The 57,671-nt window shown below is 34.1% G+C and carries 49 protein-coding genes and 1 other RNA gene (1 of these 50 running past the window's edge); 23 read left to right on the forward strand and 27 right to left on the reverse strand.

What is annotated here, in order from left to right; genetic code table 11:
- Positions 1-332: 332 nt before the first annotated feature.
- Together I6U50_RS13365 and I6U50_RS13370 are read right to left on the reverse strand one after the other, a co-directional pair.
- Positions 333-998, reverse strand: coding sequence for a response regulator (locus I6U50_RS13365; protein ID WP_198639203.1), 666 nt, complete (start codon positions 996-998; stop codon positions 333-335).
- 9 nt (positions 999-1,007) lie between these two features.
- The gene (locus tag I6U50_RS13370; protein WP_232805945.1) at positions 1,008-2,861 is read right to left on the reverse strand and encodes a sensor histidine kinase; all 1,854 of its coding nucleotides are present in this window, start codon (positions 2,859-2,861) and stop codon (positions 1,008-1,010) included.
- Between the two features lie 379 nt (positions 2,862-3,240).
- Here I6U50_RS13370 and I6U50_RS13375 point away from each other — a divergent pair, with 379 nt between their 5' ends.
- The 14 genes from I6U50_RS13375 (at position 3,241) to I6U50_RS13440 (ending at position 23,788) form a co-directional block, all read left to right on the forward strand.
- Entirely contained in the window at positions 3,241-4,305 is a 1,065-nt protein-coding gene (locus I6U50_RS13375; RefSeq protein WP_198639205.1) for an AAA family ATPase, read from the forward strand.
- 2 nt (positions 4,306-4,307) lie between these two features.
- Positions 4,308-4,592, forward strand: a complete 285-nt coding sequence (locus tag I6U50_RS13380; RefSeq protein WP_198639206.1) for a cyclic-phosphate processing receiver domain-containing protein — start codon at positions 4,308-4,310, stop codon at positions 4,590-4,592.
- A 234-nt stretch (positions 4,593-4,826) separates the two neighbouring features.
- Positions 4,827-5,405 (forward strand): hypothetical protein, encoded by a 579-nt coding sequence (locus I6U50_RS13385; protein WP_198639207.1) that lies wholly within the window; start codon positions 4,827-4,829, stop codon positions 5,403-5,405.
- Between the two features lie 153 nt (positions 5,406-5,558).
- Positions 5,559-6,278, forward strand: a complete 720-nt coding sequence (locus I6U50_RS13390) for a hypothetical protein (protein ID WP_198639208.1) — start codon at positions 5,559-5,561, stop codon at positions 6,276-6,278.
- Positions 6,265-6,474, forward strand: coding sequence for a DUF6140 family protein (locus tag I6U50_RS13395; RefSeq protein WP_198639209.1), 210 nt, complete (start codon positions 6,265-6,267; stop codon positions 6,472-6,474). The genes I6U50_RS13390 and I6U50_RS13395 overlap by 14 nt, the downstream gene beginning before the upstream one ends.
- A gap of 57 nt (positions 6,475-6,531) precedes the next feature.
- Positions 6,532-8,508: a dynamin family protein gene (locus I6U50_RS13400; protein WP_198639210.1), complete on the forward strand. Its 1,977-nt coding sequence runs from the start codon at positions 6,532-6,534 to the stop codon at positions 8,506-8,508.
- 4 nt (positions 8,509-8,512) lie between these two features.
- A complete protein-coding gene (locus tag I6U50_RS13405) occupies positions 8,513-8,890 on the forward strand; it encodes a hypothetical protein (RefSeq protein ID WP_198639211.1) in 378 nt (125 codons plus the stop codon).
- Positions 8,891-8,919: 29 nt separating this feature from the next.
- Positions 8,920-10,707: a dynamin family protein gene (locus tag I6U50_RS13410; protein WP_198639212.1), complete on the forward strand. Its 1,788-nt coding sequence runs from the start codon at positions 8,920-8,922 to the stop codon at positions 10,705-10,707.
- Positions 10,707-12,743 carry a dynamin family protein gene (locus I6U50_RS13415; RefSeq protein WP_198639213.1) on the forward strand — a complete coding sequence of 679 codons (2,037 nt, stop codon included), beginning with the start codon at positions 10,707-10,709 and terminating at the stop codon, positions 12,741-12,743. Before I6U50_RS13410 ends, I6U50_RS13415 begins: the two co-directional genes overlap by 1 nt.
- A 120-nt stretch (positions 12,744-12,863) precedes the next feature.
- The gene (locus tag I6U50_RS13420) at positions 12,864-13,304 is read left to right on the forward strand and encodes an RNA polymerase sigma factor (protein WP_198639214.1); all 441 of its coding nucleotides are present in this window, start codon (positions 12,864-12,866) and stop codon (positions 13,302-13,304) included.
- A gap of 150 nt (positions 13,305-13,454) precedes the next feature.
- Positions 13,455-16,178 (forward strand): PD-(D/E)XK nuclease family protein, encoded by a 2,724-nt coding sequence (locus I6U50_RS13425; protein WP_198639215.1) that lies wholly within the window; start codon positions 13,455-13,457, stop codon positions 16,176-16,178.
- A 6-nt stretch (positions 16,179-16,184) separates the two neighbouring features.
- The gene (locus I6U50_RS13430; protein WP_198639216.1) at positions 16,185-19,571 is read left to right on the forward strand and encodes a UvrD-helicase domain-containing protein; all 3,387 of its coding nucleotides are present in this window, start codon (positions 16,185-16,187) and stop codon (positions 19,569-19,571) included.
- Between the two features lie 141 nt (positions 19,572-19,712).
- Positions 19,713-21,362, forward strand: a complete 1,650-nt coding sequence (locus tag I6U50_RS13435; RefSeq protein WP_198639217.1) for an AAA family ATPase — start codon at positions 19,713-19,715, stop codon at positions 21,360-21,362.
- 221 nt (positions 21,363-21,583) lie between these two features.
- Positions 21,584-23,788 carry an HNH endonuclease gene (locus I6U50_RS13440; RefSeq protein ID WP_198639218.1) on the forward strand — a complete coding sequence of 735 codons (2,205 nt, stop codon included), beginning with the start codon at positions 21,584-21,586 and terminating at the stop codon, positions 23,786-23,788.
- A gap of 113 nt (positions 23,789-23,901) precedes the next feature.
- Here the strand turns inward: I6U50_RS13440 and I6U50_RS13445 are convergent, their stop codons facing one another.
- The 19 genes from I6U50_RS13445 to I6U50_RS13535 form a co-directional block, all read right to left on the reverse strand.
- The gene (locus I6U50_RS13445) at positions 23,902-24,999 is read right to left on the reverse strand and encodes a hypothetical protein (protein ID WP_198639219.1); all 1,098 of its coding nucleotides are present in this window, start codon (positions 24,997-24,999) and stop codon (positions 23,902-23,904) included.
- A gap of 27 nt (positions 25,000-25,026) precedes the next feature.
- Positions 25,027-27,078, reverse strand: coding sequence for a protease Lon-related BREX system protein BrxL (brxL, locus tag I6U50_RS13450; RefSeq protein WP_198639220.1), 2,052 nt, complete (start codon positions 27,076-27,078; stop codon positions 25,027-25,029).
- A gap of 9 nt (positions 27,079-27,087) precedes the next feature.
- On the reverse strand, positions 27,088-29,319 hold the full coding sequence (locus tag I6U50_RS13455) for a hypothetical protein (protein WP_198639221.1): 2,232 nt from the start codon (positions 29,317-29,319) through the stop codon (positions 27,088-27,090).
- The gene (locus I6U50_RS13460) at positions 29,316-31,409 is read right to left on the reverse strand and encodes a DUF262 domain-containing protein (protein WP_198639222.1); all 2,094 of its coding nucleotides are present in this window, start codon (positions 31,407-31,409) and stop codon (positions 29,316-29,318) included. The genes I6U50_RS13455 and I6U50_RS13460 overlap by 4 nt, the downstream gene beginning before the upstream one ends.
- Positions 31,409-35,089 (reverse strand): BREX-1 system adenine-specific DNA-methyltransferase PglX, encoded by a 3,681-nt coding sequence (pglX, locus tag I6U50_RS13465; protein WP_198639223.1) that lies wholly within the window; start codon positions 35,087-35,089, stop codon positions 31,409-31,411. Before pglX ends, I6U50_RS13460 begins: the two co-directional genes overlap by 1 nt.
- On the reverse strand, positions 35,086-38,691 hold the full coding sequence (gene brxC / locus I6U50_RS13470; protein WP_198639224.1) for a BREX system P-loop protein BrxC: 3,606 nt from the start codon (positions 38,689-38,691) through the stop codon (positions 35,086-35,088). The genes pglX and brxC overlap by 4 nt, the downstream gene beginning before the upstream one ends.
- 6 nt (positions 38,692-38,697) lie before the next feature.
- Positions 38,698-39,255: a hypothetical protein gene (locus I6U50_RS13475; protein WP_198639225.1), complete on the reverse strand. Its 558-nt coding sequence runs from the start codon at positions 39,253-39,255 to the stop codon at positions 38,698-38,700.
- A complete protein-coding gene (locus I6U50_RS13480; RefSeq protein WP_198639226.1) occupies positions 39,233-40,006 on the reverse strand; it encodes a BrxA family protein in 774 nt (257 codons plus the stop codon). The genes I6U50_RS13475 and I6U50_RS13480 overlap by 23 nt, the downstream gene beginning before the upstream one ends.
- Before the next feature lie 167 nt (positions 40,007-40,173).
- The gene (locus tag I6U50_RS13485) at positions 40,174-41,181 is read right to left on the reverse strand and encodes a hypothetical protein (protein WP_198639227.1); all 1,008 of its coding nucleotides are present in this window, start codon (positions 41,179-41,181) and stop codon (positions 40,174-40,176) included.
- Positions 41,182-41,296: 115 nt separating this feature from the next.
- Positions 41,297-41,626, reverse strand: a complete 330-nt coding sequence (locus I6U50_RS13490) for a hypothetical protein (protein WP_198639228.1) — start codon at positions 41,624-41,626, stop codon at positions 41,297-41,299.
- 443 nt (positions 41,627-42,069) lie between these two features.
- A complete protein-coding gene (locus I6U50_RS13495) occupies positions 42,070-42,447 on the reverse strand; it encodes a hypothetical protein (protein WP_198639229.1) in 378 nt (125 codons plus the stop codon).
- A gap of 14 nt (positions 42,448-42,461) precedes the next feature.
- Entirely contained in the window at positions 42,462-43,502 is a 1,041-nt protein-coding gene (locus I6U50_RS13500) for a hypothetical protein (RefSeq protein ID WP_198639230.1), read from the reverse strand.
- A gap of 200 nt (positions 43,503-43,702) precedes the next feature.
- On the reverse strand, positions 43,703-43,966 hold the full coding sequence (locus tag I6U50_RS13505) for a hypothetical protein (RefSeq protein ID WP_232805946.1): 264 nt from the start codon (positions 43,964-43,966) through the stop codon (positions 43,703-43,705).
- A 121-nt stretch (positions 43,967-44,087) separates the two neighbouring features.
- A complete protein-coding gene (locus I6U50_RS13510) occupies positions 44,088-44,525 on the reverse strand; it encodes a hypothetical protein (protein WP_198639232.1) in 438 nt (145 codons plus the stop codon).
- A 40-nt stretch (positions 44,526-44,565) separates the two neighbouring features.
- Positions 44,566-45,462, reverse strand: coding sequence for a helix-turn-helix transcriptional regulator (locus I6U50_RS13515; RefSeq protein ID WP_198639233.1), 897 nt, complete (start codon positions 45,460-45,462; stop codon positions 44,566-44,568).
- 86 nt (positions 45,463-45,548) lie between these two features.
- A complete protein-coding gene (locus I6U50_RS13520; protein ID WP_198639234.1) occupies positions 45,549-46,037 on the reverse strand; it encodes a YqiA/YcfP family alpha/beta fold hydrolase in 489 nt (162 codons plus the stop codon).
- Position 46,038: 1 nt separating this feature from the next.
- On the reverse strand, positions 46,039-46,266 hold the full coding sequence (locus I6U50_RS13525; protein WP_198639235.1) for an ATP synthase subunit B family protein: 228 nt from the start codon (positions 46,264-46,266) through the stop codon (positions 46,039-46,041).
- Between the two features lie 221 nt (positions 46,267-46,487).
- Complete coding sequence (locus tag I6U50_RS13530; protein WP_198639236.1) at positions 46,488-46,778, reverse strand: hypothetical protein; 291 nt, start codon at positions 46,776-46,778, stop codon at positions 46,488-46,490.
- Positions 46,779-46,805: 27 nt separating this feature from the next.
- Positions 46,806-47,021, reverse strand: coding sequence for a hypothetical protein (locus I6U50_RS13535; protein WP_198639237.1), 216 nt, complete (start codon positions 47,019-47,021; stop codon positions 46,806-46,808).
- Positions 47,022-47,540: 519 nt separating this feature from the next.
- Here I6U50_RS13535 and I6U50_RS13540 point away from each other — a divergent pair.
- The 3 genes from I6U50_RS13540 to I6U50_RS13550 are packed head-to-tail and all read left to right on the forward strand — an operon-like array spanning position 47,541 to position 49,168.
- Entirely contained in the window at positions 47,541-47,819 is a 279-nt protein-coding gene (locus I6U50_RS13540) for a helix-turn-helix domain-containing protein (protein ID WP_198639238.1), read from the forward strand.
- Between the two features lies 1 nt (position 47,820).
- Positions 47,821-48,528 (forward strand): hypothetical protein, encoded by a 708-nt coding sequence (locus I6U50_RS13545; protein WP_198639239.1) that lies wholly within the window; start codon positions 47,821-47,823, stop codon positions 48,526-48,528.
- A complete protein-coding gene (locus I6U50_RS13550; RefSeq protein WP_198639240.1) occupies positions 48,512-49,168 on the forward strand; it encodes an ATPase in 657 nt (218 codons plus the stop codon). Before I6U50_RS13545 ends, I6U50_RS13550 begins: the two co-directional genes overlap by 17 nt.
- A gap of 327 nt (positions 49,169-49,495) precedes the next feature.
- On the opposite strand, the gene I6U50_RS13555 is transcribed toward I6U50_RS13550, so the two are convergent.
- Entirely contained in the window at positions 49,496-49,852 is a 357-nt protein-coding gene (locus tag I6U50_RS13555) for a BfmA/BtgA family mobilization protein (protein WP_198639241.1), read from the reverse strand.
- Between the two features lie 1,319 nt (positions 49,853-51,171).
- Between I6U50_RS13555 and I6U50_RS13560 the strand changes: the two genes are divergently transcribed.
- Positions 51,172-51,468, forward strand: a complete 297-nt coding sequence (locus I6U50_RS13560; protein ID WP_198639242.1) for a type II toxin-antitoxin system HigB family toxin — start codon at positions 51,172-51,174, stop codon at positions 51,466-51,468.
- An 11-nt stretch (positions 51,469-51,479) separates the two neighbouring features.
- On the forward strand, positions 51,480-51,848 hold the full coding sequence (locus I6U50_RS13565) for a helix-turn-helix domain-containing protein (protein ID WP_198639243.1): 369 nt from the start codon (positions 51,480-51,482) through the stop codon (positions 51,846-51,848).
- Positions 51,849-51,952: 104 nt separating this feature from the next.
- Here I6U50_RS13565 and I6U50_RS13570 read toward each other — a convergent pair whose 3' ends face one another.
- Both I6U50_RS13570 and I6U50_RS13575 read right to left on the reverse strand, forming a co-directional pair.
- Complete coding sequence (locus tag I6U50_RS13570) at positions 51,953-52,516, reverse strand: PIN domain-containing protein (RefSeq protein ID WP_198639244.1); 564 nt, start codon at positions 52,514-52,516, stop codon at positions 51,953-51,955.
- Entirely contained in the window at positions 52,506-52,961 is a 456-nt protein-coding gene (locus I6U50_RS13575; protein WP_198639245.1) for a helix-turn-helix domain-containing protein, read from the reverse strand. The genes I6U50_RS13570 and I6U50_RS13575 overlap by 11 nt, the downstream gene beginning before the upstream one ends.
- Before the next feature lie 284 nt (positions 52,962-53,245).
- Between I6U50_RS13575 and I6U50_RS13580 the strand changes: the two genes are divergently transcribed.
- Genes I6U50_RS13580 through I6U50_RS13590 form a run of 3 tightly spaced genes read left to right on the forward strand, consistent with a single transcriptional unit; the run spans position 53,246 to position 54,254 of the window.
- A complete protein-coding gene (locus I6U50_RS13580; RefSeq protein WP_198639246.1) occupies positions 53,246-53,491 on the forward strand; it encodes an AbrB/MazE/SpoVT family DNA-binding domain-containing protein in 246 nt (81 codons plus the stop codon).
- Positions 53,482-53,787: a type II toxin-antitoxin system PemK/MazF family toxin gene (locus I6U50_RS13585; RefSeq protein WP_198639247.1), complete on the forward strand. Its 306-nt coding sequence runs from the start codon at positions 53,482-53,484 to the stop codon at positions 53,785-53,787. Before I6U50_RS13580 ends, I6U50_RS13585 begins: the two co-directional genes overlap by 10 nt.
- A 59-nt stretch (positions 53,788-53,846) precedes the next feature.
- On the forward strand, positions 53,847-54,254 hold the full coding sequence (locus I6U50_RS13590) for a hypothetical protein (RefSeq protein WP_198639248.1): 408 nt from the start codon (positions 53,847-53,849) through the stop codon (positions 54,252-54,254).
- A 48-nt stretch (positions 54,255-54,302) separates the two neighbouring features.
- Here the strand turns inward: I6U50_RS13590 and I6U50_RS13595 are convergent, their stop codons facing one another.
- Both I6U50_RS13595 and ssrA read right to left on the reverse strand, forming a co-directional pair.
- On the reverse strand, positions 54,303-55,565 hold the full coding sequence (locus tag I6U50_RS13595; RefSeq protein ID WP_198639249.1) for a site-specific integrase: 1,263 nt from the start codon (positions 55,563-55,565) through the stop codon (positions 54,303-54,305).
- A gap of 248 nt (positions 55,566-55,813) precedes the next feature.
- Positions 55,814-56,216, reverse strand: a transfer-messenger RNA (tmRNA) gene (gene ssrA / locus I6U50_RS13600).
- A gap of 121 nt (positions 56,217-56,337) precedes the next feature.
- Between ssrA and I6U50_RS13605 the strand changes: the two genes are divergently transcribed.
- Entirely contained in the window at positions 56,338-57,564 is a 1,227-nt protein-coding gene (locus tag I6U50_RS13605) for an NAD(P)-dependent oxidoreductase (RefSeq protein WP_198639250.1), read from the forward strand.
- Between the two features lie 54 nt (positions 57,565-57,618).
- On the opposite strand, the gene I6U50_RS13610 is transcribed toward I6U50_RS13605, so the two are convergent.
- Positions 57,619-57,671 carry the end of an oxygenase MpaB family protein gene (locus I6U50_RS13610; protein WP_198639251.1) on the reverse strand. 712 nt of this gene lie beyond the right edge of the window, so the window shows 53 of its 765 coding nt (coding positions 713-765); its start codon lies off the right edge, out of view; it ends in the stop codon at positions 57,619-57,621.

Consider the following 57,671-nt stretch of genomic DNA (forward strand, 5'->3'; position numbering starts at 1 on the left):
CAATTAAGAGGAGTAAGAAATACCGAGTTCTTCCTATTTAGACTCGAAAAATTATTTGCTTAAAAAAGCAAAAACCCAGAAAATGTTCTTGATCCCAAAAAACCCCGTAAATCCTAGGATCTCGGGGTTTTTGATTGAGTTTGATACTCAAAAAGTGGAGTCGGAGGGAACGACCTAAATTTGAGTTTTATAGTGTTTGCAGGGTCTCCAAAGGGGCAAATTTTATTGGTCACCGAATTGGTATCGCTTTAACAAACTTTAACGTTTTGACTCAAGATTTCCAGATATTCTCAGCTTAAAACACATCATTCTTCTCTAAAATAAATTAAATATTATATCAGCTGGAGATCTTTCATTATGGAAACCAAATGAGGATTTGTGTTGGCATTGAATTCATCTCTCAAATCTTTTAATCTTTTTTCAATCGCACTTTTACTGCTGGGTTTTATATGAAGAATTTTTAATTCCTCTTGCATTTGATCCTGGGTAAGTCCGTTAGATAGAAATTTCACGATATTGATCTCAAAATCGTTTAGAACTAATAAATTATTTTGGTTTAAAGCCTTTTCTATTGTTGGGGAATTATAAGTTTCCCCTTTCCATAGTTTTTCGATCGCTATTTTTAGTTCTTTTAATCCCCTGCGATCTTTACAAACATAGCCGTCTATATTACCAGATTCCCATAATTCTTTTACTGTTTGGGGATGATCTTCAATAGAATTTACAAGAACTTTAAGATCGGGATATTCAGATTTTAAGAGGGCGATCAATTCTTTTCCTGATTTGATCTTTTCATCCCGATGATCTTTTTTAAATGATAGATCGCAGATAAGTAAATCAAAAGGTTCGTTATTTAGAGAAGCTTTTTTGGCCAAAAGCCAGGCTTTGTCACAGTATTGCGCGTGAGTTATTTCCCGAATATTCAATTCATTTAAAATAGATGCTACAGCGTGATTAATGCTGTCCATATCTTCTGCAACTAATACCTTTTTAAACATAGCCTTAATCTATATTGGAATTTGGATGAGAATTTTTAATCCTCTTTCCTGTTCGGTCTCAAATTTAAGTTTTCCATTTATAGAAAAAATACGGTTTTCCATATTTTGAACCCCATTCCCTGATATTAAGCTTTCTTTTTTAACTCCAATCCCGTTATCGGAATATTGAATTTTTAATAGATTCTTTTCAGAAGAAAATATAATCGCCACCAAACTTGCTTTGCTGTGTTTATTCATATTGATCATGATCTCCTGCAACACCCTATAAATCACAAGCTTTTTCTCGATATTTAAATCATTCCAGGCAATGCTTTTTTCACCGCTTAAAATAAGCCTGGCATCTTTAGGACAAATTGAAGAGAGTAATGCTACGAGTTGATCGAGGTAGCCCTCACCGGTATTAATTTCATTGTTTTCCCTGGAAATATTTCGGGTAAGCTTGTAAATGTGTTCAATTCTGTCCATCGTTGCTGCAGGTGCAATTGCTTCCAAACTACTCATCACATTATAAACGTCATTGGCCAACTCATCGTGAATTTTTTTGGAAATTCTGGTTTCCGTTTTATGGGTTTCGCGAATCTTTTCTTTCAAGTGCTTTTGTCTCAGGTAGAAAAATCCGAATCCACCAGATACTATAAGTAATAATCCTCCAAGGGAGAGAATGATGATTTGACTCTTAAGTTCTTCTTTTTCCAGTAGTTGTTTTATTTTTTCAGCCTCAAGATTATTAATTTCTTTTTGCTTTTGTTCCTCATCGAACCTAATCTTAGCGAAGAGATTTTTTGACTGAATATTTTCAGCTTTTATACTGTCATTAAGCTGTATATAACGATTAGATAAATCCCTGGCTTTTTCTAAAGAAGAAAGTTGAATTAATTTTTCTATAGCGGTAAGCTCGGCATTCTTACTATTAATATTCTTAGCGGTTAATAGTAAGCTATCGGCATACAGTTTTGAAATTTGGGAATCTTTATTTCGGTAATAATCTCCAAGATGATCATAACTGGCTAGAAGACCATTCTTATCATTCTGTTTCCGCCTAATATTCGTAGCTTCCAGTAGCTCGTCCCTGACTTTGGCCGAAGAATCCTGTAACCATTTTGTATAGGCAAGATTATCCACAAACCTGGCTTTAGAAAGAATACTTATTGAATTGGATCTTTCGATAATACTTTCAAAAATTTTTATAGCCTCGTCGTATTTTTTTTGATCCTGAAGAGCAAGCGCAATATTATTCAGGTTGCTCAGGCTATCTCTAGTTGTAACAGCATAGTTAAGGGCATTTTGCCATTCGGTTATGGCATCCTGATAAAATCCCTGGTTACGGTAGGCAGTAGCAATGGTATTAAAAGCGCTGCTTACAAAGGTAGAATCTTCATCGGCAAGATACCCTAAAGCCTCGGTGGCAGTTTGCTGAGCCCCGGTATGATCGGTCAATTGGCTTTGTGCAATGGCCATTTCCGAAGTTCTTCGCCCGGCATTGGCAGTGTCGCCAATTTTTAAATAGAGTTGCCGCCCAGTATAAGCATATTCAAAAACTTCCTCATCGCTATTTAAGTAATCAAAAATTGCAGATTTCCTGTAGTATCCTTTTGCAATATAACTTGAATCATTTTGTGCCTTAGCGGTATTTATAAGAGAATCTGAAAAATAAAGCGAGCTATCATATTCCTTTAATTTTATATGATAATAAATTTTATAGTCCAGGAGATCGGGAATTAGGGTATCATTTTTATCCGTGTTGCTTTGAAGTGCATTATTGAAATTAGCGATCTTATCCCTGATTTCTTTAGAATTTTTTCCCTTTTCAAAATAGGTAAATGAAGAATCTGTCCTGGTTTGTTCCGAAGGCTCAGAAGACATCTTTTCGTTGCTGCAAGAGGATAAAAGCAGGAAACATAAAATACAATAAATATGAAGAAGGGGGCGTGGGTTCATAAAGCGAAAATAAATAAAAAAAGCCGCTAAAAAATAGCGGCCTGGCTGATTATATTAATTACCGTTGTCTGATGTATTGTAGATGGATAATTGTATTTTTTTCATTTTAATTCTCTCGCGTCATAGTTTGGCGTCCTTTCCTTTCATCTTTGAAAATATAAGTAGCGAAGTTAATTGCTTCGTGTTGTTTAATGTTAAGAATAGATCCGCTTCAGTCTGTGACTTTTCCAATATGTAGGGGTAAAGGAAAATTAAAGGACGAAGCGGAATCTTATTCTGATTTTAGAACTGAAAGTAAATTACTATGAACTATAAGAATAATAAGGAGCCTAAATTTCTACCGGGATTTAATTTAAGCTCACTTTTTGATAAGTGGGGTGATTTGGATATAGATACGCTGTTTATTGGGTATTTTGGAAAAGTACCCAGTCGGTATTCTTACCAGGAAGTAAATATGGAGGAATTTCATTTAGCTTTTCCTAAGCGTTTTCAGGATTATATTTTAGGATATCACTTTAAGAAAGAGTCAAAGAATAAAGACTTTAAAAATGACTTTGTATATGTAATGGACAAGGAGATCTTAGTAATTCAAGATAGTGATGAAATATATATATTATTCCAAAACGAAACCTGTGAGTTATTAAGTGATATTATAGATTTTACCAAAAAATTAATCATAGAAGAAAAGAATAAATCTTCTATTAATTTAATAATAAGTCAACCAAGAGGCCTGGATAACAAGAAAATTAACTTTGAAAAGCCTGAAATTGATCTCTCTAAAATGTACAATGATGATTTTGAAACTTTTCATGATCAAATTATTCAAATTCTTGGAGAAGAAAATAAAAGCGGGCTTCACTTACTTTACGGTAAACCCGGCACTGGAAAAAGCACCTACATTCGATATTTATGTGGTTTATTAAAAAAGGAAATAGTTTTTCTACCGGGGGAAATGGCCCAGAATTTAGACAATGTAGCAATGATTAGATACCTGATGGGAAATGCAAATTCGATACTTGTAATAGAAGATGCTGAAGAACTGATTGTTTCCCGGGAAGGTCAGCGCAATTCCAATCTTTCAATGATACTCAATATTACCGACGGAATTTTGGGGGAGTCCCTGGGCATCCAGATCATCGCAACTTTTAATACCGATGTGAGAAATATAGATCCAGCTCTTAAACGAAAGGGCAGGCTGAAATCGGCATACGAATTTAAAGCCTTACCTGGAATAAAAGCTACTACATTGATTAAGGAGCAGGGGATAGATTATAATGTGACAGAAGCAATGACTCTGGCCGAAATTTTTAATATAACTGAGGAGGAGCAATATAAAGTGCCAGATCGAAAAGCTGTAGGGTTTAAGTAAGTATGAAAAAGTTATTTCTAGATGATATTCGTATTCCAAAAATGGTATATGATACAATTGAAGCCAAGGATTTTATTGTGGTAAGGAATTATGCTGATTTCGTAAAGTACATAAAACAAAACGGTCTCCCGGATTTTATCAGCTTTGATAATGATCTGGGATTGGATGAAAATGGAGAAGTAGCCCCGGATGGATATGCAGTAGCCAAGTGGTTAGTATACGAATCGAATTTAGATCTTCGTGAATTACGTTTTAAAGTCCATTCTGCCAATCCTGTTGCGGCGTAGCAGATTAGGGGATTATTGAGTAACTACATTAGATTTTTAAAGCAAAAGTAATTGAGGGATATACTAATAAACTATAATAGGTAAATGAAATTTTCCGGATGATAGAATCGCAAGGTGCAGTTCTGTCATTTTTAATTTTTAACGACACATATTGACGCTTTTGTGTTGTAGTTTTCCAGTTTTAATAACTTAATTGAAAGTCTTTTAGGTTTTTAATCGTTAAAGATCTTTATTATGCCAATGTCAAATAATGGCTTTAAGTGGAGGCCAAATGATAATTCTGCAGTAACCAATCTTCAATATACTATGGAAGCGGAGAAATGGGTGAATGCGGTTTCTTCAGCACAAAGGAAAACCCAGCCCCGATCTGTTGAAAAAGATTTTTTATTCATCGGGATGTTATTTCAATTAGTCTTATGTGTTCTTTTACTTGTTCTTCTTGGAATTTTGCAGCTTTTAAAAGCTTTAGTGCAGTTTATAGAAACGAGTTTAATAAGTAAACCTGCTTCGAAAAAAGTAAACAAGAATATCTATAAGGAATACGAAGAAGGGCCGGTGATGAAAGTTTGGAATATTGACAATTCTGAAACAAAATACCCTTCAGGTTGGCAATTAATCTTCTGGACGAATTATGGAACTTTGAGAGACATTTGGAAGTTTCTGTTTCTCTTTACTGGAATTTTCGCCATCCTGGTGGTGGTTCTCTATATCTTGAGCCAGTGGATTCCCAATCATTTTAAAGTTAACCAGGGAACTCTCATTTTTGCAGCGGGTGTAAGTTTATGGAATACCTTTATAGGAATGGATGATTAAATAAAAGAATATTGTAATTAATTAATATTCAATGGTATTGGAATTAATTCGATAAAAAATGCGGATTTCCATAATAAATCCTTAAAATTAATTTTATATTTAACAAGATTTTAAGTCCCTACCCTCAAAATCGCCAAATAACTAAACCAGAACATGAAACCTGCTTCAACCTATTCAGAAATTTCTGAAGGAGCTCTTCTTTTGCATCAACAAATCGTAGGGTTAGCAAAAGAAAATCCTGAAATCCAATCCTTATATAAAGGCTGTCAATTGCTGTTCAGTCCGCTTTTAGAGCGACCAAAAATCCTATTAATCGGGTTTAACCCCGGATCGGGATATTACAACTGGCACGGAAAGATTGTGGAAGAGTTCCAGCCGATGAAGGCTTTGGAATATTACCTGAATACCCATCCTTTAGCAGATCAAACAAAATCATTATTCCGTCAAGCAGGGATGGAAGAGGATCTGCAATATCATACTGTAAAAACCAACTTCTACTATTGGGCCACAGATAATGTAGCCGATTTCAATCGGCTAATGCAGCTACTTCCTGAAGAATTGAGCACGAAGATCTTTCATCAGGCTCGGGTGTGGACAAAGCAATTAATTGATGGTCTTCAGCCCCATATGATTATTGCTGAAGGCTTTAAAGCTTATGATGAGATCGCTGTTCTTTTTCCTGAGAAACTGCAAGAGGAGAGTTCGGGATCTGTGAGATCATTTGTGACTCCGAAAGGGTTAAAGGTGCTTGGATATAAGAGGAATCAAGGGAGTATTATAGGCAAGGAGGAGGTTGTAAAATCCTTATTTGTTTTTGAGTCGACTAAAATTGGAAATCATAAAGTAATTAGCAAATATCATGGCAACATTTGAAATTAAAACCAAACACTCCATAAATGTGAAAGGAGACTATATAGATGGCGGACTTGCGATACAGATCAGCTCCATGTTTGCCAATCCCTTAGATGAAAAGGAGAAGGTTCATAATGCATTTATGAGAGTGCATGGGGTGGATCTAAAGACTGAAGGATATTTGAATACCGGTTATTTAGAATATAAAAAAATTTGATTTGAGATAACACGGGAAATATTCTGAAACTGAAATAAACTAAATAAAAAACTAAAAATGAAAAAAATAGATTATTTAATAAATGCTGCTAATTTTCTGAAATTGAATGATGTCTTGGCGGAACTGGATTATATAAAAAACCGATTAAATTCCGAAACTTCAGAATTGATATTACCTATAGTGGGTGAATTTAGTTCAGGGAAAACAACCTTTATAAATAAACTAACAGAAGGGAAAAAGTTAGAGACCGCCTCTAAACCAACAACTTCAGTTATTTACGAAATCTATTTTGGCAATAACGAGGAAAAAGCAGAAATCATTTTTGAAAATGAGGAAATAATAACTGTAGAAGATGTTGCTTCTATAAAAAATGACCAATTAGAAAATGTAAAACGGATTAAGATTTATGATACAAGTAAAAATATTGAGAGCAATACGATATTAGTTGATACTCCTGGACTATCATCTAATGATCCTAAGCATTTAGAAGCTTTAAGCAGTTATTTACCTAATGCAGATGCGATATTTCTATTTTCAGATGTTAATCAGCAAATAACCAATTCACTTTTAGATTTTGTTCATACCAATAATCTACTTCATCTACCACTATATTTAGTACTTACCAAAGTAGACACTAAAACGGAAGAAGAGGTTGCAGGTGTTAAAGAATATATTTCAAAACACATCAACCTAAGTATAGATAATATTATTTGCATTTCATCTGAAAAACACGAATTAGGAGAATTTCATCATTTAATGCGTAAAATTCAAGATGATAAAAAAAATATCATTAATAAAGCTCTTGACTATCGGCTTGAAAATGTAGCAGAGTATCTAAAAACATACATCCAAAATTTAATTCAGAATGCAAATTCAGATTCCAGCATTGAAGACGAAATTAAATCACAAAGGAGAAAGCTAGAAAGAACACTTGAAGCTATTGATAGTCTAATACAAGATATTCACAATGGCATTAATGATATAGAATATGATGCCGTGCGGCAATTTGAAAAGTATGTTTTCTCAAAATTGGATTCTTTGATTATAAAGAATAGCGAGAATATAGATGTTCAAGCAAGAATTGTAATTAATAGCACTGCCAATTTAGTTTTTGCTAACTATCAAAACGAAATTAAAAGAAAACTTTTCTATACAGCTTCACAAATGAAGCATTCACAACTGGAAATACCGTTAAGATCACTTGAAAGTATAGATTTCTCAGGCACCAATCTTGGGGAACTGTCTTACGATATGAAATTATCAGAAGCAGGTTTAGGTACGGTCAAGGGTATAACAACAAGTATAAAAATAGCCGCTGTTATTGGTGCTGTAGTAGTTACAGCAGGAATTGCCGCTGGCGCAGCAGGGGCCGGAGCAGCGGGAACAGCTGGCGCTGCAGGGGCGGGAACAGCAGGAACAGCTGGCGCTGCAGGGGCAGGAACAGCAGCAGCTGGCGCGGCAGGGACAGCTGGAGCAGGTTTGGCTACTGCAGCTACTACTGCGACAGGTCTTGGTGCCGCAGGCAATCTGGCAAGTAAAGCGGGTACTGTCATTAGTACAGTGGATACGGTTAGTGATATTGCAAGTATTCAATCAAATAGAAATACCAGGAAGAAGATACTAGAACAAGCTCGCAATAGTGGCAGGTATTTTAAAGAAGTTCAACAGAACATAAAAACCTACGATGATTACAACAACAAGGCCGGACAAATGATAAATCCTACTCAGAAGCTTGGTTTCATGGAAACAATAGTTGGATCTGCTACTGATGGCATTGTTGGTAAACCTGAAAGAAAGAGAATAATTAATAGTTATCTGAGGAATCATCTTAATCCAGAGTTTAAAAATAAGCTATCAATTATTTCTGATGATTTATTAAGAGACATACAGGTTTCCTTAAATCAAGAAGCAGAGACAATAATTATGCAGCTAGAAGAACACTTGTTGGAATTAGATAATCAACGTAAACATGAAAAAGAAGAATTTAATATTTATATGGATTCTTTAAACCAATATAAAGAACAGCTAACATAGTAGGATGGAGATAATTCAGTTAATTCTAGCTGCGGCTGTTGGAGGCGCATCAAGCTATTTATATTTTCAAAAAAATAATAAAGCTTTAAAAGAAGACCTTCATAAGGTTAATAGGGAACTGTCGGAGACCAGAATCAGAAGCTCCCAAGAATTTAAGGATTTGGAGGCTCAATTACAATCAAAAATAAAAGAATTAAAAAAATCGCGAAAAGAGACTGAAGAATCTGAAGATATACTTCATGATTTAAAGGGTGAATTTTCTAAGGCTAAAGAAGTCAATAAATCTTTAAAAGAAGAAATAGTCAAGCTCACTTCATCCATAAGAGAGTATGAAATGCTTTACAACGCCAAAAAAGATGAAATAGAAAAACTGAAAAATTGAATATAGTAACTCCATTTAATATTCTCCTTATGGATAATACAACAATAATATTTTTAATAATAGCAGTTCTTTCAGGTGTCGGATTAACATTAATTTATCTTTCGAGAACCAAATCGAAAAGTATAACTCCTACAGACGCTTTATCTCTAGATTTCAGATTAAAAGAGGAATTAGATTTAAAAGAAAATAATCGTACTACTGTATATGAGCAGAAAGGGGTAGACGACAATGAACTTAAAAAAGAGGATTCCCAATTAAGAAGTCGACTTGAAGAATTAGAGGAGGAAGTAGCTGATTTAGAAGATGAGATCTCAGAATTGGGAATTAGAAATAAACGTATCAAGGAAGAAAAAGATGCTTTAGATGACAAGATTTACCGGTTAGAAAAAGAAAAAGGAGAAATATTAGACGTCAAGATGGAAAACGAAAAAAAACTTGACGAAATAATAAAACTTAATTGTACTCAGAAGGAAAGGTTAGACTTCGTAAGTGATCTTTTAAATGCTCATAATGCAACTAATGAAGAATTTCAAGAGAAAGACCATAAAACCTGGGAGATTTTCTCTTTTATAGCAGATAACCTAGGTCCCAGATTATCATTTTTAAATAACAATATTATTGATGACAATTATTTTGAAAAATGCTGGAACTGGCGGAATCAGGAAATTAAAACCTGGATTAAAAACAAGAAAGTAGTAGCAATTGTTGGGGAATTTTCGGCAGGTAAAACTTCTATAGTTAATAGGATATTAAAGCAAGACGATCCAAACGCCCTCGAGTTACCTGTGAAATCAACCGAAACAACAGCGGTGCCTACTTATATTTCACAGGGAAAAGATTTTAACTGTCAATTTTATTCCTCCTCCGGGGATTTAAAAAACATTTCTTCAACTTCTTTTCAGAAAATTACGAAGTCTGTAATTGATGATATGAATATATCATCAATTGTAAAATATTTTGTGCTTTCGTACAAGAATGAAAACTTATCAGATATTTCAATTTTAGATACTCCAGGATTTAGTTCTACAAGTGAGGAAATTATCAGCAAAACAACAGAAGTAGTAAAGGAGGCGGACGCTTTATTCTGGGTTGTTGATGCAAACACAGGAGAAATAAACAATAGTTCAGTAGACGTTCTAAAAGAAAATCTTAATGGGGTGCCCCTTTACATTATTATAAATAAGTCGGACACAAAAAGCCAAAGTGATTTAGAATCTTTAATAGAAAAGGTTGAGGAAACTTTAAACAGAAATGGAATAACTTACCAAAAAGTAATACCGTTTTCTAAAAAGATGAAGGCAGATTGTTTAATCGACATTCTTAATTCCGTTTCTCCAAGGGAGAATCCAGATATAATTTCTGAATTAATAGAACAAATTGACTGGACCTTAATGAATGCCAATAGGGAACTAAAAGAATTAAAATCTGCGCAAATTGATTTAGAAAATCAGGTGGCAAATAAAAAACAAATCCTGGAAAACTTAATTTCAGATATTGACCATTCTGTTGAAGATATAGAGCGAGCGGTTGAATTTAAAGATTCCTTTTGGGGAGAAGATTACCATAAAATTTCTAAAAGCAATTACAAAAAATTTGAAAACGGGAAAAATAAAATTGTCTCTTCTAATAGCCATTTGCCAGCCTCCATTAATGAATTTTTTGACATTCTACACTTGCAATCAGAAAATAGAGAAGCGGTATATGAGCAAAAAAGTAAAATTAGAAATCTAGAAGACGCAAAAAAGGATTTTGAAGAGCTTATAAACTATTATAATCATTTGCAGAATACAGGGATTCTTAAATTAATAAATCAATAATGACTGAAAATATATTTAAAACTATAGCAGACAAAAAAAATAATTTTAAAAAGTTTGCGCAAAAGGCTCTTGAATTTGAATGGATAACTCAGGAGGAGTTCCAGACTATAAACCTGAAGCTGGAAAATGATGTCCTGACAATAGGAGTTATTGGCCAAATGAAGTGTGGCAAATCCACATTGTTAAATGCTCTCGTATATGGAAAGGAAGTCTTACCTGCAGCAACTACCCCTATGACGGCTTCACTTGCTATTATAACTTATGGTGAGGAAAAAAAAATAGAAGCTGAATTCTACAATTCAAATGAATGGGAAGAATTAAAACATTTAGCAAAAAGGAATGTTGACGATGTAGAGCTTGACGACAACTTAAAATCTAAAATAAAAGCAGCAAAAGAAATTGTAGAAAAATCCTATAGTATAGGTTCTGAAATTCAAAATCTTTTGAACACAAAACAAGAAGCTGATTTTAATAATTTGATTGACTATGTAGGGGCTGATGGAAAATACATTTCCATCACAAAAGCAGTTAAAATCTTCATGCCTCTGGACTATTTAAAAGGGGTTGAAATTGTTGATACACCAGGTTTTAATGACCCCATAGTTTCCAGAGAAGAGCGCACTAAAGCTTTTCTGGCCAAAGCAGATGCTGTAATAATGCTGCTATATGCTGGTAGAGCATTTGATTCTGTGGATAAAGACATAATCTTCAATCAACTACGAAAAATTGGAATAGGTAAATTATTGATAGGGGTTAACAAGTATGATGTATGTATAGAAAATGAATCAGAAGCTGAAATTATTAGTAATGTAAAAAAACAACTAAAACTAGCAAGTAAGGAGTTTAATAATAATTCAATAGCTGAATTAGTAATGGAAAAAGATCCTCTATTATTATCAGCGAATATGGCCTTGATGGCTAAAATGAATTTTGAATCAATTACTAAAGATGATAAGCATTGGGGGTTCTATTATAAACAAGCCTCAGATATATTTGGAATAAGTAGCCAACAAGAAATGCTCAAAAAAAGTCTATTACCTGAATTTGAAAAGGCTCTAATGGAAATCATTTTTGAATCCAAGGATGATATTTTATTGAAAAAACCGATAAACTTAATTAAGCAAAAAGGAGAAGGTAAGCTTAATGATCTGGTTAATCACCATACACAAGTGCGAAATAGGCTCACAGTCCTTAATAAACCTGATAGTGAGCGTGAGCAATTATTAAAAGACACTAAAAGGTCTGAGAAAAAAATTAAAAGAAAGGTTGACAATTTAGAAATTGAGATTGAGGAAGTGCTTAGATATGGCGTAAAAGATTTAACCCGTAAAACAAAAGATTTAATTTATAATAGTAAAAGGATTTGCAAAACGATCATCAACGATCATGGAGTTGTTATAAAATCAAGAAATTTACACGAAAAACTATACTCAGAGATTGAGGACCTTGAAATAGAGTCAGAAAGATTATTTGAACACGCTAATAAAGAACTAAACTTAAAATTGAAAGCCGAAATCAACAAATTTATAAGCGATGTTGATGAGATTGCAGAAAAATACGACGAAGACTTTGACGTACAGGAGTATATAACGTCATGTAAAGAGGTGCTGCAGAAAGATGTCATCAAATTAGATTTCAATGATTTATTGCCTATTTCTGAGGAGAGTCAAAATGAAGGTTTTCTCGATAAAATATTTAAAGTAATGGGTGAATTAGCATCCTTTGGAGGAGTGACTACTAATATTGCTATGGGCAAAAGTCTGGCTATTGATTGGGTTGATAACATTTATTCTTACTTTGACCTAAATATTATTGAAAATGAAATAAAAGCAAATGGAGTTGAAATTGTAGAAGAGATAAAAACTAAATTTTTGAAGGATCTTCTTTCTCCAATAATTTGCCAATTGGAAGAAATTGAGATAGAAGTAAAAGACAGAAAAGCTGAAATTTTGGAGAAAGAAGAAAAAGTAAAAGAGCTCGAAACTGAAAAAAATAAGGTAGAAGAGGAAATAACGGAAATGCAGTTCATGATGTAGTTACTGTGCTGCCTAATACCAAGTGCCAATGGCATCATTAGAGAAGTACAGAGTAATCACTACCAAAGGATCACCAGAATTAAAGAAGGTGAAGAAACCGAAAAGAGAGAATACAACACAATGCTAAACCCAACCCGCCCCTACCACCGCACCGAAATAGACCTATTATTCACAAAAGTAAAAGCGCAAATGCAAAAGGAAGCCCTTGTTCGGGGTGATGACGGTAGAGCTCTTTATACTGATTGCTACACAGGTAAAACTTTACGTGGTGGAGATCGATATGACTATGAACATATACGTTCTTCAGAAGCCGTTTTTATGGCTTACCGGGATCGCTTAACAAATGCTGAAATAGCAGAAGTGGTAAATTGTCCTGAAAATGTATCTGTTACCGTTAGGAGTATAAACCAGTCGAAAGGTAAAATGAGATTGGAAGATTGGCTTGATAGATCTAATAATATTTCTGATCACGGCATAAATGTAAACTTGGCTAAAAACGCAGCTGCAAATGCAGATAAAGGTATTCAGAAGAAGGTAAAGGAGATAATGTCGAGAAAGTAATCAGCTTTAAGATATTCGAAATAGAACCGAAAAGTATTCTTATGTTCTTCATATCATCTCTCCATCACTTTTATCAAATTCTTTTAATAGAAATAAGAAAAGCCAAGCAAGCCTCTGTTTTTCTTACCTAAATAAACACAAAGCCTAATAATGAAATTATACTTTTCTACAGCTTACGACCAACAGGTTTTAAAAAATGTTCTGGATTTAAATTCTAAATATATAGGAACCCTGGGATTATTGAATATACTCGAACGAGAATTGGGTTTGTACAAAATATTCAAAGATGAAAAGGAAAGGGCAACTATTTATAAAGATTGCTTATTAGAGAACAAAGAAGGGAGGTTTTATGAAAAGTCTTTAGCTTCTGATGAATTAAACACAGCCAAACAATTGTTGGTGATTCGTGATGAACTAATTTTAATGGGATGGAATCCTCATATGGGGGAGCAGCCAATAAGATTAAGGGAACTAGGCGGTGTAGAAAATTGTTTCACAATAGCAAAGGGGTATGAAGGAGTTGCCGACAGGTGGCAAAATGTAATAAATAACTTGACTCAAGAAAAGATAAACGAGTTCAATAGTCTATCGATATCGGTCATGGACGATAAACACGATTTGCCAAATTACTTGTGTTTGGTATTTGATAAAGTGAAGTCGATTGTTTCTTATGAATCTTCGTCCTTTGAAAAAGAGCAAACGTCGACAAATTTGGAAGAATTTAAAGATCAGTTATATAAATCTATCTATTATCCTTCTGATAATACGGATACATCAAAACTTCTGGATGAAATAGAGAAGGATCGATCTATTCAAATTTTGAACTTCAAGAATGAACAGTTAATGGTTGACTGCTTGGCTGCATACTCTAACAAAAACACTGTTTTTATAAATAGTGAAAATACAAATTTTGATTTTAGTCTGGTTGCTTTAGGGAAGTCTGCTGCGGGATCTATACAGGTTCAGGCCAACCCACAAGTCATTCAAATTATAAAACTAATTATACCCTGTTTTAGTAATGAATTGAATTTACAGTCCTTAATTTCATTTTTAACCCTCTCTCAAAGCCCTTTAGAATTTATTCTAACTCAAAAGCTCGCTAAGCAATTAACAAAAAAGCCTGGAGTTAGTAATAATGATTGGAACTCCATATTAGACTGTTATACTGGAAAAATACTGGAAGAAGAAATAGGTGAAAATGAGAAGAAGTTATTGGAACTATTTGAGACAGAATCTGTCTCTGAAGACATTCTTAAAGAGCGAAAAAAGCAGGTTGACTTATTTTTAACTTTCAATACTCCTGCGGATAAAGGGGTTAAAAAAGGAAAGCGAATCATAGTTTACCTTAAAAAATGGGCGGAAGAAAAAAGGAAGTCAAAAAGCATTTTAGAACTCAAAGAGCAGTTTAGTTATATAGAACAACTTTGTGAGAACATACTAAAGAATTTCGATTTTGAAAATGAAAATGTTTCAAAATTAGAAGACATGATTAAAAGCTTCTATGAAGCTAAGAATTTCACTAGTTATTTCAAACAGGCAGATAGTGTGGATGTTCTAGGGGATATAAGTCTAATTGCGGAGCCTATAAATAAGGAAGTATTTTGGATAGATTTTAATGCAGCCAAAATTAGATCTTCCAATCAATTTTTGTTGAAAGATGAGATTAAATTTTTGGCTGAGAATGGATGGTATAACGAACCTGAAAAGGAAATTAAATTACAATTAAAACAATGGCTTAGTGGTATTATCAATTGTAAGGATAAATTGATACTTTGTACGTTAGAAAATAACGAGAACGAAAAACATCCATTACATTTAAGATTAGCAAGTCTAATTCAAAATAGCACTAAGAAAATAACTATATCGATAAACTCCCCGACAGACTTTTCAAAACATTTCCAGGCTGATTTTGACTTTAAGCAATCCGAAACCATTAACATACCCATAGCCCAAAGCTATTTAACCACCGATGCCCTAAAAAATATTAAAGAAAGGGAAAAAGAAAGTGCATCTAGTATTGAGAAATTTATTGAATATCCTTTTGACTGGGTTATGCAGTATGTTGCTAAATTTTCTAACAATATAGGATTAGACCTTCCAGACGAGAATTTATTGAAGGGAAATGTAGCGCATAAGACCATAGAGTTACTTTTTACTCAGTTTCCTGAATTAGATTTAAATGATTTTATAATAGAAGAGGTATTTGTAGATGTCATTAAATCGGAAGCAGCAATTTTTCTTCAACAAGAAAAACGTTTTGAATTAAGCGAATTCAAGTATCGGTTCATTAAATCATTTAAAAATCTTGTACAATTAATAAAGCTCAATGATTTTAAAATTGAGGCCTTAGAATATGAATTTGGTAGGGAAAACACCTGCCTCATTGATGAATGTCTGGGGAATGTAAATGGATATATAGATCTATTTCTAAAAGACCCAGAAGACAATCCTTTTATCATCGATCTGAAATGGGGCTATTCAGATAAAAAATACATCAAAAAAATTGAAAACAACGAGGCTATTCAGTTAGCCATTTATACTGCCGCCATTAAAGACAGAGATATGGCCAAAACAGGTTATTTTATGCTGAACCAGAATAAGTTTATCACCGCAGTTAAAAATTTGAAGGGGAATAATATTACCGAAATAAATAGTCAAATAAAAAATCGGGAAGTATTGGATAAGATCAAAACATCTTTAGAATTTAGATGGTCAGAATTAAGACAAGGCCGGGTAGAGATTGGAGACAATTTTAGTTTGTCAGAACTTAAGTATTATTCTGAGAAAGGAGTTATAAGCCTACCAGTAGATGGCAAAATTAAGAAAGAGTATCCGTATTCAGGTTATAAATTGTTTAAAGGCATGCTTAAATAGATAGATATGAAAAATATTAAATTCATAAATGCTGGAGCGGGTAGTGGCAAAACTTATCGATTAACAGAAGAACTGGCCAGTTGGATTGGTAAAGGCAATAATGCTAATGAGGTTTTATTGACAACTTTCACTAAAAAAGCAGCTGCAGAAATAAGAGAGCGTGCAGAGGCTAAACTACTTGATAATAATAATTTTATCCAGGTGAATAAGTTGCAGCAAGCCTTCATTGGTACAGTTCATTCCGTAGGATACCAGTTCATTAAAAAGTATTGGTACCTATTGGGAATTTCTCCTGAATTGAATGAGATATCTGAAGTGGAGAAGGATATTTATTTTTCTAAAGCCATTTCAGAAATTCCCACGGAGGACGAGCTTAGTAGTTTGGATGAACTTTGCTATCAGTTTGACTTTAGGGATACTAATAATTTTTTTAATCCAAGACAATGGAAAGAAGATGTGCAGTATTTAATGAACGCATCTTTGCTAAACAATATTGACATCGCTGGATATGACCAAAGTCTATTAATCTCAGAAAAAAAGATCAAGAGATTGTTCAACGGGAACTTAACTGTTGAGCATCTAAAAGCGCTGGTGCAAAAAATAGAACAAATCTTAACTAATAAGGGGGTAGGCAAATGGAAGGACGCTCAAAAAAAATGCAATAAATTATCTCATCCAAAAAAAATTGATCTTAAATATGCTCTAGATGTTTGTAAATTAATCGATAGTTTACAATCCATATATCCAGACGGAAAGACTAAAAAATATGAGGATGTAAGATCTCTTTTTCCAGAAGAAAACATTCAGGATTTTGAAATTTTTAAAGACTCTGTTTTAAAATATAATGAGCTAATATTTAGCATTGCCGGAAGATCTTTAGAGATGTATCGCAAGTTTAAACAGGAAGAAGGTTTGGTAGATTATACCGATATGGAAGTTTATTTCCTAAGCTTACTTGATAAAGAAATCGTTCAGAACGAAATAAAGGAAAGCATCAAGTTGGTGATGGTAGATGAGTTTCAGGATTCTAATCCCATCCAATTGAGCATTTTCATGAAATTATCCCAATTGGTCAAGCAGTCTTATTGGGTGGGCGACCCAAAACAAGCTATTTATGGGTTTAGAGGATCAGATCCTGTGTTGATTGACCAAATTATTAAAGAATTTACCAAACAAAATAACCAGAGCCTATCTATTGATTTATTGAAAATGTCCTGGCGTTCTGTTCCCGAATTGGTCAGTCTGTCCAATCAAATTTTTGAAGAGCGCATGTTGGAACAAGCTTCTGATATTTATTTGAAAACTATAGATCAAATTCATGGGCCAGGTACGAACAATCCAAACAGCGAAATTAAAGAACGCTTCAATAAATGGGTTGATAACCGAAAAATTGATCCATTAAAAAAGAAAGATACCATAGGCTTGCTACCTGCCAGAAACTCATGTTTGGAGTTAGGTGGTAGTCCAATTAAGTTTTGGAATTTTTTAAACTACGGAGCGAAAGGGTCTTTGAAAGCCGCTACGAACAATATATACTTTCAGAAATTGGCTCAAAAAGCAGCTTCTATAATCGAAGATGGCAAAAAAGGTAAATTCAAAGTAATTGACAAGGAAACAGGAAACAGCAGAAATATTGTAGGGAATGATATTTGTTTTTTGGTCAGTTCGAATAGGAATGTGTCTGAGTTATCTCAGGAGTTTCAGAAATTAGGCTATCCTGTAAATGCTATGGTAGAAGGTTTAACAAATACCATTGAATATAGAATCATTCAAAATGTGGTTACTCTTTTTTTAGATAGGAATAACGCACTTTCTATAACTGAGTTAGCATACCTTACTGGTGAATACCCTTCTGTTTCAGGTTTGTTAGAGGAACGTATTAATCTGCTGACTTCTCTAAATAAGAAGGATCAGGATGATCCAGATTTTGATTTCAATAAAGCATTAGTTGATTGGTTAAGCGATAGTGAACATAGAAAATGTATAGAATCGCTGAAGGCTCAATCCACTTACTTATCTGTGTACTATACTTTACAAAAAATCACTAATCAATTTAATATTTTCCAAAAATTATTAAACTTTAGGAATGCCGATCTTAGGAAGGCAAATATTTTAAAGTTGTGTGAGTTGGCAAAAGAATATGAAACCTATTGTATCAACATGAATTTAGGAAGCGGACTACTTGGCTTTTTAAATTTTGTTGAGTCGAATAAAGAATATAATGTTCAGGCCGCAAATACTAACCAGGATGCAGTAAATGTAATGACCTATCACAAGTCCAAAGGACTGGAGTGGCCAATGGTTATACTTTCAGATCTACACAAAAATCCTTTAGATAATTTTCATAGAAATGAAATTTTTTCAACCAAAATCATAAATAATGCAGAGTTAAATGTAAGTGATCCATTGGAAAACCGAAGTATCGAGTTTTCTTTTTGGCCTTTCGGAACTAGTATCTCCGCTAATGATGTTTTAAAAGAAAAGATAGAAAGTGAGCCGAATTATTTCAAAAAGGAAATTCTTAAATGCGACGAGTATAGCAGGTTGATGTATGTGGGAATCACAAGAGCAAGAGACTATATTGTTTTTTCAACAAATAAATATAAAGATGTCATCTGGTTAGAAAACCTTATACCAAATTGGAGTTTAGAAAAGAGCTTAGACGAAATTAATTTTAAGAATACGGATAGGATTACAAATAACTTTTTCAGTTTAGACCAACCTGTAAATGTTGATTACGAAAAGATAATGCCAGACAAAGAGTTTGAGGTTGGATTTGAAGAACCAACACTTATATATTTTGAAAAGCAAATTCCTGTTAGTCAGAACAAGCCTTACCTCTTAAACCCAAGTAAAGTTGAAGCTCTGAAAACTTGTAAAGTGAATCTGGTTGAAGAACTACATGGAAGGTTGACCGTAAATACGAATGATTCAACAGAATTAGGTAATACGCTTCATCAGTTTTTATATATAAAAGATAGAACCTATTTCAAAGAACAGGTTTCAAAATCAGAAACTTTCATAGATTTAGGAATTTCCAAGGAACAATTTATTGACAACGTTAGAAGTTTCAATGAATTTATTAATTCCAGGTACAACATTTCAGTCCAGCACCCTGAATTGTCAATAGAAGTAGAATTAGAAAATCAACTGGCAAATGGTGAAGCAGATTTAGTTCTAGAGACAGACAAAGGGCTTATTTTAATAGATTTTAAATCTTATGCTGGAAATGAAGATGTTCTAAATTCTAATTGTGAAAAATATGCTGGGAAGTATAGTGGTCAATTGGATTTGTATGCACGAATGTTAGAGAAAAATTTAGAGCCAAAAAAAGTAGTTGCCCGCCTAATCTATTATGTGGTGCAGGGTAAAATTGTTGAATTAATTAAATAACATTCAGAATTACTAATAGCTCTGATTGAGGCAATAATTGCTTGAAAATAAAGCGTTCATTTGGTCAAAAAGCTAAGGTTTTCTAAGAAAAATGGGATATCTAAAAAAATGGTCTAAAATTCCACTTAAAAATTCAATCCAATGATCTACCCCTCAAAATTCCCAACCTACAACGATAACCACGCAGAAAAAAAAGTTTTTGAAGCCCTTCAGAAACTTGACCCTCACAATTTCGAAGTTTTTTGGAGTCGCGGATTTACGGGAAAGACCAAAGAAGAAGATAAGCACTACGAGATTGACTTTTTGATATTCGACCTTCGGGAAGAGCGGCTGGATCATATTTATGTTATAGAAGTCAAAGGCGGTAAGGTAGCATATAAGGCTGAAGAAAATGCCTGGTATCAGAATTCTCGGGAGATGACACCAGGCCCTGATCTGCAGGCTATGGGGTATGTTTCAAATATACTTAAAAGGTATAAAGATGTGATTGAGCATAAAGTCCCTATTAGTTGGATGCTCTGGTTTCCCGATGGAATTATCGACAAAGAGAATATGCCTACCCAATGCGAATCCTGGAATGTTCTGGATCAGAATGACCTGGATGATCCTGAGGAGGCTTTGAACAGGGCGGCAGAGGCTGGGGAAAGCGATTATGACCATTTTAAAAGGATCTCCGTAGATGAATATAAAGGTAAAATTCAAAAAGATCTGCTGCAGGGGCTTGAGGTTTCTCAAAATTTCAGGACGCTACTGGAGAATATGAACATAAATATAGATAAGGCAGAAGAAAGCCAGAAAGCTTTTTTAAACGGACTTTGGAATCACTCCCGTTTAGCAGTGGAAGGTGGCGCCGGTAGCGGCAAAACCGTGCTGGCCAAATGTGCGGCTAAGGTTTTGAAAAAGAAAGGAAAAAAAGTACTCTTCTTGTGTTATAATACTTATTTGTGCTCCCAACTAAAGACAGGTCTGGATCCAGAAATAAAAACCGATAATATCCACAATTTGATGAGGGAATTTACGGATGACCGGGAGCCGGGTTGGTTTGAGCTCCAGGTTAAAGACAGAAAATTTTGGGATAAGGGGCTGCCGGAAAAGTTTAAAGAATTACTGAAGGTCTACCCACTTCAAGAAGAAGAGAAATTTGATGTGATCCTGGTAGACGAGGCCCAGGATTTCGAAGTTGGCTGGCTTAATATGCTCCTCAAATATCTTAATCCAGAAGCTCAGTATTTTCTTTTCTACGACAAGCGGCAAAACATTTTTGAACGGAATTTCGTATTGCCCCAGGGACAAAATTGGCACCTTCATCCTTTAAATTGTAACTACAGGAATACCGGAAAGATCAATGCCTTTATAAATGAGTACGTTGGAACAGATGCTGTTTCTTATGGTGTTGAAGAAGGGGAAGAAGTTAGAATTAAAGATTATTCCCCTGAAGATATTGCAGGAATTCTAAAGAGGTGCTTGCTCGAACTACACAGTGTCGGGAAAGTACCGAAAGACCAGATCATGATCCTTACAGACGGTTCTACTAAAGACTGGGACCTGACTATCCACAGTAACGGCTTCGAATACGAGATCCTGGACCCAGTGAAGGTAAGGGAAAGTGAAAAGATATATTTCTCCTCCATCCGCCGCTTTAAAGGTTGTGAGGCTCCTGTAGTGATCCTGCTTCTTAAGAAAAGGTTGGAGAAGATCAAAAACGGAGAAACCAAACATAAGAACCGACTTTATACCCAGCTTAGTAGGGCGAAGGGTTTGCTTTATGTGCTGGAGCCGGAAGAGAATTAAGGTTAAATTTTAAGGCCTTTATTTATAAAACTTTATGAAGATAAAATTAGTACCGAATAATTGGGAGGGTTTATGAAACTCAACACCAAATAGAATTAAAAGGTTAAAAACTAAAATTGGTAGTGTGTGTAAAGATTACAAATTAGCCAATTTTATCCTCGGTTTAGTACATTTTGATTCGGATAGATTGTTGCAAAACCATTAATTGATATTAAAACAACATGGATAAAATAGCATACGAATGTTTAAAGGGGTTCGATAGAAAGTTTAAAGAATCAGATCATAGTCCCTTATTACATAAATTAAGTCCCTTTGAGGAAATGATGGGAGGAGATTATTCGGGGCAAAATCTGGTTGCTAAAATTATTACTACAGATGAATCCTGGAACCATATGTTAAATACAAAAGGTTTTGGGAAAGGTGTAAAATATAAAAAAGCGCAAGCCTATAAGGAGAAATTAATAACAACCTGGAACAAAATAAAAGAAAATTTCGAAACGGAAAACGAAAAGGAGATATCAAAATTGATGGGGCTTTACCTCTGGGATTTAAATGATGAAGAATTTTCTCATTCTTACCTTGGAGTAATTAAAGAGGCAATAAACCAAAATAAACTTTGGAAAAATCCTATAGTGAGTGATATTTTTTGTGCGCTTTTTATTTTGCCCCAGAAAGAGTTCGAAGGTCTTCTTAATGATATAGCTGATAAACATAATGTTGACAGAGAAAGAGTTAGACAGCTTAAAGTTGAGTGTCTTGAAAATTTTGAGCAGGATTTTTGGTTTTTAAAAGATAACCTGATAAAAAATAAGCTTCAAAATCTCTTTGATCTGGATTTACATAAGCTAGTGCAAATAGAGGATAAAACTGCGCGTATTAATGGAACTGAAGGGGTGCATTTTAACAAAGAATTTTATACCATAATCTTATCCATATCTTTTGACCTTGTTTTGATTGGTGATACTAATGATATTACAAGTCTGAACAACCGATCTAATAAAGGAAACATTTGGAGCAGTCTCTACCTCCAAACAAATTTAGAAAATGAAAGATGTGATCTTGAAGGTTTAATTAACACCTTAGCTATCGAAATGAATCAGCGTAATTATCGCATAGAAGAAGATGTGGTAGTTGACTTATCTCCTTTCATTGATAGTGCACTTGATTATTCTGAAATAGAACGTTACAATAAAATTATTGCTGTAGAACTTGAACTTGACGTTGAACTCACACGGAAGGAGGCTATAATAAAACGTAACTCTCATGTTACCCAGCCTGAAATGGTGGAAATAGCTTTACGCGAACTTGGTGGTTTTGCATATGCAGATGACATATTATCAAAAGTTTCAGAGATTTTTCCAGAAAAGGATTGGACAATGCCGGTACTAAGAGCCTCTTTTAGAGGAGAACATTTTTATTCTGTAGGGAAAAGTGGACTTTTCGGTCTAAAAGATGTAAAGGATTTAAGAGATGAAATAGGCAACGGCACAATTAACGAAGTTGTTCATATTTATCTAGCACGAAAAGATACGCCTTTACATATTTTCGAACTTCTTGAACATATTAATCAACTTTTCCCGCGGTCCAAGACGCATCATTCTTTGCACACAATTTTGGAACAGAACAGTAGAGGGTATTTTATAAAATTTGATGGCGGATTCTATGGACTAGTAGACAAGGACTATGAAAATATTGACTTCCCAAAAGTTGTTGGAGGTCATGCTAGATATATGAGGCAAATAATTGACGAATCAAGTGGAGTCAATTACAATAATATTTATGAGATTTTTCATCAGCGTTATGGACATTTAGAGGTGCAGGTAAAATACCTGCTGGAACAAATGATCGAATCCCGCAAAATTGATTTAATAGATGGTTTTTTCTATGCTCATAAAGCTGTAGAGATGTTTCAATCAGGAGAAGATGAAGATTCTGAAATATCCGAAGAGGAAATTGATGTGGAACTTGACCAGGATGAGCTTGATTTCGAGGAGCTGAATCAGCCCGATATGCCGGAGGAGTTCGTGAGAGATGCCTTAGCTCAAATTAAGATAAGGAGAGGACAGCCGAAATTTCGTCAGAAACTTTTAAAGTTGTATAGGAATACCTGCATAGTGACGGGCTGCAAGATTCCTGAGCTTTTAGAAGCTGCGCACATACTTCCGCATTCTTTAAAAAATGATTATAGTCTTTCTAATGGGGTATTATTGAGAGCTGATATTCATACGCTTTTTGATCTGGGTATGATTGCCATTAATCCTGAAAGTTTGAAATTGAAAATGCACGAAAAGTTATTGGAATCTAAGGAGTATGTTGATTTGGATAATATGGATATAGGCTCCAAAATCTCCCAATTACACGAAAAATACAAGCTTAGCAAGGAAGGATTGGATTGGAGATGGAATACTTATATAGAACTGAATTAATAAATTATATTCTCAAAACCTTATAAGATGGTTTAGTAAGCTTATAGTTTCACATAAAGTTATAAAAAAGGCGAAGCTCCACGGTAATCCTGCCGCTTACTACATTCTAAACGCTAAAAAACTTCTTCAATTTCTCTTTGAATTTTCTTTAATTGTTTTGGGAATCTGGATTTTTCATTAAAATACATTTTATAATAATCTTCCACGTGCAGAGCGTAATCGAGGGAATCTTGAGTCAAACGGGAATACTTTCTTATTAGTTTTTGAACCTGTGTTAAAAGGCTTTCCAGGTTGTATGGATCATTCCCATGAGTGTTCCAAAGTAGCAGAATATTATTGAACACTGGCTGCCAAACCTCATCGTGCCACACTTTGAATGAACTAGGGCTAATAAAGTTTTCACTAGCTCTTTCTTCAGAAGTAGGATGGCTTTGCACAATTGTAACCGCTCTTTCTTTAACAAACTGTAATACAGAGAAATATGGATTAGACTGAGGGTCTTTTCCTTCTTCTTTAGATTGTATTATCACAGAATTTCTGATTCTTGAATTAGAATCAATAAAATGGTCAAGGGCTTCTGCTAGTTCTGTACTCAAATCAAATTTTTTTGACAAATGATTTTTATACTTTTCTCGTAAATCCTCAAAAGCCTCTGCGTAAAAATCTACTATTTTATATAACTCCACATAAATTTCCTTCCAATTTTCTCCTGGATGAAAAAATCTCATAGCTTCATAAAAACTCACTCGATCTACATCTAGAATAAGCTTAGGGTATGTTTTAGGGGCAAAACCCATTTTATTCATTTCCCACGGTTGTAACTTTTCTTTTTCAGTAAATTCTTCTGCCGATTTATTAAGGGTATTAATATCTTTTAAAAGCTCTCTTGTGAATAGTGATATAATATCTAATCTATCGCGATGTTCTTCTATTCGATTTATTTCCATAACCTCCATTTCCGCTTGCTTGGTCCTTCTTTGGTATAAGAGATCTAAAAGAACCAGGAGAATTGCGATAAATGATAAAATGCCAGCCAAAAGGCTAGCATAGGAGGATATTACCCCTTCTCTGTTTGTAAAATCAAAATCAAATGGTTTCCAATTTTCCGTTTCAACTATAGCTTCTTTTGATAACCAAATAATAAAGAAGGAAGTAAAAATGAAAACTATTATAACGCTGACGAGGGAGTATCTAAATTGTTTGGCGGTCATTTTAAACAGTTTACTTTTTAATTTTTTTTACTCCAACAAAATACCTTTCTGCATAAGAATCTGGTTATTTGAATAAAAAGGTACATCAGTATTTCCTAACACGGAAGCAGGTACATTAGAAAGCTCTGGAAGATTATCCATAGGCACGATAGTAGTTTTAGCTCCATTTTCAGATAACATTGTAATTTTGTCCGCTAAATTAATGGACTTTTCTACAGCACCACCTACAGAAATGTTCCCAAGAACTGCCAGCCCTGGCTTGAGGTTCTTCTTATAAATCGATGATATAATGGACATATATACTGCCGATCCTATCCCGGTTGATATGTTCGAGCCGAGAACCGTGGTTACCTGTACAGATAGATCTAAAGAGGATAGAGAATGTTGGGAATTCAAGATGCTCTTTTCGTTTGCTTTTATATACTGATAAGTGTTCTTGATGTTTTCTTTCACCTTAGTATTGCTCAACCCGGTAACATTTAATTTACCTGATCCTTGGGTAGTAACTACCTCAATTCTCACTAATGCAAGGTGATCGCCATCACTTGTACAAGTATAGCAAACTCCTGGCTGTAGGGGAGTATTTTCGATTAGATGCGAACCTTTTTCCTCAGGTAGCCCTACAAAATGTTCTTCCTGGGATTCTTTATCGATGTAAGAGAAGTTTGTGTCCCAGAATTCCATACCGCCAATACGCTTTAGTTGTTCTTTGACTCTTCTACGCATCTCCAGCGCAATTTCCAAGTATTCCTTTACATCTTCTTTAGTATAGGTGCCATCGGGATGCAATAGTTTGATAAAGCCTGAAACTGTTTTCTTTACAGGTTTAGTATCCCTCTGTTTTAAATGAGATCCCAGAGAAAAATGCTCTTCTAGTACATCTGTATATGTAATTCGGCGAAAGGACTTTAAACACTCTGAAAAATAGTCTGTACTAAAACCGTAACTATTTGTGAAGTTCTTCGGTGAAAACTTTATCATTTCCCATCCGGGCAGGTAAAAATGTAATCTGTCCAGAAAAGCGGTATCTGTATTTACTTCATCAGATAAGGCAGCAAAAAGGTGGCTGGTTTGTAAGATAGTTTCTACGGGTTGATTAATGTTTCCATTTAAAATTATGGATGCAACCCCCGTGATTTCGCCTCCGGTACCTGCCCGTGAAAAGGACCCTGATTCTAAGTAATCTTTCATTAATGGAATTGCATCACTGTCTTTAAAAATCTTATCGGTTGCTTCATCGAAACATATAGCGTCCCATTGACCTACAGCACCGACTCTTCCCGTGGACCCGTGAACAAATAATTTGGCAACGGTTCCCTGGCCACCTGAAATTAGCACAGCATAAGGAGTAAGCTCTTTATATACAAAGGATTTTCCAGTAGACCGGGGTCCCAATTCAATAAAGTTGAAATTGGATTCTACCATTGGGATCAGTCGAGATAGCAGAAGCATTTTGATCCGGTGAGACATTCCTTCAGATTCAGGTTCATAGCCACAACTCCTGAGCAGAACATTTAACCATTCTCCTTTAGAAAATTCTTTTCGCTTAGTTATCAATTTCGAATTATCGAAAGATGATAACTGGATTGGATTAATATCCTTAATTACAAAAGGATGTAATACTGCACCATCTTTGCTGTAAGCATCATATTCGACGTCTATAATTGCCCATATTCCTCCCATTAACATCTTATCGTGCTCGGAAACCATTGCATCAGAAATAACTCCATCTTTAATATTGCTGTTTTGCAGTTGGGCCCAGTATAGATCTTTCTTGGTATCTAGTTTTACCGAAATCTTGTCTATGATTTTATAAGAACCTTCCTGTCTTATGCGAGATTGGATTAAATTACTTTCTTCAGGGTTTACATAATGTTCAGAAAGGATTTTCTTAACATTTTCCATTCCCTGTCTAATCTTCTCCTCATCATCTGTTGAACAGGAATTAGCAATTAAGTATTCTAAAACGAATACTGGTACATTAGCGCCGACCTTAACCGATCTTACTAAATCTTTTTTTACTACAAATCCCCTATAATTCTCAAGAAGTTTATTATCTAAGTTATCCAGTGTGATCATATCTTATTTTTAAAGCAGGCCTCCTAAATTTCTAGAAGAGTTTTTCTTAATTGTAACTTTATCTAATTGTTCTTTAGTTTGAGCATCTAACACCTTCATTTCAATTTCATCTTCAGGTCCAAAACTGAACTCTTTATTAATGTTTTCACCTTTTTCAATATTGAAAATATCACTTTTATTTATTTCCTTTCCGTTATGGAAAAATAATAAGATCAATTTACGCTGAGAATTAAATAAATCTATAGAATCTACCTCGGCTTGAATTTTTACTGCATAAATATCTCCTTCAATTTCTTGAAGTTCATCTTTATTTACAATTCTTACCCTTAAGGTTGATTCAGAACCTTTTGCTTTCGTCCACTTCAGAAATGGGATAATTGTTTCCTGTGGTGAAATCCCTCCATGACTAAATCCATATACTCCAGGAGTCTTAAATGGACCTAATCTTTTGGCAAAATAGCAATAGTTGAAATTCTGATATGTTATCTCTTCTTCATGGAGAAGATTTTCATCTATGTCCATTGAGTCCTCTGTTCTAATATATCGCTCAGATTTTTTTCCTACTCCAGAAACATTAATCTCAATTTTATCAGAGTTTTCCAGAATTCCAGTGAGAACATAACCATGATCTGTAACCAGGAACACCTCATCATAGCCGTTTTTGAATAGCTGATCTATTTTAGAGGAATATAACTCGACCGCGACATCAAAATGCTTCAAAGCTTTTTGCTGATAGGTTTCACCCAACTTATCTGGATCTTTACAACTACAAATTAGATATTCCTGATCTGTATTTTCATTTACAGATTCTAAATCTATAAATTGGATCTTCTTTTCTGGATTATTACTATCCAGAAATTTCTCTCTATCACTTTTGCTCTTTAATACTTCGCCAGTATTCACATATAGCTGACTCATATTATGCTCAGTCTCAGAGGGAAGCCCTGCGTACATATAATCATAGCCCTTATTAAGAGTATATTCCTTAGACACAGAAGAAATAATATCCTGAGCAAATTCATAAGAAACACCATCTCCCACGATAATTGCTATTTTACCCGTTGATTCATCAAGAAGCCTCTGAATGGTCCCAGTCTGATTAGATTCGTAAGAATCTATATATTTAAACCATTTGTCTAAAAATAGATCTGTAAAGTTTTTATAATAGTTCTGAAAAGGACTAATTAGGCTTTCACTATTCAAGAAGCGGGTATATAACTTACGAATAGCAGAATCTAGTTTATAAAAATGCTTAGTATAAAAATTAGTGCATTCTTCTAAAGAGGCTAATTGATTAATATTTTTTTCGTCAAACTCCAGAAGCACCTTTACATCTTTCCAAAATTCAACATCTAAATTTCTAGCTGCTTTAGATTGTATTCTTCTACTGATTTTTGGAAGGAAACTTGAAGTGTATTCAGGATCTGCTAATTGTTCACTTAAACCTTTTAGCCAGATTTCATCAATTTCAAGAAAGGGGTGGGAAGGATGCACGTTAAAAACTTCAACCTTCCTCTCTAATTTATATTCTCTTAAATATTTATCAAGCGAGCTTCGGTAAGTATTACTATCTAGCCAGGATTCATATATCCCTAAAAACGAAGTACTAATATTATTTTGCAATAAACTTTTGAAGATATAATGGGCAACTTCTTTTGCTAAGGTTTTTGCTGGTTTATCCACATAATCCTGACCTATTAAATCGTTCAGGTTTTTATAGAATATTTCTTTTACCTTTCTATCATAATCACTCAAATGGTTTTTGGGATCATGTAAGAAAGGCAATAATTCTCTCTCTAACTCAAAAATTTCGGAAGCTCCTTTGTGACTTAAATCTACCCAATAAGATTCTTCATTTCCTACACTTACTTTGGCTGCAGAAATTAATTCATCTTTAGGTAGGTTGATATTTAGATTTAAGTGCTTACTTACCTTTTGCTTTATGTAATGATCCAGATATTTAATCTCAATGAATCCATTGGTTTCGCAATATTCTCTAATGTACTTTAGGTCAGATTTAGGAGTATTGGTATAGATTAGAATCTTTTTTTGAGGAAGGCCTTTCTCTATTTCATACTTGACTTTTAATTCCTCCAATTCACTTTTTGGTGAAACAATAGTAAATTCATCATCTAACTGTTCTATCAAAAATTTTGCTTCTTTTGATTCATCTATAAATACAGCCAATTGATGATTAGAATGTATCTTTTCCAGATCATTTTTAAACCACTTATCTATCATGAGATTTCTTGATTAAGTTCTTCCTCAATTTTGGGAGCATCTTCTATTTTATGGTCATACATAAACTCTAACCCAAGTACTTTATACTTGGTTAATTCATCTATTTCATCAAAAGATTCTCCTATGTAATCACATAAAAATTTAAGGATATCCAAACCTCTGTTTAATATATGCTCTGGAGTCCACTCTTTCTCATTGGCAACAACTCTGGCACTCATGGAATCATAGGCATAACCTCTATTTCTATAACCAGGACCTTTTTTACTTTGATCAACCTTAAAGTTAAATGGATCATTGCTTAAAGAAGAGTTGTCACTTTGTGAGATTGCTAATAAATTTCCTAAACTATTAGCTAAATTTCTCCTCTGCATCGAATCGTATTCTTTAAAACTACTCCAATTGTTTTGAATCCTTTCGTAGGGAGCCCTTGCATCTTCAATAGATTTATCTTTATTGGCAGCATACTCCTCTAAACTTAAGGTTGCACTCTGGGGAAAAACATGTTCTATACTATCATTCTTCTTAAACTCCTGCCACATAATTTCACTACTTTGAGTAGTTGTAAAGTTTTGAGTTCTTAAATACTGGTCGTATAGGAATAATAAATAATGACGTCCTGACCATTTATAAAAGCCTTGTTTTTTACCCAGTTCAAACATTTCGTAACTTTGATTCACGAATAGGTTAAAGCGATAATACCAAGAAGTATACTCGAGTATTTCTTCATTAGTTTCATCTGGTTTTTGATTATTTGCATAAACCTGATGTGCTAAACCATATATCTTACTATCACCTGTATTACCTCTTTTGTTGGATAAATCGAATAACTTAAAACTGTATTTTTCTAAAGATTGGATGGTTTCAATGAAATCATTTCGATCAGGTCTTGTTAAAATGGCAAGTAAAATTGGTTTAAAAGAAGCTTTTAAACCAACCTGATGGATTCCAGTTACAGCGTCTTTAACTAACTGATTTTCTATTTTAAAATATTGTGGATTGTGAAGTTTATTCCACCATATAGAACATTTCTGCAATGACTTTATATAGTTTTCTATATCCTCTATACTTAGCTCTTTATCATAAACACTTTGAAGATTAAAATATTCGTCAAATAAGAAATTAGCATAAACATTGGCCTCATCCCGGCTATAGCGATCAAAGTATACTATCCAATGGTTTTTAATAAAATCTTCATCATCTAAAGGTCTATGTTTATTTTGACCTAAGGATTTGTAGATGGTAATCCAAGCTTTATTGATAGATTCACCTAACTGCTTCTTACGCGCTTCATTAAGTGCAATCTGATCTGGAGTTGCCTGTAGCCCTACTTCAAACTTATCGTTTAAATAGAGTAAACGGTTTTTTAATTTCTCAAGTTGTGATAAAGGTTTACCTCTATTGTTCATAGTCTCAAAAACTACATACTCATCTAACTCTTCCGGTAAAACATATTCATTCAGTTTGAGCTGAGAAGTAACCTTATTAAATAAGCCTTCAAGGGAATTTTCATTATCAGCAAGATAGAGTTCTACCATAGCTTCAAAAAATGCCTTAGCTTTTAGCAGGTTCTCGGTATAGGTACTTTCTTCACTATCATCCTCAACTTCGTTTAAATTCAAAATATGCTTCCGGAAAAATTTATCACTAGGGTTATCCCTATCGTATCCAAAAATATATGCATATACACCGTTACGTTTTATATATAGGTATTGGATTTCCACATCCCCCTCTCTTATTCCTAAAGTAATATTCTGTTTATTCGCCTTATCTATTATAACAGAGAGTAAAATTAAGATGCTTGTTATTCTTTGCTGACCATCAACAATTGCATATTGCTTAAAATTTGGCAACCATTGATAATCCTTTTTCTTTACCTCTACCAATGTTAAAAGGCCGGTATAATGCCATTTACCTTCTGGTATATTCAAAAGATCATCCCATAAATCTTTTAGTTGTCCCTTGACGTTTTTCAATGGATCGTTAGATGTAAGATCTACTGACTTATTATTAGCCCAAGAATATCCTCGTTGATAGGAAGGTATTCTTAAAATTCTGTTCGTAAATATTTCGTGAATTGACTTTAAGTCCATTACCAATCTGCGTTTAAATATTTTTTTAATTGCCCGGCATTTAGAACATCATAGGCGAGCATCTTTTTCTTTTGTAGGGGAGCGATATTTTTACCCACTCCATCATCTAAAACAGCATCATAACCTTCCTCCAGGAGTTCATCTATTTTAGATTTAAAATTCTCAATTTCCTTGAGTTGTTTATAGATTTTCTCAAGCTCGTTTTGCTCAGAGGCGGTTGGGGTTTCCTTGGCCTTTAAATCGCTCTGGCGGTTTTCCAGGGCTCTTTCACGCTGCTCAATATATCGCGAACGTATGCTTAACAGCTTATCACGGTTCCACTTATAAATTATAAGATAACAATCAAATCCCTGCTCCGGGCCACTAGTAAGATGCCAGATAAAAGGAGCTTTTGGCAAATACATAAAAAGGTTAAGATGATCTGAAAGGTCTTTAAAGAAATAACTATTTATATAGGAGTTTAGGTCCCTACCCAAAACAGAGTCGAAAGAAGAATACTGCGCCATAGGAAAGCCTTTTTCTATAAACTTTTCCTCAATACGATCCAGCAATACTTTCTCTCCAGCATTGGGTACTAAGGGTATAATCCCATCTTCATCCTCCATTAGAATTTCTCGAATCATATCTGCCAGAAATTCCATGGCCAGATCATTCATTCGCTGCTTAGGAATTACATTACTTTCTTTAAACCAATACCAGACATTAATAGGATTTACCTGATGCCTAATGCAGAACTCCTCTAAATCATTATTACTTTGATAGAGTTGAGGAAATTCACTTTCAATAACATCTTTTTCATTTGCATCGAACTCTTTTTCAGATAAGCTTTCTATATAATCTCGAATATTTTCTAAAGTAAATCCTTCTATTTCATTTTTCAAATATGCATTTTTAGCATTAACACTTACGGGTAAAGCTCCAATACTTTGCCCCTCTTTCGTTAATACCATCTCCTTATCTAATTTTGTTAATTCATAAACATCGAAAATTCTTTCATTGATTATAGCTTCATTTATTAAAATTTGCGTTTTCAGCCAATTATCAGCATTGAAATATATTGAAATAGATTTTTTGAATTCCTGAAACTCTGTACTTGAATTTATTGGACTGCCCATAAAATTCCTTTCATAGACAAATAAACTTTTCAGATATTCAACAATATTTATGTTCCTTTTTGATAAAGCAGTTACTAACTTTTCTAATCTTTTTTCTGGTATAACAAATGGCACCCTTTTTAAATCCCCTACCTGAGTATTTACCGTAGGATTTAGGCAACTAGTTATATAGAAACACAACTTGGAATTCATGAATGCTATTGAATAATCAATATTCTTATAGATAAATGGAAATATACAAGACCCTCCTACATCAAAAACATTATTTTCTGGTAAATATCTGAATGATGCTCCTTTCGATCCAGAAGCTGAATAGGTTAACCCTTTGAGAAAATAATATTCCTTACTCGGTAGATGGTTACCGTGATTCAATAAGTAGTCATAACCTTCTTTACTAAAATCAACAACCAACCATAAATTGCCATACCATTTTTGATAAGGACCTCCTTTAGAATAACCCACCCATTTTTTTTCGTCAGATCTTTTTGTTGATATTTCACTTTGATCAACCTCCCACCAGAATCTCAAGCATCTATTATTATTGCCTGTAGCGATACCTTGTCTAACCTTCAATAACTCATTAATAGATTTACTTTTAAACTTCTCTCTAAAATCATCACTAATCCAGTAAATAAATGGCCAAGATGTAATAATTTTCAGTTTTGTTTGGGGTATTGAATAGTTATTGGTAAAATCATCACCTTTAATCAGCTTATCATAAGCTTCAACAAAAGCTTCATATCGTACTCCTTCGTAAATATTATTAAGCTTGATAAAAGTTGATTTATTTTCCTTTAATCTTTTATCTAATACATACATAGCTGAATCAACACGTGCAGATGAATTAAACATCCCCAAGTAACCCCATTCGACGAATAGATCAATATGTGATTTTTCTAGGATAAATTTTCGAACATCCTCAAATGTTTTGATGTACATAAAGGTAGGGGGATGAACCATTGCAACTTTTCCTTCTTTTTTTGTTAATTCAAAACTACGTTTGATGAAAGCAGCAAAAAGGTTGGTATTGAATTTATAAGGTTTTTTATAATTAGATTCTATAAACTTTTTTAAATCAGGTCCAAAATCACTGCTATCCGTATAAGGTGGGTTAGCTGTAGCGATATCGTAAGATTGAGTAATCAGTTTTAAGAAAGTTACTGCGTCCTTTGTTTTATCAGTCAGAAAAGCATTTCCTTGCTGGCTAGCAAATTGCAAAAACGCTTTCTCTAAATTCTTTAAAAAATTACTTTTAAACTCCTTTTGCCTGGCTTCTTCTTCCTCACTAAACATTTTTCCGGAACTGCTTTTTACGGCAATAAGGTGGGCATCAATTTTTTCATTGAGCCTAATAAGGCTTCCAAACTTGTAGGCGTTCTGAAGATCTTTCCAAATAGATTCAGCTACTTCCAGTTGTCTGGAGTCCAGTTGAGCATCTCCCTTTAAAATGGGATACACAAATTCAAAATCTACCAGATGAAAATCAGAGCTTACCACATTAAAATTTAAGCTCTCAAGGTTTCGTTTTTTCTGCTGGGCTTTAATCCATAAACCTAGTTGGGCTAGTTGAATAGCACGATCATCCAGATCTATCCCGTGCAGGTTATTCTCAATGATTAGCTTTGGAATTTCATCCTCTTCATAGTCGGCACCATAATCATCTATCTGGTCCTCATAAAGTTTATAAAAGAACTCAAAGGCATAAAGCAGGAAATTACCAGACCCGGCGGCCGGGTCAATCAATTTTACTTCATGTAAAGGCTTTGGTTCCCGAACTCGAGACTCTGGCGCATTGGCAATTTTAAAATTGTCCTTTATATCTGAGTCTGGATACATCTCCAGGTACATTTTGCCCAGAGAATTCTGCACCAAAAATTCCACCACCCAGCGAGGAGTATATACCTGGCTTTGAAGACTTACTTTGTCATACTCAGTCTTAGCACCGCTTTCCTTATGAGCTTTCTTTTTTGAGTTGTTATAACTCTCATACAACCAGCCTAAAATATCATCACTTTCCCAAATGTCATCTTCAATTTGTGCATCCTGCTCTACTGCATTAAAGGCCTCTATAATTTCGTTTAACTCAATAACATTAGGAAGCAGTGCGTAAGGGTAGGATTTATGGTAAAGTGGAATACTTTCACCCAGAATATTAAATTCTTCCTTAAGGTACTGGCGAATCCCTTCCAGTTCCTCATTACGCATTTCAGGATGTTTCTCCAGCCATATTTGATGGCCAAATGATCTGCCACCATGCTCTGCCTCTTTGGTAAGAATAGGTGGAAAAAGTTTTAGAGATTCCATAACCTTTACGGCTGCAAAACGGTTGAAAAGCGTAAAGGTTAATTCTTCCAGAGCTTTTTCCCTGGCTTCCTCGTAAGAACCAAGATCATCCTTGTGACTGGAAACCAACACGTCAAGTTTTTTTCTTTTACTTACAAGATTGGAAGGAAGTTTGAAAGCATCCAAAGCCTTGGTTGTACTAAGGCCTAATCTTGAAAATTGGTTGTCAAATGATTTATGTATTAAAAGACGTATTTCTTCTACATGATCTGCTAATTTCATACAGTTTGCATGTTGTTTATGGTTAGTTCAATTTCCTTGTCGTCTTCCAAACCTGCAAGCTCGTGAAGCTGATAAGAAAGTAGCCTTCTGTATTCAGCAGCGGTCATTACTTTTTTATCAACTTTAAAAGTGATCTTCTTAGGTTTTGCAGGATCTGGATCTGGAAGGGGCTCTTTGGTAAAATTAGATTTAATCGAAAGTAGTTCTGTTGCCTTCTGAGGAGCCAGGGCCTTATAATTTATAATATCGGTTAAAGAGTAATTAGAGTTTTGACATTTGATATGGAATTCAAGTTTGATATCATCCACAATTCTATTTTCGGCATAACTTGAAAGAGACTCCAACCTATTTAGGTTATTTTTATTAAGATCTGCCGGATAGTTTTGCTGTAAATCATTTTTTGCCTTCTCAATTTCTGTAAGCAAATTTTTATAATCCTCGCTCATGGTTTCAGCGTTGGATTTCATCAGTCCATAATACTCATCTCTAATTTTCTGAGCGGAAGACTGAAGATCACCAAAACTAAGCATAACGTCCTTTTGCATGGCCTCATCAAACTTTGCCGTTTGTTCGGTAATAACCTCATTAGAAATATCAGTCTTCTTCAGCTCTTCATTTACAGCTATAACAAAACGCTCATATCCATTTAAAACATTTAAATTTTTATTCAGGAATTTTTCAGCTTTTAGAATTGTCTTAACTGCTTTTGAATATTCAGGTAAAGAACTTAGGAAGTCTTCAGATTTCTGGATATAATTGCTTTCCGTAGTTTTTGAAGAATACATATGCAATTCTGTATTATGCTCTGCAATACTAGGGAATAACTTATCGAATTTATGCTGAGAAGACCTAAGAGTCCTTACTTTGGTTATCATAGCTTCTGCTAAAATTGAAATAGCATCGGCTACATCAAAATCACTGGCAGTCCAGTCAATTTTCTTCTCGGTATGTTTTTCATAGTCCAGATCTAATAAGGCCTGAACAATATCATTTTTCTGCGCCGCAGAAAGAGACTTTGTAATCGCTTTAAACCTGGCATTTTTAAATTTAGCTCCAGAAGTAAAAACTTCATGTGAAGCCTTGTCCTGGTATGAGAAATACTCGGTATCATTAAATTTTACTACTAATCTGCCAGCACGGAATAAAACAGCTAAAGCAGTAGAAATTGTACCATAGGAATACCCCCATGGAGCTCTTGAATACTCTTCCTCAAGGCTCTTACCATCTATATAGCTAGATAATCTTCTTGATAACTCGTCTATTAATTTTAAATTTTCTCCTACAAAGTTACCGTTGGAATCAAAGAACTTGAATTCATCACTGGGGAAGTACTTATGTAACTTTTCATTACTTCGCTCCCTTAAAATCTTTTGCCCCTCATTTTCAGAAAGTTGTCTGCTTAACCTTTTGGTATATACATTTTTAATCAGCTTCCTTTCTGTTTCATTAATATTGCCCTTAAAGTTATCTGGATTTAAAAGGTTTTCATCAAACAAATAAATGATAGATCCATTTTGATAAGCAGCGGTTATTAAATTGATTAGATCTTTTTCTTTTTCAGTTTTAATACTTGCAAACCGGTCTACAATTCTTCTTTTTTCAGAGTCTGAATCATTCCCATACATTCTCTCAATTTCCACATACTTCTGAACTTCTTCCAGGAGCTTATCAATTTCCTTAAATTTAGAATTATCGGGAACCAGGCTAATTAGATCTTTCTTATTCTGGGTATCGAACTTAACATGCTCTATAAAATCTTGTCTGTCTTCATTTATATTGAATAAACTATAAGTTGTGAAGTTCAGGTTCTCGTTATTAGCAGAAACTATTTCGTCACCTAGGTCTGTTTTTATGTTGAAATTATAGGTTACTGAGTCTTCGGTTATAGTCGAAACAGGCTTAAAAATTCCGGAAGTTTTTAAATAATTCACCAACTCTCTTTTCTTAACAAAAAGCGGTATATCCAATTCACTCATCTCCTCCAGGATCTTACCTTCCAGATCTGAGGTTATTTGATAATGATTATTTGATACAAGTAAAATTTTGGATTCGACAAGCAAATTTAGAGCCTTCTCCACCTCGGGCTTGAATTCGTAATAAGTGCCGGTATCTGTTATATATAATTTAGTAATATTCTCCAGAGAACCGGAAACGAGTTCTGATTCATTAATAAAATGAATCGTCTTCATCAAATGCTCTCCATTCAAATTTAGACCTTCATTTTCAATAATCAATTTGGCATTATGATATTTGTTCACCAAATCGGTTGGAGGAGCAGTTTGAGCTTCAGTACAAATATCATAAGCCGTAGTGAAGCAATAGGTTTCCCGATTCCTTAATTCCTTTCTAAGAATATCGAAAGTCGTAATAATCATCCCCCTGGCAGCAATCTGATTTGAAACCAGAGCGTTTGAACTGAATAAAAACTTTTGAAGCAGATGAAATTGATATTTGTGAAATGGGTAATAAATCGCGAATTCGTCTGCAGAACTTGTTTTTGTTGGAAATGAAGATTTAAGGTTGGTTGCATCACTAATTAAACCGTCATTCTTTTTATAGAAATCAACCAGATCTTTAAAAGCTTTGTCCTTTTTCAGTAATAGTCTACTCCTGATAATCTTATCCACTTCTGTAGATTCCAAGTGAATTTTAGTTTTAAATCTATCAGTAACCTTAGTTAATTGAGAAACAGTCACATTTTGATTACTAATAACATCATCTAGTTTCTCCTGAGCAATTGCAATGGTCCATACCCTTTTATCGAAAGTTGAAAGTGCTTCACTGATTCCCTCTAAATCTAAAAGGGTGAATTTCTTCTGTTTTACAGCTTCACTAGTTTCATCAAAAATAAATACCAGGGTTTCCTCTGGAGAATACTTTAAATATTTAGCGATTTCTTCTTTCAGGCTTTCCGCAGAAAAACTTTGTATTGCATTACTGTAAACATCCAGGGTATCATTATAATCCTCTTCGGAATAATCCATGGCAAGAAATACCTTTCTCATAGCCATGGCCACTTTTCGATTACTCTTCTTTACATTTTCCCAGTCATCTCCAAAAATCTCTTTAGCCTTTTCTCGAAGGAATTCATACTTGCCATCTATAAGAAGATCATATTCCATATAACCATACCTATCGGTACGGAATCCTAGCTTTTTCAGAAATTTTGTAAATAGAGTAAAGGCAAAGCCATTATCTGTATTCTGCTTCGCAGCATCAAGAAGTACAACACTACTGTTAATTGAATCTAATTTTCGGATACTACTTTCTATCAAACCTTCATTCTTCACCCCTCGAAGTCTTGGTATGAATCGATCTCTTGCCGATGTTCCATTGATATTTTGATTATCTATAATATATCCAAGCATTTTACCGAAGTAGGATTTACCCGAACCATAAAACCCGGATAACCAAACCCCTGTTTCTTTAATGTTTCCGGTATATTGAGAAATGAATTTGGTAAGATGCTCTCCTAATCCATCGGTAATTATATATGACTCAATCTCTGACTGAATTTCATTTTCCGATTGATCCTCTAAATCGATGACATTTTTAATATCATCTTCTAAATCTAATTTTAATATATCTTTTATTGCAGCCATAACAAATTATTCAATTACTGTACATCTATACCTCGATGCAGGTTTAAAATTTAGGAAAAACAGATTATCATCTTCAACTTTTGCAGGATAGAAAAGAACTAGTGGATTTTTAAGACTCATAACCTCTTTATGCTCCATGATATTTACATTCTCTATTCCGGTTCCATATAAGGCTCCGGTTCGTATTAAAACAGGGATAAGACCATCTGTATCTGCCGATTTAATTTCAGCAAGAATTAAATCCATTAAATCAGTTTCTTCATCATCAGATTTAAATATTACATGAGGAGTATCTGAAAATTCTTTATAGTAGCTCTCGAATTCTTCCCATCCATCTAAATCAATAAATTTGATCAATAAACGGGAAATATCAATAATCTGAAATCGGGAATCATCTAGCTCTTGTTTAGCCTTTTCCAGGTAAAGGTTTTCTTCGTGTGGATTGTATGCAAACAGAATACTATTACCTCCATTAGCTTCTCTTTTCAACTGTACCCTTTGCTTGTTTTCCAAGCTATTAATAAGATTCTGGAATTTAGCTTTATGCTCGTCTAAATATGCCATCTATAAGTTGATTTGGTTCATAAAATCCTTCTAATTTTAATGAGGTTCCTGTTTGATTTATTTTAATCCAATCCTTTTTACCAATTTTCTTTAATCTCGAGATAATATTTTCGTTCGGAACAAAAGAAAACTGGAGAAAATCATCCTCTAAAGCATTGGAAAAGTAAGGCTTTTTAATATCTAGAAGATGTATAAATGCAGCAAGCATTTCATCGTTTATTCTAACCAGATGGAAGGTTTTCTTCCTAGAGCCTTCAAGCAAATGCATTTTTTTTAATACCGATAGATATTTATAAGCAACGGTATTTATTGTATTCTCAGACCATTTTTCTTTTAGCTCGGAATTAGTAGCTAGTTTATCCTTTAGATATGCAACTACATCCGCTTTAGGCAATTCAGTTCTTCCCTGGTAGTAATAGTTAAAATATACATCTCTATTCAAATCAAAGAAAAGTTTATTATTCAAACTGAATAGCCAAAATATGACCAAAGCCTGTGATTTTTCATCATTCTTCAAAAACTGAATTAATTCTGAAGACCAATTATTTACATCTGGATTTTCACTTATAAAGGCAGATTTTAAAAGAGTAAAAAATCGGATTCTTGATCTTTCTGTTCTAAAATCGAATTCATTATTGTCAATCAATGCAGTCTGCACCTCTTCTTTACCCTCAATTAAATGTGGCAAAGCTTTATAAATCAAGTCGTAATTTGGAACTCCTCCCAGAATATTGATATCAGTATTATACATTTAATCGATTAATGCAATTTCAAATCTCCATGAATACCCTTTAGGTATATTCGGAGTCTAAAATCTGGATGTAGGGTAGACCGTTATTCACGGGATCGTAAATCTAAAGATTTTCTTAAAGAAGAAAAAGCTTTTATAATAATTTGCTTCACCTCAAATTTTTCCATCTAAACACTTTTTTGCCTGCTATAAATATCCAAATTTTCCCAAGGTCTATGGGAAAGTTTCTTTACTTCCGGATCTTCTAATAATGGAAATAATTCATCTAGGTTGTACAGCATATTGAGATTAAGTAATTCGTTGTTTCCATCTTCTCCTTCTGAAATTTCTTCGGGATCAAAATTTTTTATTCTAAAATCAATGTGAACAGAGTTGAGATCTTTATCAATGACAAAACCATTTGCCCATAACCAGGCAAGATAAATTAGGCGTAGATCATGATCTCTTTGATCTAGATCGTTAAAATATTCCATATTGGGCCAGAAATGCATCCAAAGTATTTCCTGTTTTTCTTTTGGTAAAGCTTCAAAGTCAAAAATGGGTTCTTTAAAAGGTGCATTCCGCATCTCGAGTTCCAAAAATTTGTTTGGAAATTCTCTCTCGAGTCTTTCAAAAGCACCATCAGGAATTCGATTTAATATAGCTGAAGCGAAAGTTTCGGCTTTTTTCAAGTGCTCGTGAGTAAAATCAATATCATCCGGAGCATTGCCAAAATCTATTGTAAAATTGTTTTTTTGACCGGAAACATTTGATCTTGAGGTGTCGAGATTTAAAGTACCACCCACTATGGCTATTATTCCTGCTATTTGTTTGTAATAAGGGATGTTTATGGCCCAAGAGTCGAATGGAGTTTGGTTAGTATTTACATCAGCCACTTCAAAACCTATGTAGGAAATAAGGAAGTCGAGATCTAAATTATATACTTCACTTTCATATAAAAATTGAATTAAAACATCTTCATCGAAAAAGTCGATTGCTAGATCTCGTTCGGGAAATACTAATTGTGCTCTTTTCACTAACTCATAAATATCTTCTTTTTTAAATAGCCTGGAAACTCCGGTTAAATTCATAAGACTGGAAATTGCTTGTACTTCCGGTGTGATAGTTTCTCTATTTTCTTCAATATTTTTTTTTCTGCATTCTGTGAAGCTGAAATTAAGAAAGGGACTTGTCATCTATTATAATTTTTATTAACTGATTTTAAGCGAGGTTTTTAAAATTTAATTCGCTGTTCAATTATCTTCTTCAGAAAAGCTAGTTATATCCAAAAAAAGGATGTGCCTCCTCATCTTATTCTGCATTTTTATACCCCATATCAAAGCACATACTCACATAGCCAAAAGGCGGCCCACCGTGGGTGAACCACAGGTGATTTGGTTCATCCTTTAGCACTTCTTCCGTTAATTTGAGGTATAGTTTTCCGTGTTTGTTTTCGTCTTTAAATTCTTTAGAGAATTTTTCCTTTAGATCCTCTTGTAAGTGTTCAAAATACCTATAAGAATGTAAGAACAAAAATACCATTGCAGGGGATGGTTGGAACTGTTCTGGATCTAGTACCTGTTGCCCGGTTACAGGACAATAAAGGTTTTCTAATTCAGTTTTTAAATTAACTTCGGTCATAGTTGCGTTTCTAATTAATTATAGAGATGGTTCTGTGAACGAGTATTTAACTCTGTACTTTTAAAAAAGAAAATTGAAAATTTATGGTAGGTGATTCCCCTGGAAATGAATTTCTCATATTTAGTTGGTTAAGTTACTGAAATTTCTTTCGTGTAGGGGCAAAAGAAGAACCTCTATTTTGAGCACCTTCCAAAAATATAAGTTTTCTCTCACAAAGCATAATTTTATGTTAATAAATTACCACAATTTCTTCAATATTGCTGTAGTAATGAAAGAGGTTCAGTATTACTCCAATTTATCTAGCTTGATTCTGGTTTGATCAGCTGATGCATATCCTCACTTAAAATCACCTTCTTTAAATTTGTTAACCACACTTAAAAATAGGAGGGCAGGTTCTCACAATGTTGATATAGGGCTCCCTTATGTTCATCTGCAAGATTTTTTCACTTCTTTTTCCTTTCTGAAAATTTCAGGTTTTTAAACATATTTTTTCTAGTATTGATTCCCCAGGGATTATGATAATCTGGTGCTGCTTTCATCGCACTAAGTAATTCCGCGGGCATAGATTCACTATTTCCATAAAGCCAATAACTCAGGTCACGTAAATGTACCTTTAGAAAAATAAATCTTTTATAGAAAATACTTTGGGTAAACATTACCCGGTTATAACTCTTTTTACTTCTATAACAATGCTCCAGGTATTCTTCCCTCGCTCTAAAATTCAGCTCTTGATATAACTGGGTTATAGTTTTATTCTTAACATCTATTTTGAGCAACTCGAATGGCTGGCTAAACTTTCTGTATTCCTCTGGATTCTCCATTATTTATAAATTTATTAAAGCCTGAACTTTGCCCTTGGAGAACCTATTAAATAGTCTGAGAAGAAGCTTAAAAGATGATTCCCATTTATAAATGCATCAGAGTAGTTTGACAAATAATAGATATTTCCCTCTTTAATTTTACAGTCACTCACAATACTTTTTCCACGATCTCTTTCCTGGCCGTGAAGCATGATCATTTGTTCTATAATCTTAGTAGGAAGCTCTTCTATACTATGTAGTTTTTCGCTGACTAGCATCGCGCATTTATTCATAGAAAGTTTTTCTTCAGTAGTTATAGAAGAAATATCTATCTCCCGGTTTTGGAATTCGTTTTGTAATGCCTGGATGATCCCTTCCCATACAACGCTATTACTATCTCTTCCTACCCGGTTATTATAAAATGCCTGAAGCTGGTTATTAGTAAAATTTCTAAATTTTCTTTGATATTTTTCTTTCCAAATCTCAAAGGCAGCTACTTCGTTATAAACTCCATCTGCATAAACTTTCCCCGCATTTGGAAAATAGATCTTTTGCTCCATAACTGCTATGCCTATAGGAGGGATTAAAACAGAATCTTTATTGCGATAATCTTTTAAATTAGACAGGCAGTAGTGCTTCTTCTCCAGTTCTTCCAGAATGTATTTCCTATCTTTCCTGAATTGTTCTCCCGGTTTTCCACAACGGATATTAAAAGCTGCGATAAGTAGTTCTGAGGAATGAATTCCATTCCATCTAGAACCTAGATCAACGCTGAGGTAAGGATTCCGGAATCGCTCATAGCTATTTTGGCAGCGTTTTGGCCACTCGGGAAGGCCTTTAGGGAACATCCATTCCATCACCCTTTCAAGATGCTTTTTGAGTTCTCGAAGATCATTGAATTTTGGATCCTGGAAAAAATCTTCAGCTTCATATCCTTCACGGAGCAAACATTCGGTATGAAAAATATTCTCAGTGATACGATAAAGGTCTGAATACATTACTTCTATCTTTTTGTCGGTACGTACTCCTAATTTTTTAAATTCAATTAGATGGTTTTGGTCTGAGAGCTGATCCATATTTATAGTTTAGATGAGGATAATAAAATACCCACCCCGGGAGCAGTGGGTATTAGTTGACAAATCAAATTAATCAAAACAATCATTCCCGGTGAGAAAATCAAATCATCATAAGCTTTTGCCTTTTTTGCTGAAACAAATATAAATGGAGAACACGACAAGGTGTGTCGTCTTTTAAATAATGGCCGATTTTTGTAAATTCAATTGTTGGAATATCCCAAATCAAAGCATAAGGTAGCTGATTCCATAGTTCCATAAGTGATTAGAAGTTTGTCTTGCACCCAGCGAAGGTGTCTCTTCATCGTTTTGTATAAGAATTCTCCGTTAATTGTTTCCCCGTTCTCATTAAAGTGTAAAGGAAATTTTTCTTTCAATTTCTCACTACAGTATTCAAAGTCCTGGATCTCTTCTACGTAAATAAAGAGCAGGCTGGGAGGAGTGTAGTATCCTTCTGGATGCAGCACAGTTTCACCCGTAACTGGACAATAAAAATTTTCGAATTCACGATCTAAAATAATTTCTGTCATGCTATTTTTAGTTTATCTATTTTTAGCCCAGGCATTTCTCATGATGATATAAATACATTTATTTTGAAAGATCCAGCAAAGCCACTAATACCCATCTATCAGGAATCCCTTCAAAATAATATACCGGTTCGCCATACTTATCTTTTCGTTTTAGAACCCGGCCATCTAAATACCAGATCTTTGGCCCGTACTTATCACGGTACCGGATGTAATACCCATCAAACTCATATAAGCGATTACCATATTTATTCTCCAGCTTTACTGTATTGCCATCCAAATAATAAAGGCTTTTACCGTATTTATTCTTTAGTTTAATTTCTTCGCTGTTCCAGTAGAATAGCTCCTCTCCATATTTATTTTTTTGCTTAAGCGTATTGCCGTCAATGAAATAGAGCTGCTCTCCATATTTATTCTCTTCTTTTACCGCCTGAGCCAAAACAGTTCCATTCACGAGGCAACTGAAGAAAAGGATATGGGCAAGTTGTTTGATAGTCATTTGAAAGCTAATCTTTTTGAGAGTGAAGAGTTTGAAAAATCTATTCATAATTGCCTATACAACGTTTTAATTCCTTTTTGATTTCCGATTTTAGGCTTTCCGGTTCTACTACTTTTACCTGGTCGCCATAGGAGAGTATTTCCATTCTAAAATCGTAGGTAGGACGAATAAAATAACTAAACCTGATCTCATCAATATTACTCAGAAGCAACTCTTGACTATGGTGTAGTGGAAGTGATTCTACATACCTGCCTTCCCTGGGTGTAAACGATAGGATAACTTTAACCGGCTCTTCTTCTGTACCGTTTATTATTCCGAAGCTATCTTTGAATTCTTCGTACGCCTGGTATTCAATTGGCTTAAACTTGTCTTTGGTAATTTCCAGGTTTTTAATTCGATCGAGCGAAAAGTTTTTAATAATATCGTCTTTGGTATCTTCTGCAATAAGGTACCAACGGTTCCGGGCTTCTTTAAGCGCAATGGGTTTTACCCTGCGATTACTAATTGAAGTATCCCAAAATTTATAATATTCAAACTCTACTTCTAAAAAATTCTGACTGGCGTGTAATAAACCCGCTAAATGATGAGTGCCCAGGGGTTTTCTTTCTTCAAAAATAAGTTGGTTTCCAAAACTCTTTGAAAGTCTTATGGCATTTAAAAGATCAAAATTTTCTCGTAATCTTTGGGAATGCGTTTCTTCAACATCCTCGTTAATGTAATATTTATTAGTACTTCGATTACATTTTATTACAATGTTATGTATAGACTCAATATCTTCGAGATCTCTTTGAAAAGTACGTTGAGAAGTTAATAGCTTTTCTTCAATAGAATCTGGATCATTCATCATTTCATCCTGAACTTCCTCATAACTCATAGGACGTAACCTAAGCAGAGAGATAATTTTATAATGGCGTTTTATAGTTTGACGTAAAGACATAGTTTTTTTGTTATTAATTGTAGTTCAAAAATTGTTCTCGATAGAATCCTGATGCCATCGGGATTATTCGAACTGAAGTACCAGGTTTAAGCACAAATATCCTTAAAGAATTTTTTAACCTGATCAGTAAAAATATCTATAGGAATTTGATGACCTAATTGCGGTAGCACTTTGATATTCAGTACTGATTTCTGCAAGTTTTGTCCTAAAAAGTTTAGGGTTTCGGCTGCGTTCACCACATCGTCACTTCCTCCCAGTAATATCTGTTTCGTAGATAGTCCGCGAGTAAATTTATAGCTGAATTCTGTTTCCCGGTATTTAATTAATGGCGGATTAAACAATAAAGCCGGCCTGCCTATAATTTCTGAAATAGCATAAGCATTTAATGCGCCCATACTACTTCCCATAACCACATTGAATTCCGTATTCGGGAATTGTTTTAGGATAAGATCGGGTTGCAAATGTTTATCTGAATAATCTATATCAGGTGCTAAAACCTGGCCGTATTGTTCCAGTACTTCTCTTTTTTCGTCACTTAATTTACTATGGAGTCCGTGCAGGTAAAGTATATACATATTACTTGGTTTTTTCTATATTGGTTAGATCAGCTCTATAAGATTTACCGTCTTTTCCCCAATTCCAGATATCCGAAATTTCTTTTTTCTGCGGAAGCTCTCCATCTGGAACTGCTAATTTTTCTTTTACGATTCTTCTTAATTTGCGATTGGCTTTTTGCTTTTCGGATTTTTCGGAAGTAGCAGTACAATTGGGAAGTATGGGTGTTTTTCTTTTGGATCTACTCATTATCTCGATTGTATATCACAAATTAAAGAATTTATCACGACAAAATATGTCGCTGTAAAATGATTTAATTTTCCCTTTAGCAGTGCGCCTATTTTTAATTAAACCTTAGATTATGCGCTCATTTTTTATGGGTTGCATCTATTTTTATTACGAAAAGTTGGGGTAGTTGTTCATATAAAACTAGTTCTTAAAAGCTACTTTTTATATTTTCAGGTTTTCGTTTATAAGACTTCATCGCCAAGCTCCTCTTCGGTAATCCTGTTAATATTTGCAAGGGAGTTCATTAGCTTTTCAAGCTCATCGAAGAAGTTCAATAATTTCTTCAGATTTAAATCTTCCGTTCCGCGAAATTGTTCAAGATCAAATTTATAGGTGTCGCCGGGCTTGAAAACTGTATTCATTTCAGAGTATTCTCCGGTCATTCCTACATTGATAATCCTGGTTTGAAGTTCCTCGTGCACCTTAAGTAGATGCCTGTAAGTAAGAATTATTTTCTCTCTGTATGCTGTCATCGCTTTTTATTTAGAGGTTTAAGATGATTAATTTTTACGAAAACTCCATTCCACTTCTCCCAGGTCGATCTTATTGATATAATTCATTTCGAGATAAGTATAGATATTCGGTACGCCAACGTGAAGCGTAATTTCAAATCCGCCCATGGTTTCTTCCTGAAGCATTGTCCTGCCCCCATATTTAATCTCTTCCTGTATATGTTGGTATTGCTCTTCGGTAAGCGTTATTTCCAATGTTCTCATCGCTTTATTTTGTACCGCAATAATATACTCAGATAACGACAAAATATGACATTTTCTTATTTATTTTTATCCTAATGAGCTATAAAATATGGCATTGTAAATATCATTTCCCTGTCTGAGGTAGTCTTTAATCAAGCTGGGTAATTGCTATAAGAAGCTTTCAGAAATTAAGGGTGGGAAAGTTAGAATTACAAAATTCCTGGACGAAATAACCTGAAATTTTCTGCAAAAAGTGAACCGTGAAAATGAGCTATAATTTTCGGTAGGTGAACGTAACTCCGAAAACTAATATTCTACCCATTTTCATTTACTTTTTCAATTTATACCCTTCTGTTTTCCGGGGTAAAACACCCAAATATTGCAGTTTATAGGCAATGTTAAATTTTCTCGTAGTCCGGTGGACATAGTGAAATTAATTACCTAAACCTGCTCAAATTTGCCTAGAAGTCAAATCAACAAAATCCCACTGTGTAAAAAGTATAACCATCGGTGGGATTTTAAACTAAAACCATTTTAAAAATGCCAAAAGAAATAATTACTACCGATGATCTAATGAATTTTAAGCTTGAGTTATTTGAGGAGCTTAAGAAATTGCTTAGAGAGCATTCAACCGGAATCCATAAAAGGTATTTGAAATCTTCTGAAGTGAGAAAACTACTGGATATAAGTTGGGGAACTTTACAGAATATAAGAATAAATGGAAATCTGCCTTACACAAAAATTGGCGGTACAGTCTTTTATGATTGGGAAGATGTACAACGAGTTATGGAAAAGTATAAGATAGATAATATTGATTAATATGAACTACATAAAGCACCTTACCGAGGTTTTTTATCGATTTAATAAAGATAGCCGTTTAAATCCCTCACACGTGAGCATTTACTATGCTTTATTTCAGTATTGGAATGTTTTTAGGTTCTGTAAGCAATTCTATATACAAAGGCAGGAAATTATGGAAGCTTCAAAGGTTGGTTCGCTTTCAACCTACCATAAATGTATTAGGGAATTAAGTGATTGGAATTACATTTTGTATTTGCCTTCTAAGAACCCCTTAAAAGGCAGCCAGGTTAAGATGTCCATTTTTTGGACTAGAGAGGAACAAGCAGAAGATGAGTATTCAATTTGTAGCGTAAAAGACCCGGATAAGTTTGAGACTTTTTTAGAACAGGTTGCAGAAGAGTCCGGTAAGAGTAACGAAATAGCTCCGGTATATGAAACAAACAATATTAAACATATTAAACAGAATAAAACTTATTGGCCAAAAAGTGAATTTGAAGTTTTAAAATATTTTAATGAAAAAGGCTGGCCGGCTAATGAAGCTTCCAAATTCTATCTGCACTATGAAGCTGTAGGTTGGAAAATAAATCGGAATACTCCGGTTGTAAACTGGCAGGCTTTAGCACACCGGTGGATGAAAAAGTCAAAAGAGATTCAGCAAGATTTAAAATTGAAGAACCCTGATTATTTAAAAATTAAAAAAGAAAAGAACTATGGAAAACCCTTGTGAAATAATAGAAGGCGGAGTAGTCTACAAGATCGGGAAATTTAGAGGAAAAGAAGTATTTTATGATTTTCCATTAATGCTTGAATATCTCCAGGTAAAAGGAAAAATTCTTTTTGGAAAAGAATTTCAGCTTTACAAAAAAGATGAAAAATTACTTTTCAAACTCTGTAATTACATCATTGCAGATAAGGATAAATGCTCAAAATTTGATCTTGATCCTGCAAAAGGAATTTTACTAACCGGGCCCGTGGGTTGTGGAAAAACGAGTTTTCTTAAGTTGTTACGCTACCTGGTGCCACACCAAAAAGAATATCAGGTGATACCCTGCAGAAATATCGCTTTTGCTTTTCACCACCTGGGGTATAAAACAATTGAAGATTACGGGAATAGCAGTTATATATGCTTTGATGATCTTGGTGTTGAACCGGCAGGAAGGTTTTATGGAAAGGATTGCAATGTGATGGGAGAAATTCTACTTTCCCGCTATGAATTATTTCTTAATCATAAAATAAGGACTCATGCTACAACAAATTTAGATTCCGATGAACTTGAAGAGCGCTATGGAACCAGAGTAAAAAGCAGAATGCGTCAACTATTTAATTTGGTCTCTTTTGATGAAAACACAGGGGATAAGAGAAAATAGTCGAAATCGTAATTTCAATTAGGGTTAAATAACAAAACCCTCATTTTAACCACTGCCAAATTACCAATTTGACGTTTTAACTCCTATAATTTCACCTGACTTTAGGGCTATTAAAAAATCGAATTTTCATTTTTATTTGAGATCAAAATAGTTCAAATAGGAGTAAAATTCCTTCTTTTTCCAATTTTAGCGGTATTGGTTGGTATCTATTTCCTTTATAACCTTTACCTGAGAAACTTCCTCTTCTTTCTGATTAAAGAAAAGCTCCTCATTCTATCTTTTATACCCAGAATAAGATTTTCTATGGAGAGATGATAATATAACATCTTATTTATAAAAGTCGGGATGAGTGTCATCTTGCTCATAATCTCTTAATCGATTTTCATAACTATTTTTGGGATCTGCTGCTTCCATCAAAGATTGCAAAATTGATAAAGTAGGGTTTACTTTATTCTTTTCCATATCTCTGGTTATTGCGATCACTGCATTAATTCTTTTCTTGATAATATTTTCAATTCTCCTTCCGGTGGGGCCGAAATTTTCTTTTGGAGAGATTTCATTGTAGAAGAAAAAATCCAGCATTCCGGCCAAAGCTTCAGAGTGTGTTTTGTAATGTATTCTGGAAAATTGCTGAAAGCGTTCGGCCGTTTTCTTTTCGAATGTGATGTTCTTAACCTCCTTCATAATTCAGTCATTATTTAAGGTTTACTGGTTTTTTAAACCATTTTATTGGGGTTTAGAGGCCAAAACCAGTAAATTCCTATTTTTATAATATTCAGTAAATTTTTCAAACAATTGGAAATCAATATTTTAATGGGTAAAAGGTAGTTCTTAACGGGGCTCTGCCCGTTACCCTCTTGCTCTACCTTTTCGTCCCGCAGGGACAAAAAATTAGACTATTAAAATGAATTTAATAGCCTTTTAAATGCTTAGAAACTGAATCTTGTTTTTTATGATTTGAAAATAAAATCTTTGAAGTTTACTATAGAAAAATGACCAAATAATTGGGAATTTCGTAAAATGAAAAACGGATCATGAGCATCATAATCCGTTTTTAAAATCTTATTATTTTTTTTATAAAATCCCATCATCCGGAAAACTGAAATAGTCGGGCAGAATTTAAAGCTATATATATCTGATTTTAATTGATTTACTTATTGTATCCTGAGCGTTTTCCTTTTTTGATTTTTTAATTCCGCTTCCTTTTTGTGGATTTTTGCATGATTTCATTTTTCCGTTATTCGATTTACTTCCCGTAGCGCCTTCACTGTTACCTTTTTCTGATGCTAATCCATTTTCAAGATTTAGAATTAGGGAGGACTTATAAAAAGGGAGCATAGGAACCGGCTTTATGCAGTCTGGACTAACTTCTAAATCTTGGTTTTTTGCATTACAGAAAAAGGTAGTAACAGTGAATGCTGGGAGAACTTTAGAAAAGTAAATGAAAGAATACGAAAGGAGCAGGAAGTGGAATTAAATTAAATATGAAATCCCATTTAGCGGACTTCATCGAAAAATTTCGAACTGTAATGAAGCGTTCCGATTTTTCATCGGTTAGCGTAATAGAAGTCGCAATTTTTTTGATGGTGTCCAAGAACTTTGTAGAGAAGCGCTTTTCCCGGAATGAAGCTTTTGCGAAATGTAGTGGGAATGGGCTGAAAGGATATTAAATTCTGCGCTAGATTCCACACTTTAATTGCCATCTTAAAATTCCAACTTCTAATTTCTCTGCAATGAAACGGGATTTGATTAAGAGGTTTTCTTTAATCACTGTTTGGAAAAGAGTATTTTTAGTTTTGCTAAAACTACATAATATCCTATCAGGAGTTTAAAAATATCTAAAGAATATCAAATTCCTCTTTAAAGTCTACCATAATATTTCTTATTAAAAAAATATTTAAATGTGATATAACGAGTTATCCTTTATTTTTACAAAAGAAAAACTGACAGTAAAAGTTCTAAAATAGAGAACTTTTATTTATATTTGTCGTAGAATTTAATCGATGAAAAGAATAATTGCCAAAAGAACTTTACGTGAATTTTGGGAGAAGCATTCCGATTCCGAACAATATTTGAAAACCTGGTATGAAACGGCAAAATCTTCAAATTGGAAGTCGCCAAACGATATTAAAAAAACGTACATAAACGCAAGCATTCTAAAAGATAGCAGAGTGGTTTTCAACATAAAAGGAAATTCCTATCGATTGATTGTAAAATTCAACTATGACAGACAATGGGCGTTTATACGATTTGTGGGAACGCACGCCGAGTATGATAAAGTAAATTCGGACACGATTTAAAACAAAAGACTATGAAAATAAAACCTATAAAAACAGAAAAAGATTACGAACAAGCTTTAGAAAGATTGGAAGTAATTTTTGATGCTGACTCAAATTCAAAAGAAGGAGACGAAGCAGAAATCCTATCACTTTTAATCGAGAATTACGAAAATCAACATTATCCAATAGAAGCTCCAGATCCAATAGAAGCAATTAAAATAAGAATGGAAGAAATGAATCTTAAACAAAAAGATTTAGTCGGTATTATTGGAGGAAAAAGCAGGGTTTCGGAAATCTTAAACAAAAAGAAAAGATTGACAGTAGATATGATTCGAGAATTAGAACGGATTTTGCATATTTCTGCTTCAGTACTTGTGAATAATTATAAGCTCTCCAAGTAAAAATAGAGGTAGCATCGGTTAATAAACAATTGGTAATTGAAAAGGTAAATTCATTCAAAACCTGAATATCAACTGTTATTAACCGTGTTCGTTAGCCACAGTTATTATAGGCAAGCGTGCAAATAATTTGCTGTATCCTTTAAACCAAGATCTCTTAACCTATCAAGGATTTCAAATTCATCCAAGTTAGGATTAGTCCTATTCATAACAAGTTTCTTGAAAGCTTCAACTGCTTTTTCAGGATTTAAATCAATTATATCAGTTAAGAAATCATCACTAGATTTGGCACTTAAACCAAAAGATGCTAAATAATCTTTAGGAAAGTCTTTCAAATTTTCCGTCACAACAATATTAGCATTGGTTTTAATAGCTGCAGCCAAAACGTGTCGATCTTTTTCATCAGGTAAATTTAAACTTTCTATTAGTTGCTCATAATTATTAACCAACGCATCTGGGAATGCTCTATTAGCAACATTGATCCGTTTAAGTCTTTCCTTTTCTGGAATACCTTTTCTCTCCATTACACTATCCCATTCGTCAAAAATATGCTGACTCCATTTGGGAGTAAATAATTCGTAATAAGCAAACCAAAACATTAGATCTCTAATTAATAGAGGATAAATTACATTGGTGTCCAGGACACATATAAAGCGAACACTATGAATCATATAATTCGGATTCCTCGTCTGACTTCATCATTTGAATAATTAGATCTTCCTGCTCTTTCTTCATTTGATCCTTATAATTAGAAACATCCTCGAACTTAACTCTTCGATGTTTACCAATTTTCGTAAATGGAATTTTTCCTTCCTCTAGTAATTTCACAAAATGAGGTCTAGAACAACCTAGAAATTCTGCTGCTGCCTGAGTTGTCATTTCTGCAGCAATTGGGACTATAGAAATTGGTTTTCCATCACCCATTGCTTTTAGAATTTTAGCCAACAATTTCAAGGCTTTTAGAGGAATTCTAAATTTTTCTCTAGTTTCTTCTATTTCAATTTCAGGAGATTTATCTTTGATATCCTTCAATACTGCCTCTAAGGCATTATAAGATTCAAATGCTGTAGATTGCTCTTCCTTAGAAGGTCTTTTTATATTCTTTAATTCTTCCATTGCTTTAGTTGATTGATTTAATACAAAATTAAACGAAATAAACGAAACAATCGAAATGAAACAAAATATTTAACAAATAACTGTAGCCAGCGATTCATCGCAAATAGACAGCACCTTTAGTAAGACAACCATTAAATTCACCAATAAACCAAGTCTAATCCGACAAAGCTACGTTCCCACAATTTGCTATAATATAGACCGTTGGCATTAATAATCTCAAAACACGAACTTAATTTCATAAACCAATTAAAAGTAATAACCTTGTATTTACAAAAAATAAAGTTATGGAAGCTTCAATTATTAAAATTGGAAACTCAAGAGGACTAAGATTGAACAAAACAATTCTCGAAAAGTACCACATTAAGGATAAAGTGGAACTTATCCTGGAAAAAGAGCAAATCATAATTCGACCTATAGAATCTCCAAGAAAAAACTGGGAAGAAAAATTCAAGGAAATGGTAAATAATAATGACGATGAACCTTTGATGAATGCTGTTTTTGAGGATGAAAATTTTGACGAATGGAACTAAAGCAGTATTCTATTATTCTCGTAAATCTTGATCTAATTATTGGAAGTGAAATCAAGAAAAACAGGCCTTGTGTGATTATTTCACCAGACGAAATGAATAAATATTTGAGAACTATTGTTGTTGCTCCATTGACTACAAATCTCAAAAAATATCCGCCCATGATTACGATAAAAATAAATAATAAAAAAGGAATGGTAGCAATTGACCAAATTAGGACAATTGACAAGCAAAGGATTGTAAAAGTCCTTGATTCTCTAACCAAATTGGAGATTCGAAAATGTAAAGAAGCAGTATAAGAAACATTTGTGGATTAAGTATTGATGCCCCAAGAATTGAGTTACCAAAGTACTTTTGCTTGAAAAATCAATCTTTTAAATTAAAAAATATTAATTTTATAGTACTGGTCTATAAATTAAATTCTAATGTTAGACTGGGAAAAGTTTATTTACCAACATGGCTTTCTTATGACCCGGAAACAAATATGATTTCCCTGGATATGCCTGAAATTTATACTCCAGATTATTTTAAGAACGTTTTTTATTCTCTACAATTAGCTTTTAGTGGATCTCGTGTTACTATTATGTATTATGGTGAAAATGATACTTATCTCTCTCAGGTTCTTTACTTTGAAGATTGGGATATTGCTGGCGGAGATTTAGAATTAGAAAGTTTCGGTAAAATTCAGGAAAGAGCCTTGAGAGCCCTGGGTAATTATTTTCCGGACCTTAATAGGGAGGTATATGATCTTTTTAACGAAGAATAGGTTCACATAAATGGTAAAAGCTTTCGGCTAAGAAGAAAAAATGAAACTCTATTTTTTCTTCTTAGAGTTGTTTTTTCCTAGGTCTTTAGATGCTTTGTTTTCCAATATCTTTCTCAACGCTTTCATATCTTCACTAATTTTTCTATCCACAATTTTTGCGTAATGTTGAGTCGTTCTCAGATCCTTATGGCCTAACATTTTACTAACAGACTCTATAGGCACTCCATTGGAAAGTGTTATAGTAGTCGCGAATGTATGACGAGCCAGGTGCGTGGTAAGTGTCTTTTTTATTCCACAAAGCACAGCAATCTCTTTTAAAAAAGCATTGTAGTTTTGATTTTTGGGGACGGGAAGAACTAAGTCCGCGTCTTTTACTCTTGGATAATCTTTATAGCGTTCAATAATCTCTTCAGCTATTGGAAGTAAGGGGACGCTGGTTATAGATTTAGTTTTCTTTCTTTTTGTTCTTATCCATCTTCCACCATCAATACCTTTAATAATATCCTTTTCAGAGAGTTTCTCTAAATCACCATAAGCTAAACCGGTATGACAACTGAAAACGAACATATCCCTGGCAATTTTTAAACGCTCAAAATGAAGATCCTTCTCTATCAGGGCTTTCACTTCATCTTCATTTAGAAATTCCCGATCTACGGTTTCATATTGAACCTTATAATTATAAAATGGATCCCTGTCCATCCATTGATTAGCTAATGCAATACGAATTATCTTTTTAAAATTATTGACGTACTTCAAGGCAGAGTTATGGTTGCATTCTCGCCTAGTTTTCAAAAAATATTCAAACCTGGTGATAAATTGGTGGTCAATATCTTTCATTCGAAAATCTCCGGCCTTATACACTTCATTAATAAACTGCTCAACATGATTATAACAGGTCCAATATCGCTTAGCGGTGCTCTTAGAGATACTTTTTCCGGAAAGGCGATCCATTTGTTCGTTATGCTCTTTAAACACCTCTAAGGTCATTTTAGATTTGTTTTTGCCAATTCCTTTAAGTTCTCTTATCAAGGTTGTTGCTGTAATTCTTTGATCCTTTTCTAAAAGAGTTTGTTGGATTCGTTTTAGTTTATTTTTTAAAACATCCATATAATTATTTAATTCCTGAGCCTCCTGGCTTCTTCCCATCATTTTTTCAGAATGTACGTTCCATTTTCGAGGGTCAACCTTTCTTCCTATACTCATATCAGATCGCTTGGAATTAACTGTAACTCGGAGGTAAATATCACTCTCTGATGATTTATTACTACGGCTTTTTCTAGTGTAAAATGATACGTGATGATAAGTGTCCATAATTTTGAGTTTAAATTGAGCAATTAATGTACACTATTAAATAATAGGTTGAGAAACTTTAATATTTCGTAAACATTTGATATAAAGGCGTTTTGGGTGTTTCCAGTGTGCAATTTTCCCCATGATTATTGGTCACCGAATTGCACACATAATTTTTGATATTGTTTAGGTTATTTTGATATTCCTAAAAACAAAAAACCCCGTAAATCCTAGGATTTCGGGGTTTTTGAAACATTTTGGAATGTAATAAGTGGAGTCGGAGGGGTTCGAACCCTCGTCCAAACAAGCAATTAAATTGCCTTCTACACGCTTAGTTTTCACTTAAATTGTCGGGAAAAAGTCTGGCCGAAAACTACCTAACTTCTTCCGTATCCTCAATTAAATTTCAGAACTGCATCAAGACACTGCAGTTCCTATATTTACTTTATCGGTGCCCCTAGTGCGAATGCCGTAAATCAAGGCCTTCGCGGGACATCTTGGCTCCCTACCTTGTAGGGACTAAGCAAAACCTACTATAATTCGGTTACGCAGCCAAGGCGTAGTTATCTTCGCCGTTTAAAAAAGTGTGAAATATGAGATTTACGAGCTATATCCCAGCGCTCGACGTGCTTACAACTCAATTAGACTCGCTGTCAAAACCAAGTCGACCCCATATGTAAAGAACATTGTCATTTAAAACTTAAGTATAACCAAACTTAAGGCTTGCAAAGATACAATTTTAAATTCATATCTTTGAATTACACATACAAAAGGAACAAAACCCATACCAGAAATGATAAAATTTGCACTGATTAAAGAAGAAAAAACACCGCCAGATCGCCGAGTTGTTTTTTCGCCAAACAAGTTAAAAGAAGTCGTGAATAGGTTTCCGGAAGCCAGTTTTAAAGTGCAAAGTTCAAGTATTCGGGTGTTTAGCGATCAGGAGTATCGCAACGTGGGTTTTGAAGTTTCCGATGATGTTTCAGATTGTGATGTGTTGCTTGGTGTTAAAGAAGTTCCGCTACCGGCGCTAATTCCGAATAAAAAATACTTTTTCTTTTCCCATACCATTAAAAAACAGGCCTATAACCGCGATTTGCTTCGGGAAATTCTTACTAATAATATAGAATTATACGATCATGAAGTAGTGGTAAACCAGGAGGGACACAGGCTTATTGGTTTTGGGCGCTATGCAGGGCTTGTAGGTACTTATAATGGATTTAGAGGAATTGGCTTAAAGGAAAATTTATATACTTTACCCAAAGTAGAATCCCTGACAGATCTTGATGCCATGTTGGCAGAATTGAATAATATCAAGGTTCCGCCCATCAAGATAGTATTAACTGGCGCAGGAAAGGTAGCTCGCGGAGCCAAAGAGGTTTTAGATCATTTAAAAATCAGGGAACTGGAGGTAGATGCTTTTCTTGAGTTCAACGGAAAAGATCCGGTGTATTGTAATATAGATGTATTGGATTATAATAAGCGAAAGGACGAAACCAAAGGCAGTCAAGCCGAATTTTTTAAAGATCCTTCTGGCTATGAGTCTAATTTTATGCGTTTCGCAAGGTGTAGTGATTTCTTTATATCGGGACATTTTTATGGAGATGGGGCGCCTGTGTTTTTTACTGCGGAAGATGCAAAATCAAAAAACTTTCGTATAAAATATATAGCAGATATTTCTTGCGATATCAATGGGCCTATTGCCAGCACTATTAGGCCTTCAACCATTGCAGAGCCTTTTTATGGTTATAATGCAAAGAATGAAATTGAAACAGATTTTAGGGAAAACGACAGTATTTTGGTAATGGCGGTAGATAATCTACCTTGTGAATTGCCAAAAGATGCCAGTGAAGGTTTTGGGGATATGTTTATGGAACATGTAATCCCGGCTTTTTTTAATAATGATAAAAATGCTGTTTTACAACGGGCACGTATTACGCAAAATGGGAAATTAACTCCTCGATTTAGCTATTTACAGGATTTTGTTGATGGTAAACTAAAACCTAACGAGTATGCTTAACAGTTATAATTGAAGAATTTTTCAGTAGTATGTTTTCTCTAATTTGAATAGGTTTTAAAAATTTTTATAGTCTAAAGATTTAATTTTTTGTTTATAGGGGCCCGGTA

Origin of the sequence: Salegentibacter maritimus (assembly GCF_016236975.1) — a bacterium.
GTDB classification, from domain to species: domain Bacteria; phylum Bacteroidota; class Bacteroidia; order Flavobacteriales; family Flavobacteriaceae; genus Salegentibacter; species Salegentibacter maritimus.

What these genes read in the sequence shown, in the direction of transcription:
- I6U50_RS13365 (WP_198639203.1), bottom strand. Translation starts at nt 998, where the DNA reads ATGTTTAAAAAGGTATTAGTTGCAGAAGATATGGACAGCATTAATCAC.
- I6U50_RS13370 (WP_232805945.1), bottom strand. Translation starts at nt 2,861, where the DNA reads ATGTCTTCTGAGCCTTCGGAACAAACCAGGACAGATTCTTCATTTACC.
- I6U50_RS13375 (WP_198639205.1), top strand. Translation starts at nt 3,241, where the DNA reads ATGAACTATAAGAATAATAAGGAGCCTAAATTTCTACCGGGATTTAAT.
- I6U50_RS13380 (WP_198639206.1), top strand. Translation starts at nt 4,308, where the DNA reads ATGAAAAAGTTATTTCTAGATGATATTCGTATTCCAAAAATGGTATAT.
- I6U50_RS13385 (WP_198639207.1), top strand. Translation starts at nt 4,827, where the DNA reads ATGCCAATGTCAAATAATGGCTTTAAGTGGAGGCCAAATGATAATTCT.
- I6U50_RS13390 (WP_198639208.1), top strand. Translation starts at nt 5,559, where the DNA reads ATGAAACCTGCTTCAACCTATTCAGAAATTTCTGAAGGAGCTCTTCTT.
- I6U50_RS13395 (WP_198639209.1), top strand. Translation starts at nt 6,265, where the DNA reads ATGGCAACATTTGAAATTAAAACCAAACACTCCATAAATGTGAAAGGA.
- I6U50_RS13400 (WP_198639210.1), top strand. Translation starts at nt 6,532, where the DNA reads ATGAAAAAAATAGATTATTTAATAAATGCTGCTAATTTTCTGAAATTG.
- I6U50_RS13405 (WP_198639211.1), top strand. Translation starts at nt 8,513, where the DNA reads ATGGAGATAATTCAGTTAATTCTAGCTGCGGCTGTTGGAGGCGCATCA.
- I6U50_RS13410 (WP_198639212.1), top strand. Translation starts at nt 8,920, where the DNA reads ATGGATAATACAACAATAATATTTTTAATAATAGCAGTTCTTTCAGGT.
- I6U50_RS13415 (WP_198639213.1), top strand. Translation starts at nt 10,707, where the DNA reads ATGACTGAAAATATATTTAAAACTATAGCAGACAAAAAAAATAATTTT.
- I6U50_RS13420 (WP_198639214.1), top strand. Translation starts at nt 12,864, where the DNA reads ATGCTAAACCCAACCCGCCCCTACCACCGCACCGAAATAGACCTATTA.
- I6U50_RS13425 (WP_198639215.1), top strand. Translation starts at nt 13,455, where the DNA reads ATGAAATTATACTTTTCTACAGCTTACGACCAACAGGTTTTAAAAAAT.
- I6U50_RS13430 (WP_198639216.1), top strand. Translation starts at nt 16,185, where the DNA reads ATGAAAAATATTAAATTCATAAATGCTGGAGCGGGTAGTGGCAAAACT.
- I6U50_RS13435 (WP_198639217.1), top strand. Translation starts at nt 19,713, where the DNA reads ATGATCTACCCCTCAAAATTCCCAACCTACAACGATAACCACGCAGAA.
- I6U50_RS13440 (WP_198639218.1), top strand. Translation starts at nt 21,584, where the DNA reads ATGGATAAAATAGCATACGAATGTTTAAAGGGGTTCGATAGAAAGTTT.
- I6U50_RS13445 (WP_198639219.1), bottom strand. Translation starts at nt 24,999, where the DNA reads ATGACCGCCAAACAATTTAGATACTCCCTCGTCAGCGTTATAATAGTT.
- brxL (WP_198639220.1), bottom strand. Translation starts at nt 27,078, where the DNA reads ATGATCACACTGGATAACTTAGATAATAAACTTCTTGAGAATTATAGG.
- I6U50_RS13455 (WP_198639221.1), bottom strand. Translation starts at nt 29,319, where the DNA reads ATGATAGATAAGTGGTTTAAAAATGATCTGGAAAAGATACATTCTAAT.
- I6U50_RS13460 (WP_198639222.1), bottom strand. Translation starts at nt 31,409, where the DNA reads ATGGACTTAAAGTCAATTCACGAAATATTTACGAACAGAATTTTAAGA.
- pglX (WP_198639223.1), bottom strand. Translation starts at nt 35,089, where the DNA reads ATGAAATTAGCAGATCATGTAGAAGAAATACGTCTTTTAATACATAAA.
- brxC (WP_198639224.1), bottom strand. Translation starts at nt 38,691, where the DNA reads ATGGCTGCAATAAAAGATATATTAAAATTAGATTTAGAAGATGATATT.
- I6U50_RS13475 (WP_198639225.1), bottom strand. Translation starts at nt 39,255, where the DNA reads ATGGCATATTTAGACGAGCATAAAGCTAAATTCCAGAATCTTATTAAT.
- I6U50_RS13480 (WP_198639226.1), bottom strand. Translation starts at nt 40,006, where the DNA reads ATGTATAATACTGATATCAATATTCTGGGAGGAGTTCCAAATTACGAC.
- I6U50_RS13485 (WP_198639227.1), bottom strand. Translation starts at nt 41,181, where the DNA reads ATGACAAGTCCCTTTCTTAATTTCAGCTTCACAGAATGCAGAAAAAAA.
- I6U50_RS13490 (WP_198639228.1), bottom strand. Translation starts at nt 41,626, where the DNA reads ATGACCGAAGTTAATTTAAAAACTGAATTAGAAAACCTTTATTGTCCT.
- I6U50_RS13495 (WP_198639229.1), bottom strand. Translation starts at nt 42,447, where the DNA reads ATGGAGAATCCAGAGGAATACAGAAAGTTTAGCCAGCCATTCGAGTTG.
- I6U50_RS13500 (WP_198639230.1), bottom strand. Translation starts at nt 43,502, where the DNA reads ATGGATCAGCTCTCAGACCAAAACCATCTAATTGAATTTAAAAAATTA.
- I6U50_RS13510 (WP_198639232.1), bottom strand. Translation starts at nt 44,525, where the DNA reads ATGACTATCAAACAACTTGCCCATATCCTTTTCTTCAGTTGCCTCGTG.
- I6U50_RS13515 (WP_198639233.1), bottom strand. Translation starts at nt 45,462, where the DNA reads ATGTCTTTACGTCAAACTATAAAACGCCATTATAAAATTATCTCTCTG.
- I6U50_RS13520 (WP_198639234.1), bottom strand. Translation starts at nt 46,037, where the DNA reads ATGTATATACTTTACCTGCACGGACTCCATAGTAAATTAAGTGACGAA.
- I6U50_RS13525 (WP_198639235.1), bottom strand. Translation starts at nt 46,266, where the DNA reads ATGAGTAGATCCAAAAGAAAAACACCCATACTTCCCAATTGTACTGCT.
- I6U50_RS13530 (WP_198639236.1), bottom strand. Translation starts at nt 46,778, where the DNA reads ATGACAGCATACAGAGAGAAAATAATTCTTACTTACAGGCATCTACTT.
- I6U50_RS13535 (WP_198639237.1), bottom strand. Translation starts at nt 47,021, where the DNA reads ATGAGAACATTGGAAATAACGCTTACCGAAGAGCAATACCAACATATA.
- I6U50_RS13540 (WP_198639238.1), top strand. Translation starts at nt 47,541, where the DNA reads ATGCCAAAAGAAATAATTACTACCGATGATCTAATGAATTTTAAGCTT.
- I6U50_RS13545 (WP_198639239.1), top strand. Translation starts at nt 47,821, where the DNA reads ATGAACTACATAAAGCACCTTACCGAGGTTTTTTATCGATTTAATAAA.
- I6U50_RS13550 (WP_198639240.1), top strand. Translation starts at nt 48,512, where the DNA reads ATGGAAAACCCTTGTGAAATAATAGAAGGCGGAGTAGTCTACAAGATC.
- I6U50_RS13555 (WP_198639241.1), bottom strand. Translation starts at nt 49,852, where the DNA reads ATGAAGGAGGTTAAGAACATCACATTCGAAAAGAAAACGGCCGAACGC.
- I6U50_RS13560 (WP_198639242.1), top strand. Translation starts at nt 51,172, where the DNA reads ATGAAAAGAATAATTGCCAAAAGAACTTTACGTGAATTTTGGGAGAAG.
- I6U50_RS13565 (WP_198639243.1), top strand. Translation starts at nt 51,480, where the DNA reads ATGAAAATAAAACCTATAAAAACAGAAAAAGATTACGAACAAGCTTTA.
- I6U50_RS13570 (WP_198639244.1), bottom strand. Translation starts at nt 52,516, where the DNA reads ATGATTCATAGTGTTCGCTTTATATGTGTCCTGGACACCAATGTAATT.
- I6U50_RS13575 (WP_198639245.1), bottom strand. Translation starts at nt 52,961, where the DNA reads ATGGAAGAATTAAAGAATATAAAAAGACCTTCTAAGGAAGAGCAATCT.
- I6U50_RS13580 (WP_198639246.1), top strand. Translation starts at nt 53,246, where the DNA reads ATGGAAGCTTCAATTATTAAAATTGGAAACTCAAGAGGACTAAGATTG.
- I6U50_RS13585 (WP_198639247.1), top strand. Translation starts at nt 53,482, where the DNA reads ATGGAACTAAAGCAGTATTCTATTATTCTCGTAAATCTTGATCTAATT.
- I6U50_RS13595 (WP_198639249.1), bottom strand. Translation starts at nt 55,565, where the DNA reads ATGGACACTTATCATCACGTATCATTTTACACTAGAAAAAGCCGTAGT.
- I6U50_RS13605 (WP_198639250.1), top strand. Translation starts at nt 56,338, where the DNA reads ATGATAAAATTTGCACTGATTAAAGAAGAAAAAACACCGCCAGATCGC.